52 protein-coding genes (1 of these 52 running past the window's edge) are annotated in these 57,671 nt (G+C 45.2%); 25 read left to right on the top strand and 27 right to left on the bottom strand.

The window, feature by feature from the left end; genetic code table 11:
- From Q0230_RS06865 to Q0230_RS06850, 4 genes are all read left to right on the top strand, one after another.
- A protein-coding gene (locus tag Q0230_RS06865) for an NADH-quinone oxidoreductase subunit NuoF (protein ID WP_298609115.1) crosses the window boundary here: on the top strand, positions 1-1,246 show its 3' portion. Its footprint begins 305 nt before the window's first position; only the last 1,246 of its 1,551 coding nucleotides appear in the window; its start codon lies beyond the left edge, outside the window; the stop codon is at positions 1,244-1,246.
- Positions 1,247-1,255: 9 nt separating this feature from the next.
- Entirely contained in the window at positions 1,256-4,102 is a 2,847-nt protein-coding gene (gene fdhF / locus Q0230_RS06860) for a formate dehydrogenase subunit alpha (protein ID WP_298609113.1), read from the top strand.
- Positions 4,099-4,944 (top strand): formate dehydrogenase accessory sulfurtransferase FdhD, encoded by an 846-nt coding sequence (gene fdhD / locus Q0230_RS06855; protein WP_298609112.1) that lies wholly within the window; start codon positions 4,099-4,101, stop codon positions 4,942-4,944. The genes fdhF and fdhD overlap by 4 nt, the downstream gene beginning before the upstream one ends.
- An 80-nt stretch (positions 4,945-5,024) precedes the next feature.
- A complete protein-coding gene (locus Q0230_RS06850) occupies positions 5,025-5,579 on the top strand; it encodes a cytochrome b/b6 domain-containing protein (RefSeq protein ID WP_298609111.1) in 555 nt (184 codons plus the stop codon).
- Between the two features lie 164 nt (positions 5,580-5,743).
- On the opposite strand, the gene Q0230_RS06845 is transcribed toward Q0230_RS06850, so the two are convergent.
- On the bottom strand, positions 5,744-6,289 hold the full coding sequence (locus Q0230_RS06845; RefSeq protein ID WP_298609110.1) for a YbhB/YbcL family Raf kinase inhibitor-like protein: 546 nt from the start codon (positions 6,287-6,289) through the stop codon (positions 5,744-5,746).
- Between the two features lie 92 nt (positions 6,290-6,381).
- Positions 6,382-7,158 (bottom strand): AraC family transcriptional regulator, encoded by a 777-nt coding sequence (locus Q0230_RS06840; RefSeq protein ID WP_298609109.1) that lies wholly within the window; start codon positions 7,156-7,158, stop codon positions 6,382-6,384.
- 139 nt (positions 7,159-7,297) lie between these two features.
- Here Q0230_RS06840 and Q0230_RS06835 point away from each other — a divergent pair, with 139 nt between their 5' ends.
- Together Q0230_RS06835 and Q0230_RS06830 are read left to right on the top strand one after the other, a co-directional pair.
- Complete coding sequence (locus Q0230_RS06835) at positions 7,298-8,401, top strand: DUF1176 domain-containing protein (RefSeq protein WP_298609108.1); 1,104 nt, start codon at positions 7,298-7,300, stop codon at positions 8,399-8,401.
- Positions 8,402-8,426: 25 nt separating this feature from the next.
- Positions 8,427-8,717: a DUF1176 domain-containing protein gene (locus Q0230_RS06830; protein WP_298609107.1), complete on the top strand. Its 291-nt coding sequence runs from the start codon at positions 8,427-8,429 to the stop codon at positions 8,715-8,717.
- Between the two features lie 43 nt (positions 8,718-8,760).
- Here Q0230_RS06830 and Q0230_RS06825 read toward each other — a convergent pair whose 3' ends face one another.
- Positions 8,761-9,198: a hypothetical protein gene (locus Q0230_RS06825; RefSeq protein WP_298609106.1), complete on the bottom strand. Its 438-nt coding sequence runs from the start codon at positions 9,196-9,198 to the stop codon at positions 8,761-8,763.
- A 189-nt stretch (positions 9,199-9,387) separates the two neighbouring features.
- Between Q0230_RS06825 and Q0230_RS06820 the strand changes: the two genes are divergently transcribed.
- The 3 genes from Q0230_RS06820 (at position 9,388) to Q0230_RS06810 (ending at position 14,385) form a co-directional block, all read left to right on the top strand.
- Entirely contained in the window at positions 9,388-10,494 is a 1,107-nt protein-coding gene (locus Q0230_RS06820; protein WP_298609105.1) for a DUF1176 domain-containing protein, read from the top strand.
- A gap of 6 nt (positions 10,495-10,500) precedes the next feature.
- Complete coding sequence (locus tag Q0230_RS06815; RefSeq protein ID WP_298609104.1) at positions 10,501-11,922, top strand: MFS transporter; 1,422 nt, start codon at positions 10,501-10,503, stop codon at positions 11,920-11,922.
- Between the two features lie 117 nt (positions 11,923-12,039).
- Positions 12,040-14,385 carry a YgiQ family radical SAM protein gene (locus tag Q0230_RS06810; protein WP_298609103.1) on the top strand — a complete coding sequence of 782 codons (2,346 nt, stop codon included), beginning with the start codon at positions 12,040-12,042 and terminating at the stop codon, positions 14,383-14,385.
- 2 nt (positions 14,386-14,387) lie between these two features.
- Here Q0230_RS06810 and Q0230_RS06805 read toward each other — a convergent pair whose 3' ends face one another.
- Positions 14,388-15,101 carry a hypothetical protein gene (locus Q0230_RS06805; RefSeq protein WP_298609102.1) on the bottom strand — a complete coding sequence of 238 codons (714 nt, stop codon included), beginning with the start codon at positions 15,099-15,101 and terminating at the stop codon, positions 14,388-14,390.
- Between the two features lie 2 nt (positions 15,102-15,103).
- Between Q0230_RS06805 and Q0230_RS06800 the strand changes: the two genes are divergently transcribed.
- The 6 genes from Q0230_RS06800 to Q0230_RS06775 all read left to right on the top strand — a co-directional run bounded on the left by Q0230_RS06800 (position 15,104) and on the right by Q0230_RS06775 (position 22,264).
- Positions 15,104-17,122 carry a hypothetical protein gene (locus Q0230_RS06800; RefSeq protein ID WP_298609101.1) on the top strand — a complete coding sequence of 673 codons (2,019 nt, stop codon included), beginning with the start codon at positions 15,104-15,106 and terminating at the stop codon, positions 17,120-17,122.
- Positions 17,123-17,142: 20 nt separating this feature from the next.
- Complete coding sequence (locus tag Q0230_RS06795) at positions 17,143-18,354, top strand: hypothetical protein (RefSeq protein WP_298609100.1); 1,212 nt, start codon at positions 17,143-17,145, stop codon at positions 18,352-18,354.
- A complete protein-coding gene (locus Q0230_RS06790; protein WP_298609099.1) occupies positions 18,333-19,028 on the top strand; it encodes a DKNYY domain-containing protein in 696 nt (231 codons plus the stop codon). Before Q0230_RS06795 ends, Q0230_RS06790 begins: the two co-directional genes overlap by 22 nt.
- A 128-nt stretch (positions 19,029-19,156) precedes the next feature.
- Positions 19,157-19,837: a hypothetical protein gene (locus Q0230_RS06785; protein ID WP_298609098.1), complete on the top strand. Its 681-nt coding sequence runs from the start codon at positions 19,157-19,159 to the stop codon at positions 19,835-19,837.
- Positions 19,818-19,976: a hypothetical protein gene (locus tag Q0230_RS06780; RefSeq protein ID WP_298609097.1), complete on the top strand. Its 159-nt coding sequence runs from the start codon at positions 19,818-19,820 to the stop codon at positions 19,974-19,976. Before Q0230_RS06785 ends, Q0230_RS06780 begins: the two co-directional genes overlap by 20 nt.
- Before the next feature lie 212 nt (positions 19,977-20,188).
- Entirely contained in the window at positions 20,189-22,264 is a 2,076-nt protein-coding gene (locus tag Q0230_RS06775) for a catalase (RefSeq protein WP_298609096.1), read from the top strand.
- 61 nt (positions 22,265-22,325) lie between these two features.
- On the opposite strand, the gene Q0230_RS06770 is transcribed toward Q0230_RS06775, so the two are convergent.
- The 5 genes from Q0230_RS06770 to azu all read right to left on the bottom strand — a co-directional run bounded on the left by Q0230_RS06770 (position 22,326) and on the right by azu (position 27,501).
- A complete protein-coding gene (locus Q0230_RS06770; protein ID WP_298609095.1) occupies positions 22,326-23,084 on the bottom strand; it encodes a phytanoyl-CoA dioxygenase family protein in 759 nt (252 codons plus the stop codon).
- A gap of 202 nt (positions 23,085-23,286) precedes the next feature.
- A complete protein-coding gene (locus tag Q0230_RS06765; protein WP_298609094.1) occupies positions 23,287-24,630 on the bottom strand; it encodes a hypothetical protein in 1,344 nt (447 codons plus the stop codon).
- A 220-nt stretch (positions 24,631-24,850) separates the two neighbouring features.
- A complete protein-coding gene (locus tag Q0230_RS06760) occupies positions 24,851-25,723 on the bottom strand; it encodes an amidohydrolase family protein (protein ID WP_298609093.1) in 873 nt (290 codons plus the stop codon).
- Positions 25,724-25,750: 27 nt separating this feature from the next.
- Positions 25,751-26,809, bottom strand: a complete 1,059-nt coding sequence (locus tag Q0230_RS06755) for a 4-oxalomesaconate tautomerase (RefSeq protein WP_298609092.1) — start codon at positions 26,807-26,809, stop codon at positions 25,751-25,753.
- Positions 26,810-27,057: 248 nt separating this feature from the next.
- Complete coding sequence (azu, locus tag Q0230_RS06750) at positions 27,058-27,501, bottom strand: azurin (RefSeq protein WP_298609091.1); 444 nt, start codon at positions 27,499-27,501, stop codon at positions 27,058-27,060.
- A 304-nt stretch (positions 27,502-27,805) separates the two neighbouring features.
- Between azu and Q0230_RS06745 the strand changes: the two genes are divergently transcribed.
- Complete coding sequence (locus Q0230_RS06745) at positions 27,806-28,201, top strand: hypothetical protein (RefSeq protein ID WP_298609090.1); 396 nt, start codon at positions 27,806-27,808, stop codon at positions 28,199-28,201.
- Between the two features lie 6 nt (positions 28,202-28,207).
- On the opposite strand, the gene Q0230_RS06740 is transcribed toward Q0230_RS06745, so the two are convergent.
- Genes Q0230_RS06740 through Q0230_RS06725 form a run of 4 tightly spaced genes read right to left on the bottom strand, consistent with a single transcriptional unit; the run spans position 28,208 to position 36,049 of the window.
- Positions 28,208-29,038, bottom strand: coding sequence for a TIGR02452 family protein (locus tag Q0230_RS06740; RefSeq protein ID WP_298609089.1), 831 nt, complete (start codon positions 29,036-29,038; stop codon positions 28,208-28,210).
- A gap of 8 nt (positions 29,039-29,046) precedes the next feature.
- Positions 29,047-30,678, bottom strand: a complete 1,632-nt coding sequence (locus Q0230_RS06735) for a hypothetical protein (protein WP_298609088.1) — start codon at positions 30,676-30,678, stop codon at positions 29,047-29,049.
- Positions 30,678-34,379, bottom strand: coding sequence for a hypothetical protein (locus tag Q0230_RS06730; protein WP_298609087.1), 3,702 nt, complete (start codon positions 34,377-34,379; stop codon positions 30,678-30,680). The genes Q0230_RS06735 and Q0230_RS06730 overlap by 1 nt, the downstream gene beginning before the upstream one ends.
- On the bottom strand, positions 34,376-36,049 hold the full coding sequence (locus Q0230_RS06725) for a reverse transcriptase family protein (RefSeq protein ID WP_298609086.1): 1,674 nt from the start codon (positions 36,047-36,049) through the stop codon (positions 34,376-34,378). The genes Q0230_RS06730 and Q0230_RS06725 overlap by 4 nt, the downstream gene beginning before the upstream one ends.
- A gap of 473 nt (positions 36,050-36,522) precedes the next feature.
- Between Q0230_RS06725 and Q0230_RS06720 the strand changes: the two genes are divergently transcribed.
- Both Q0230_RS06720 and Q0230_RS06715 read left to right on the top strand, forming a co-directional pair.
- Positions 36,523-36,801: a hypothetical protein gene (locus Q0230_RS06720; protein ID WP_298609085.1), complete on the top strand. Its 279-nt coding sequence runs from the start codon at positions 36,523-36,525 to the stop codon at positions 36,799-36,801.
- A 229-nt stretch (positions 36,802-37,030) separates the two neighbouring features.
- Positions 37,031-37,348, top strand: a complete 318-nt coding sequence (locus Q0230_RS06715; protein WP_298609084.1) for a hypothetical protein — start codon at positions 37,031-37,033, stop codon at positions 37,346-37,348.
- Between the two features lie 248 nt (positions 37,349-37,596).
- Here Q0230_RS06715 and Q0230_RS06710 read toward each other — a convergent pair whose 3' ends face one another.
- Positions 37,597-38,544, bottom strand: a complete 948-nt coding sequence (locus tag Q0230_RS06710; protein ID WP_298609083.1) for a Gfo/Idh/MocA family oxidoreductase — start codon at positions 38,542-38,544, stop codon at positions 37,597-37,599.
- Positions 38,545-38,717: 173 nt separating this feature from the next.
- On the opposite strand from Q0230_RS06710, the gene Q0230_RS06705 reads away from it, so the two are divergent.
- Positions 38,718-39,317 (top strand): macro domain-containing protein, encoded by a 600-nt coding sequence (locus tag Q0230_RS06705; protein WP_298609082.1) that lies wholly within the window; start codon positions 38,718-38,720, stop codon positions 39,315-39,317.
- Positions 39,318-39,319: 2 nt separating this feature from the next.
- Positions 39,320-39,796: a hypothetical protein gene (locus tag Q0230_RS06700; RefSeq protein WP_298609081.1), complete on the top strand. Its 477-nt coding sequence runs from the start codon at positions 39,320-39,322 to the stop codon at positions 39,794-39,796.
- A 24-nt stretch (positions 39,797-39,820) separates the two neighbouring features.
- Here the strand turns inward: Q0230_RS06700 and Q0230_RS06695 are convergent, their stop codons facing one another.
- From Q0230_RS06695 to Q0230_RS06655, 9 genes are all read right to left on the bottom strand, one after another.
- Positions 39,821-40,666 (bottom strand): class III extradiol dioxygenase subunit beta, encoded by an 846-nt coding sequence (locus Q0230_RS06695; protein ID WP_298609080.1) that lies wholly within the window; start codon positions 40,664-40,666, stop codon positions 39,821-39,823.
- The gene (ligA, locus tag Q0230_RS06690; protein WP_298609079.1) at positions 40,659-41,051 is read right to left on the bottom strand and encodes a protocatechuate 4,5-dioxygenase subunit alpha; all 393 of its coding nucleotides are present in this window, start codon (positions 41,049-41,051) and stop codon (positions 40,659-40,661) included. The genes Q0230_RS06695 and ligA overlap by 8 nt, the downstream gene beginning before the upstream one ends.
- On the bottom strand, positions 41,048-42,094 hold the full coding sequence (locus Q0230_RS06685; RefSeq protein WP_298609078.1) for an amidohydrolase family protein: 1,047 nt from the start codon (positions 42,092-42,094) through the stop codon (positions 41,048-41,050). The genes ligA and Q0230_RS06685 overlap by 4 nt, the downstream gene beginning before the upstream one ends.
- Positions 42,095-42,249: 155 nt before the next feature.
- Complete coding sequence (locus Q0230_RS06680) at positions 42,250-42,849, bottom strand: nucleotidyltransferase family protein (protein WP_298609077.1); 600 nt, start codon at positions 42,847-42,849, stop codon at positions 42,250-42,252.
- Positions 42,842-43,804 carry an XdhC family protein gene (locus tag Q0230_RS06675; RefSeq protein ID WP_298609076.1) on the bottom strand — a complete coding sequence of 321 codons (963 nt, stop codon included), beginning with the start codon at positions 43,802-43,804 and terminating at the stop codon, positions 42,842-42,844. Before Q0230_RS06675 ends, Q0230_RS06680 begins: the two co-directional genes overlap by 8 nt.
- On the bottom strand, positions 43,804-46,008 hold the full coding sequence (locus tag Q0230_RS06670; RefSeq protein WP_298609074.1) for a xanthine dehydrogenase family protein molybdopterin-binding subunit: 2,205 nt from the start codon (positions 46,006-46,008) through the stop codon (positions 43,804-43,806). The genes Q0230_RS06675 and Q0230_RS06670 overlap by 1 nt, the downstream gene beginning before the upstream one ends.
- Positions 46,009-46,019: 11 nt before the next feature.
- Positions 46,020-46,478, bottom strand: coding sequence for a (2Fe-2S)-binding protein (locus Q0230_RS06665; RefSeq protein ID WP_298609072.1), 459 nt, complete (start codon positions 46,476-46,478; stop codon positions 46,020-46,022).
- A 198-nt stretch (positions 46,479-46,676) separates the two neighbouring features.
- Positions 46,677-47,387: a 4-carboxy-4-hydroxy-2-oxoadipate aldolase/oxaloacetate decarboxylase gene (gene ligK, locus Q0230_RS06660; protein WP_298609071.1), complete on the bottom strand. Its 711-nt coding sequence runs from the start codon at positions 47,385-47,387 to the stop codon at positions 46,677-46,679.
- A 222-nt stretch (positions 47,388-47,609) separates the two neighbouring features.
- Positions 47,610-48,566, bottom strand: a complete 957-nt coding sequence (locus tag Q0230_RS06655; protein ID WP_298609070.1) for a LysR family transcriptional regulator — start codon at positions 48,564-48,566, stop codon at positions 47,610-47,612.
- 115 nt (positions 48,567-48,681) lie between these two features.
- Here Q0230_RS06655 and Q0230_RS06650 point away from each other — a divergent pair, with 115 nt between their 5' ends.
- On the top strand, positions 48,682-49,533 hold the full coding sequence (locus Q0230_RS06650; RefSeq protein ID WP_298609069.1) for an aldo/keto reductase: 852 nt from the start codon (positions 48,682-48,684) through the stop codon (positions 49,531-49,533).
- Between the two features lie 102 nt (positions 49,534-49,635).
- Complete coding sequence (locus Q0230_RS06645) at positions 49,636-49,827, top strand: hypothetical protein (RefSeq protein WP_298609068.1); 192 nt, start codon at positions 49,636-49,638, stop codon at positions 49,825-49,827.
- A 25-nt stretch (positions 49,828-49,852) separates the two neighbouring features.
- Here the strand turns inward: Q0230_RS06645 and Q0230_RS06640 are convergent, their stop codons facing one another.
- The 4 genes from Q0230_RS06640 to Q0230_RS06625 form a co-directional block, all read right to left on the bottom strand.
- Positions 49,853-50,203, bottom strand: a complete 351-nt coding sequence (locus tag Q0230_RS06640; protein WP_298609067.1) for a RidA family protein — start codon at positions 50,201-50,203, stop codon at positions 49,853-49,855.
- Between the two features lie 94 nt (positions 50,204-50,297).
- Entirely contained in the window at positions 50,298-51,344 is a 1,047-nt protein-coding gene (locus Q0230_RS06635) for an ABC transporter permease (RefSeq protein WP_298609066.1), read from the bottom strand.
- A 28-nt stretch (positions 51,345-51,372) separates the two neighbouring features.
- On the bottom strand, positions 51,373-52,905 hold the full coding sequence (locus Q0230_RS06630) for a sugar ABC transporter ATP-binding protein (protein ID WP_298609065.1): 1,533 nt from the start codon (positions 52,903-52,905) through the stop codon (positions 51,373-51,375).
- Between the two features lie 73 nt (positions 52,906-52,978).
- Complete coding sequence (locus Q0230_RS06625; protein WP_298609064.1) at positions 52,979-53,911, bottom strand: sugar ABC transporter substrate-binding protein; 933 nt, start codon at positions 53,909-53,911, stop codon at positions 52,979-52,981.
- Between the two features lie 760 nt (positions 53,912-54,671).
- Between Q0230_RS06625 and Q0230_RS06620 the strand changes: the two genes are divergently transcribed.
- From Q0230_RS06620 to Q0230_RS06610, 3 genes are all read left to right on the top strand, one after another.
- Positions 54,672-55,598 (top strand): sugar ABC transporter substrate-binding protein, encoded by a 927-nt coding sequence (locus Q0230_RS06620; protein WP_298609063.1) that lies wholly within the window; start codon positions 54,672-54,674, stop codon positions 55,596-55,598.
- 78 nt (positions 55,599-55,676) lie between these two features.
- Positions 55,677-56,795 carry an ABC transporter permease gene (locus Q0230_RS06615; protein ID WP_298609062.1) on the top strand — a complete coding sequence of 373 codons (1,119 nt, stop codon included), beginning with the start codon at positions 55,677-55,679 and terminating at the stop codon, positions 56,793-56,795.
- Positions 56,796-56,805: 10 nt separating this feature from the next.
- Complete coding sequence (locus tag Q0230_RS06610; RefSeq protein WP_298609061.1) at positions 56,806-57,591, top strand: ATP-binding cassette domain-containing protein; 786 nt, start codon at positions 56,806-56,808, stop codon at positions 57,589-57,591.
- Positions 57,592-57,671: the final 80 nt, after the last annotated feature.

Below are 57,671 nucleotides of genomic sequence, written 5' to 3'. Positions count from 1 at the left end.
AGAGCGCCTGACTTTTGCGCGTGTGGGTGTGATTGATCCGCTTTCAGTGTCTGATTATGCAGCGCATGGCGGTTGGGCTGGTTTGCGTAATGCTTTAACACTGACCCAAGCTGATATTGTTTCAGCCGTTACCGTATCTGGCTTGCGTGGACGTGGTGGGGCGGCTTTTCCCGCTGGCATTAAGTGGCAAACCGTTTTAACAGCGCAAGGCGAGCAGAAGTATATTGTTTGTAATGCCGACGAAGGCGATTCGGGTACTTTCTCTGACCGCATGTTGATGGAAGGCGATCCCTTCTGTTTAATCGAAGGGATGATTATTGCTGGCGTCGCAGTGGGTGCGACCCAAGGCTATATCTACTTGCGCTCCGAATATCCGCGTGCGTTCACCACACTCAAAACTGCCATTGCCAATGCCAAAGCAGCAGGCTTTTTAGGTGCGAATATTCTTAATTCCGGCAAAGCCTTTGAGTTAGAAGTACGCCTCGGTGCAGGTGCGTATATCTGCGGTGAAGAGACTTCCTTGCTGGAAAGTTTAGAAGGTAAGCGCGGGCAAGTGCGAGCCAAACCGCCACTTCCGGCGATTCAAGGTTTATTCGGCAAGCCCACGGTGGTGAATAATGTAATCACCTTGGCGAGCGTGCCAGTGATTTTGGCTAAAGGTGCAGCGTTTTATGCTAATTACGGTATGGGGCGTTCACGCGGCACCTTAGCCTTCCAATTAGCAGGTAATATTAAACACGGCGGTTTAGTGGAAAAAGCCTTTGGCTTGAGCTTGCAGGCACTATTAAACGACTTCGGCGGCGGCAGCAGATCGGGTAAACCGATTCGTACCGTGCAAGTGGGCGGACCTTTGGGTGCGTATGTGCCTGCTGAACAGTTCCATTTGCCACTCGATTATGAAGCCTTTGCCAAAGAGGAGTTTATGATTGGGCACGGCGGCGTAGTGGCTTTCGATGACAGCGTAAATATGGCGCAGATGGCGCAGTTTGCGATGGAGTTTTGTGTCGAGGAATCCTGTGGTAAATGTACCCCGTGTCGAATTGGTTCAGTACGCGGCGTCGAAGTAATCGAGCGGATTCGTCAAGGTGAAAACCGTGCGGCCAATGTCGAATTACTCAAAGATTTATGCGACACCATGATCAATGGCTCGCTGTGCGCCATGGGGGGGATGACACCATTCCCTGTGTTAAGCGCGTTAAAATATTTTCCGACTGATTTCGGCTTGAATGCCGCGCCTAAGGTGTGAGGAATAACTATGTCTTGCAATTGCCAATCCAGTCTTGATTTGGGTACGCCTGCGAGTACCTCCACTGAGCGCGTAAGCTTTACGATTGACGGTCAAAGCGTGAGCGCCCCCGCCGGCACTACCATTATTCGCGCAGCCGCCGAGGCAGGGATCAAAATCCCCAAACTCTGTGCTACGGAACAGCTCAATTCCTTTGGTTCGTGTCGGCTGTGCTTAGTGCAAGTCGAAGGGCGACGCGGTTATCCCGCCTCTTGCACCACGCCGGTGGAAGCGGGTATGAAAATCGTTACCCAATCGCAAAAACTCGCCGATATTCGCAAAGGCGTGATGGAGTTATATATCTCCGATCATCCGCTCGATTGCCTCACTTGCACTGCGAACGGCAACTGTGAATTGCAGGATATGGCAGGTGTGGTGGGCTTACGTGAAGTGCGTTATGGCATGGCGGGCGAGAATCATTTTGATGCTCAACATGCTGAACCGAAAGACGAATCCAACCCCTATTTCACCTTCGAGCCTAGCAAGTGCATTGTCTGCTCGCGTTGCGTGCGTGCTTGTGAAGAAGTGCAAGGTACGTTTGCCCTAACCATTGGCGGGCGCGGCTTCGATTCCAAAGTGGTGGCAGGCGCGAATGAAAATTTCTTAGGCTCAGAATGCGTATCCTGTGGTGCGTGCGTGAATGCTTGTCCAACCGCGACTTTAAGCGAAAAAACTTTGATTCAAATGGGGCAGGCTGAGCGTTCTGTAACCACGACTTGCGCTTATTGCGGAGTTGGTTGCTCCTTCAATGCCGAGGTCAAAGGTCAGCAAGTAGTGCGCATGGTGCCGGATAAAAATGGTGGTGCGAACGCCGGACATGCTTGTGTGAAAGGGCGCTTTGCATGGGGCTATGCAACCCATCCTGATCGCGTGACCAAACCGATGATTCGTAAATCGATTCATGACGCTTGGCAGGAAGTGAGTTGGGATGAAGCGGTGAATTATGCGGCCAGCGAATTTAAGCGCATTCAAGCTAACTACGGACGCAAGTCAGTCGGTGGGATTACTTCTTCACGCTGCTCGAATGAAGAAACGTGGCTGGTGCAAAAGCTAGTGCGTACTGCATTTGGCAATAATAATGTCGATACTTGTGCACGGGTTTGCCACTCACCAACCGGTTATGGCTTAAAACAAACTTTGGGCGAGTCAGCAGGAACGCAAGACTTTGAATCAGTCATGCACGCCGATGTGATTATTGTGATGGGTGCGAATCCGACCGAAGGGCATCCGGTGTTTGGCTCGCTTCTCAAGAAGCGTTTGCGGCAAGGTGCCAAACTCATCGTGATTGATCCGCGTGAAATTGAGATTGTACGCGCCCCGCATATCGATGCGGCTTATCACTTACCACTTAAACCTGGTACCAATGTGGCCATGATTAATGCATTGGCGCATGTGGTGGTTACGGAAGGTTTGCTGGATGAGGATTTTGTGCGCAATCGCTGCGAACAGCCTGCCTTTGCCCAATGGCGTGAGTTTATTTTGCGCCCTGAAAATAGCCCTGAAACGGTTGCGGAGATTACCGGTGTACCCGCAGAGGATATTCGCGGTGCAGCGCGTTTATATGCGTCTGCGCCGAATGGGGCGATTTACTATGGTTTAGGAGTGACTGAACATAGCCAAGGTTCTACCACAGTCATGGGGATTGCTAACCTTGCCATGTTGACCGGCAATATTGGGCGTGCGGGTGTGGGTGTAAATCCACTGCGTGGACAGAATAATGTGCAAGGTTCTTGTGATATGGGTTCTTTCCCGCATGAGTTGCCTGGCTATCGCCACGTGAGCATTGATGCGGTGCGTAATCAATTTGCGGCTTATTGGAATGTGGAGCTTGATCCTGAACCCGGTTATCGTATTCCGAATATGATGAATGCGGCGGTGGCGGGTACGTTTAAGGGGATGTATATCCAAGGCGAGGATATCGCCCAATCCGACCCGAATACGAAGCACATTCAAGCCGCGCTGGAAAATCTGGAATGCTTGGTGATTCAAGATATTTTCTTCAATGAAACCGCCAAGTATGCGCATGTATTTTTGCCCGGTGCGTCCTTCTTGGAAAAAGATGGCACTTTCACCAATGCCGAGCGGCGCATTTCACGCATTCGTAAAGTGATGGAACCGCTCGGTGGCAAAGCCGATTGGGAAGGCACAGTCATGCTGGCAAATGCCTTAGGTGTGCCGATGAATTACAGCCATCCTTCGGAAATCATGGCAGAGATAGCTGCACTTACCCCGAGTTTCACAGGGGTCAGTTACGAGAAACTGGATCAATTTGGTAGCTTACAATGGCCGTGTAATGACGAACATCCGCAAGGGTATAAGATCATGCACACTGAGACTTTCACTCGTGGTTTGGGGCAGTTTATTCTCACTGAATATGTGCCAACGACTGAGAAAATCACGGCTCGCTTCCCGTTGATTTTGACTACGGGGCGGATTTTGAGTCAGTACAACGTAGGGGCGCAAACCCGCCGTACTCAGAATGTAGTGTGGCACTCAGAAGATAAGCTCGAAATGCATATGCAGGATGCAGAAGATCGGGGTATTAATGAGGGGGATTGGGTGCTGATCGCCAGTCGTGCGGGTGAAACGCGGATGCGGGTGGAAATCTCCAATCGCGTACAGCCGGGCGTGGTGTATACCACCTTCCACTTCCCTGAATCGGGCGCGAATGTGGTCACCACGGATAATTCTGATTGGGCGACTAATTGTCCTGAATATAAGGTGACGGCAGTGCAAGTGTCGCGCTGCGAAGATGCAAGCGTGTGGCAGCAGGAATTTGCGCAGATGGAGGCGGAACAACAAGCCTTATTGCCATGAAGTTTAAGTCGGAATTCGACACCGCAAGTTTAACCACGACTCAAGCGGTCGTGGCGCAACGCTTCCAGCACGGCGAATGGCGTGAGCACTCTGACCAAATCGCGGAAGAAGTACCTCTGGCCTTAATCTATAACGGGGTTGCCCATGCGGTGATGCTAGGCACTCCCGCCGATTTAGAGGATTTTGCCCTCGGGTTTAGTCTCACTGAAGGCTTAATTGACGATGCTAAACACTTCCGTGCAATGGAGGTTTTGGTGTCCGATTTAGGCTTAGAATTGTATATCGACATTACCCCCGATGCTTTCCAAGGTTTCAAAGCCTCACGCCGTCAAATGGCAGGGCGCACGGGCTGCGGCTTATGCGGGCAAGAAACCCTGCAACAAGCGATTCGCCCGATTCCGAAACTTAGCAATACCCTGAAACTCGATCCCCAAGCCTTTGAGCGCGCCTTAAACCAACTCCCCGACTGGCAGACTTTGCACCAAACTACCGGTGGCGTGCATGCGGCGGCTTGGGTGGATGTTGAGGGCAATATCCAAGCCCTGCGCGAAGATGTAGGGCGACATAATGCCTTGGATAAGCTCTTGGGGGCTTTATTTAAACGTGGCTTTTCGCCGGATGCAGGATTTTTATTATTAACCAGCCGTGCCAGCCATGAATTGATTTATAAAGCTGCCTTTGCGGGGATTGAATTGATTGCAGCGGTTTCAGCACCCACTTCCTTGGCCTTGAGGCATGCAGAGGAGGCGGGATTGACGCTGGTGGGCTGGGTTCGGAAGGGGGGATTTTCGGTTTATACAGACAACAAAAGAATAAATCTAGGAAGACCAATGCAAAACTAGTTATAGAGCAGTCTTACAAAGCAGGCTATTAAAAACTCTGCTATCTTAGACTGTTATGTATTTTTTTATGAGAGTCATCAATGAGTCAAACTAGTTCTGGTCAGTATGATCGTTTAAGTAAAGCTTTCCATTGGTTGACGGCGCTGGTGGTGCTGATCGCCTTCATTTTGGGGCCAGAAGGCTTTGGGCGCTTGATGCATGAAGGTATCGATCCTGCTACGCGCAGCGATATTGTGTGGCATGAAACACTCGGTGTAGTAGTCTTTGTGCTTACTTTACTACGCTTAATCTGGGTTGCTATGCGTCCCGCTGCTCCACGCTTTCCAATGCCAGCATGGATGACTGCGTTCTCTAAACTGGTGCATTTAATCTTGTGGGCTTTGTTATTGCTGTTACCGATTACTGCCATATTAGCTCTAGGCAGTGAAGGTCATCCTTTGACCTTATTGGGTGGGTTTCGTATCAATGAATGGCCGATGCTTGCGGGTTCTTCCATTGCAGGTCTTGCGGATTGGGGCGAAGTACATAAGTTTTTGGGCGATGTGATTATTTGGTTGGCTGGTTTTCATGCTGTAGCAGCTTTATATCACCACTTCAAACTGAAAGATGGTGTTATGAAATCCATGCTGTCTTGATTTTTCTGCTCATAAAAAGCGCATGGATTTTTATCTACGTATAATCTTTAGTCAATTTTTTATACGCCCTTTTCATAAGAAAACCTAACCACAAAAATTTGTGGTTAGGTTTGGTAGTCTGAGTTTTTCTTCCAAGAATGGTTTAGTCTCTTATTTGAGACTCGTTAACGTTGATAAGTAGTGACCAATGTTGCCTTACCTAAGCTATTTGTATTCAGCATATAACCAACCATTGCCGGCATAGCATCAGCAGTTAGCTCTAACTTATTGGTTTTAAGTGCATAGAGGGTGAATTGATAATGATGTGGCTTATCTCCTTGAGGTGGGCAAGCGCCCCCAAAGCCAGCCTCACCAAAATCAGTTCGACTTTGTATTGCACCAGTAGGTAAACCCTTACCGTCAGCATTAATATTAGCTATTAAGCTTTTTGTGTCTGCGGGTATATTAAATACCAACCAATGCCACCAGCCACTACCGGTGGGTGCATCAGGATCATAAACAGTGAGTGCCAAGCTTTTAGTGCCATCAGGAATACCTGACCATGCTAAAGCAGGCGAGTGATTGCCACCTGAGCAACCAAAGCCATTGAATTCTTGTTCTTTAGACATAGGCTGGTCAGTTTTGAAGTTAGGGCTAGTAAGCGTGAAACTTTCTGCCATACAGTTATTAGCCAAGATGTAGGTGAATAAAGCTATTAAACTAAGCCGCATTTAAAATCTCCTTGATTGAATGCTAGGTTTAGTATGCAGAAGCTTGCAATTCTAGCGTTAGTTTGAACTGCTCAAGGATTTATCCAAATCGCTCACAAAGTGGCGCGTAATTCACTAGGACTGGTTTCAAAGTGACGTTTGAAGGCTTGGCTAAAACTAGCCAGTGACTCATAACCACATTGCGCTGCAATCTCACTAATGGTTTGTTGGGTGGTGATCACTAAGCCTAAAGCGCGCGCCATGCGTACCTCTTGTAAAAGGCCGCTGAAACTAGTGTTTTCAGCTTGTAAGCGGCGGCGCAAAGTCGCAGAGCTCATGCCTAATTGCAGGGCTAGTTTTTCTGCTTGCCAATCTTGACTAGGAGCAAGGCTGATTAAATCACGTAGATGATCGCCTAAGGGTTGATTCGAGGCTATGAAGAAAGGTGCAGCTACCTTTAAGCGTATTAACTCTAATAGAACTTGTGACCACGCTATTTCTATATGGGCAGTTTGCCAAGGATCATCCTTAGGTGTTTGAGCCTTACACGGGAGTAAAGCTTGTTCAATTACTGTGTCCAGTTTAAAGCTAGGATATTGATTCGGTAGGCCTGCTAGCAGCTGTCCATATTGTTCCTGAAAGCGCACTAACCACCTGCGTGGAGGCACAAATAAATCAGCCAGATACTGCCCTTGAGAAGGAATATTTTCCATAAAGGGCGTAATCCCTGCTGGCAAAATGGCAGCTTGGTTCGTGCTTAAAATCAGCTGCTCCTCTCCGTTATACATTCGCTTTTCGCCCTGTCGGACTACAATCAGGGTAGGGCTTAAAATGGGGACTTGATGCAAGGATTGTTTTTGGCGTGCGCTGAAAATCGAATAGATAGTCATAAGCTTAATAGCGTTTTAGTCGTTAACTTAGTGTAGGTGATTAACTAGCTTAAAGCCATTGAGCAGCGTCGGTTTGTAGTTCTGGCTGAATTAGACTAATAAAGCTGAGTTATTTTTATAAAAATAAGGTGCTTTGAAAATGAAGAGTAAATTTATTTTGCTGGGTGTATTAAGTTTAGGTGTCCCTTTAAGCTATGGCGCTGATAAAGCTACTGATTATCCTGTTAAAGACTTCAAGGATTGGGCAGTTGCTTGTAATAATCTACGTGAGTGTAGCGCTACTTCGTTTGTAGCACCTAGTGAGGTTGCATCTGATCCAACCCCAGTCGGTGGTGATTTGGTTTTAACTTTAGAACGTGGAGCAGCGGTTGATAGCTTAATTAAATTAGGTTTTTTAAATACTAGTGAGGATGAATGGAACGAAAAACTAGTTGGTGAGGATATTAGTATAAGTATTGATGAGCAAACTTTTGATTTAGGAAAGTTGACGAAACAGCAAGTTGCTGATTTGAAAGTAGAGCTTACTCATGAGCAAGCTACTGTAATGTTGGCAGCCGCGCAAAAATCACCAAGCTTATCGGTGTTAGTTGGCAATATTATGAATGATATTAGCCTGAGTGGTTTATCAGCGGTCTTATTGTATATGGATGAGCAACAGCAGCGGTTAGATACATCTACTGCGCTCTTTAAAAAAGGCACTAAAACATTTACTACTATCCGCCCAGACGTCCCTACGGTTACACCAAAGATTCCCAGTGCTGAAACCCAAGTTACGGATAGCAAGTATAGTGAAATTCTGGACACAACTCGTAAGCTTAATCTAACTGCACTCAAAACCTGTAATGAAGAGAAGGCTACAAATAGAGAGGAGCTTGATACAGTCGATGTTCTCGATAATCAACATTATCTAATCAGCTTGAACTGCGGTGGTGGGGCTTATAATTTTAATACTTTATTTTTAGTTGCTCCTAAAAACGATCTTAAGCAAACCAAATTGGCTAAATTTGATCAAGGTGCTGATGATTCTACAGTGGTTGGATACGCAGAGTATGACAACCGTACTGGACTCCTAAATTATAGTTCTAAGGGGCGTGGGCTTGGTGACTGTGGTTCTGTTGGGGCTTGGGCTTGGACAGGTGAGGAGTTTGTGTTGGTAAGCTCTAACGATATGGCGGATTGTCGTGGTAATTTGAACTTTCTTAATACGTGGCGCTTGAATTTAGCATCGCCTAAAACTGAATAAATATCTTTAGAAAAATAAGGTAGATGTGGTTATAGTTGCACCCAAAGGCAAACCTGAAGCTGCCCAATTTGCTAAGTTTGATCATTTAAAAGAGAAAGCGCTAATTGTAGGTGAAATGAATGGTTATGACAGCACCTTTGGTCAGTTATTTAGCTCTTACCGTAGCAATACTTTGGGTGATTGCGGTAGCTCTAGTGATTGGGTGTGGACAGGTAATGAATTTAAATTAAGTAGTTATTATGCCATGCCAGAGTGTCGCGGAGTTTTTAACTTTCTCAGTGTTTGGAAGTTAGCAGTTGAAGGCGAAGAGAGCTAGATTTAATCAGTTTGGCTGGGAATAGAGTCTTCATAAACTCAGCTTAACCAGCGTGAGCTCCAAAATATAAAACACGCCATTGACCTTGAGAGGTTTTACTAAGTTGTACACCTAGTAAGCAAGAGTTTTCAAACTCTAAGCTTACTTTGTCCATATCTAAAGCTTGCCCATTTATCCAACGGCGCAAGCGATTACCTTGGGTTTGTGGTGGTGCACTCCAAGCAAAGTTTTGATCATCTAAACATTCTCTTTGTGCTAGTTCGGCTAGCTCCTGTGGGGATTTAGCCATCAGATTTGGTTTGGCACTTAAAGCAAACGCTTGTTCGTATTCTTGGGCGCGTAGATGAGTAAAAAACTGGTGGGCTACTTGTTGAGCCTCTGGATATGTATAAGTTTGTTTTAGCCACCAGTAGCTGATCCCACTCAGGCTGATCCCTAAAGTTAGTAAAACAATAAGTAAGGTTGTAGGCGATGATTTCATCAGTGTCATTAGCTTAGGTTTATTCGTTGTATAATAATACCGAAAGCCTGTTATGTAATGTAGATAAAGAGCACGGACTAGTTGATTGCGGGATGAATCTTACTTGGACTTGGGCAAGTAACTTACCTTAATGAGTATCAATAGTGTATATACAATCTATTTCTGTAGCGAACAGTTGGATAATTGAAAATGAAAATTAACTATTTATATTCTGTAGTTTTAGCAGTTTTAAGCCAAGCCAGTGTTGCAGATTTCTCGGCTTTAGATCAACAAGTTAAGTATTTTAATGATTGGGCAGTGGCCTGTAATAATCAGCGCGAATGTTTTGTTAATTCCTTACCCCCACAATCGGCACAAGCCTCTAAGGCGGATGCAAATGCAGAGGATGATTCAAGTCTGGTTTATTTAAATGCTAGCCGCAAAGCTGCAGCGGATAGTGCACTGGTATTAAATATCACTGACTGGGATGAAGAAGGAGGGATTTTAGAAGAAGGGCAAAGTATCCGTTTGAAGGTTGATCAACAAAATTTTGATCTAGGTAAAGTCAGTGCAGAAGCTGCGAATAACACCTCGTTTCAGGTACCTAGGCAGCAAACGGCTGAGATTTTGACCGCGCTACAAAAAGGCACTCAAGCTGAACTCAACTTAGATGATGAAAAGCTGCAGTTCAATCTGCAAGGTTTTAATGAAGCCTTACAATATTTCGATGAGCAACAGCAAAGGGTGGATACGCCTACGGCTTTAGTGAAAAAAGGTGAAAAACCTTTTACTGCAACTCCTCCACAGCTGGCCAGTATCACACCCGTCGTGTCGAACGATGAGGAGCTGATTTCTGATGAGGAGCGTATTAAGCTGCAAAAGCAGGTTCATGCGCTAGCTGTAGTTAAGGATTGTCTAGCCACGGCAAATAAAGAAGAACCCTATGAAGATGTGATTGAGCTTCTGGATAAGGATCATTATCTTTTTGGGATTACCTGTGCGGCTGACGAGCTAAATCGTCAGACCTTAGTGTTAGTTGCCCCCAAAGATAAACCTGAGCAGGCGGAGCTGGCTAAGTTCGACCAAGGTGTTGAGAACGCCAAGGTTAATGGTGAGTTTAATGGCTATAGTGCCAGCGAAGGGATCTTGCTTAACTATTATCGTAAAAGTGAGATGGGTGATTGTGGTGGTACTGCCGAGTGGGTATGGAATGGCCAAAGCTTTGTGTTAAGCAGTTATTTCAGCATGCCGGAGTGCCGTGGTAGCCTGAATTCGCTGAATGTTTGGAAGTTAGAGGTTAATAAGCCAGAGAGCTAATAAAAAGTGCAGACCGTAGAAAAGCAAGAGGGCTATTTAAGTTTTTTATTTGGCCAACAAGGCTTAGCGGTCTGGACCCTGTGTTTAGGGGTTGGTTTGCACGCCTTGAATTGGTATATGGTCTCTACCATTGCACCCACCATGGTGAGTGAGTTAGGTAAGGTCCAACTTATCAGTTGGATAAGCTTGATTTACCTAGCGACCTCGGTTGTGTTTGGCTCCTATGCTGGCTACATAAAAAGGCAGATTGGCGCAAGAACTGCCCTACTTCTCTTTGCCATGATCTTTGCTCTTGGATCGTTGATGGTATCGATTGCCCCTAATATGGAAACGGTTCTGCTAGGACGTGCCTTGCAGGGGATTGGAGAAGGCTTGATCTTGTCGCTTTCCTATGGCGTGGCTCAAGATCTCTTTTCCGGCGAAGCGACGCCTAAATTATTCGGCTTATTTGCTTTTGTTTATGCTTTTTCGGCGGCCGTCGGACCTGTATTTTCTGGAACACTGACCGAACTGCTTTCTTGGCGCCTTGCATTTTCCGTTAATATTGCCTTTGCCCTGCTTTACATTCTGCTGCTGCGACAGTCTATTCCTAATAAAAAATTTAACCATAGTGAGACTGCAACTAAAGCTCCTTTGCTCAGGCTAACCCTGATTGGGGCAGCCATTCTACTGATTGGACTGACAAGCAGCGTAAAGTCAGTATGGATCGCTGGTTGGTTGATTCTCTGCGCTTTTATCTTATTTTTTCTTTGTTTTAAGCTTGATCACAAGCAAGAAAACAAGCTATTTCCATCACAGATATTTTGGTTTAGCTCAACGCTTGGGCTTGGTTTTTGGAGCCTATTTCTGATCACCCTTCCTATGGCAAGTGCTTATATTTTCATACCTTTATATACCCAAGTTTTTTATGGAGTCTCCATAACCGTGGCGGGGTATATCTCCACCATCATAAGCTTCTCGTGGTCTTTTACAGCCATCATGACAGGGAATATTACAGCGGAAAAATTAAAGTCTTTCTTGATATTCTTGGGGACATTGAGCCAATTTTTAGGCTTTACGCTGCTTTTTGCAGGGGTTTATTTTGATTGGCTTTTGGCTATAGTCATTGGCCTATTTATGATTGGCTCTGCTTTAGGCGCTTGCTGGGCTTTTATCACGCAAAAAATCGTAAAATCAGCTAACGACAAAGAACAGGATCTTGCGGCTTCCCAAGTACCGGTTATACAAACCATTGCTAACGCGGTCGGCGCTGGTCTGGTGGGCGCTATAGCAAGCTTTAATGGTCTTTCAGAAGAGCTTACCGCGCCTATCCTGCTTAAATCAGCGTTATTACCAGTCTTTTCAGCCAGTGTAGTGGTCAGTTTAATAGCTGCTAGCGTTGGGCTTTGGTTTTTATTGCGGAACAGTGACGCATCTGCAGAAAGGTAATGGAAATGACAGTTTATTTGCTCAGTATTAATGTTACTCCCTAGTTAAATTAAGCAATCCACACACCCAGCACAAACTGCGTTACAATACCCCACCTTTTCAGTCAGTATCAGTACCATGTTCGCCTTAGCTCAAACTCCCAATACCTCAAATACCGTTAAACCTTTGTTCGACTACGACAAATACTGGGCTGAATGCTTTGGTACAGCGCCGTTTTTGCCGATGTCGCGCGCGGAAATGGACAAGCTCGGTTGGGATTCCTGCGACATTATTATTGTTACGGGCGATGCCTATGTGGATCATCCGTCCTTTGGCATGGCGGTGATTGGGCGAGTGTTGGAAGCGCAAGGCTTTCGTGTGGGGATTATTGCGCAACCTGCTTGGCAGTCGAAAGACGCGTTTATGGCTTTGGGCAAGCCGAACCTGTTTTTTGGGATTGCGGCAGGCAATATGGACTCGATGATTAACCGCTACACGGCTGACCGCAAGATTCGCTCTGACGATGCCTACACGCCAAATAATGTGGGTGGCAAGCGCCCTGACCGTGCGTCTTTGGTTTATTCACAGCGCTGCAAAGAAGCCTACGCGGATGTGCCGATTGTGTTGGGCGGAATTGAAGCGTCCTTGCGCCGGATTGCGCATTTTGATTATTGGCAGGAGCAAGTGCGCCGCTCAATTTTGGTAGATGCCTCGGCTGATTTATTGCTCTACGGTAATGCCGAGCGTGCAGTGATTGAGGTGGCGCATCGCTTGGCAGCAGGTGAAAAAATTGTCGAGATGACCGATGTGCGCGGTACGGCCTTTATTCGCCGTGGTTCGCCCGAAGCTTGGATGGAAATTGACTCTACCCGCGTGGATCAGCCAGGCAAAATTGACCGCATTATCAATCCTTATCTCAACACAACCGAGATGGATGAGTGCGAGATTGAGAGGCGCAATGTGCAGTGGTTTGAATACGAAGACCCGCGCAGTAAACGCCCCGACGAGCATAAACTTACTTTCCATCCGCGTGCACGTTTAGAGCGTGCTAAAACGGTGGTGCGCTTACCTTCGTTTGAAAAAGTCAGTAAAGACAAAGTGTTATATGCGCATGCCAATCGTGTGTTGCACCTTGAAACCAATCCGGGTAATGCCCGCGCTTTAGTGCAAAAACACGGCAATCAAGATGTATGGATTAATCCGCCACCCTTTCCTTTAAGCACGCCGGAAATGGATTATGTGTTTGGTTTACCTTACGCACGCCAGCCGCATCCCGTCTATCAAGGCGCGAAAATTCCCGCCTATGAGATGATTCGTTTCTCGGTGAATATTATGCGCGGCTGCTTTGGCGGCTGTACCTTCTGTTCGATTACCGAGCATGAAGGGCGGATTATTCAAAACCGTTCGCGTGAATCCATCGTGCGCGAAGTGGAAGAAATCCGCGATAAAGTACCAGGGTTCACCGGTGTGATTTCTGATTTAGGCGGCCCCACTGCCAATATGTATCGCCTCGCCTGCAAAGACCCGAAAATCGAAGCCTCCTGCCGCAAACCAAGTTGCGTATATCCGGGGATTTGTCAAAATCTCAATACCGACCACGCTGAATTGAAAGCCTTATACCGCGAAACCCGTAGCCTACCTGGAATTAAAAAAGTCTTGATTGGCTCCGGTTTGCGCTATGACTTGGCGGTAAAAGACCCTGAATATATTAAAGAATTAGTCACCCACCATGTTGGTGGCTATTTGAAAATCGCGCCGGAACACACCGAAGACTCACCGCTGTCCAAAATGATGAAACCGGGGATTGGTGCGTATGACGAATTCAAACGCCTGTTCGAGAAATACACCAAAGAAGCAGGCAAAGAGCAGTATTTAATCCCGTATTTTATTGCCGCCCACCCCGGCACATCGGATGAAGACATGCTCAATCTAGCACTGTGGCTGAAGAAAAATGGATTCCGCGCTGATCAAGTGCAAGCCTTTTACCCGTCGCCGATGGCCTCCGCGACCACTATGTACTACAGCGAGAAAAACCCCCTGCACCAAGTCACTTACAAAAGCGAAAAAGTCCAAACCGCGAAATCACCCGAACAACGCAAACTACATAAAGCCTTCCTACGCTGGCACGACCCAAAAAACTGGCCACTTTTGCGCAAAGCGATTGCCGATATGGGGCGGCAAGAATTGATTGGCGACGGCGACAATCAACTGATTCCGCACTATAAAAAAGGCGAGGAAGATTTGGTTTATGAAGCGCACCGCCGCAAAAATAGCGATAAAGCGCATCAGAAACGCACTGAGCAAAAGGCAGGGGGTAAGCCTAAGGTGACTCAGACTCAAAATGTAAATGCTGGAAAGAAGACGCAGGGGAATCAGCCGAAGAAGGGGACTGTGTTGACGCAGCATACGGGGTTGCCGCCGCGAGCAGGTCTTGGCAACAAGGGAAAACCTGCTACCAAGTACCAGCCTTCTAATAAAACCTAGGGTTAATCTAATGGGCATTTAGCGGATACATCCAAAGATTGCTCCAAACCTGACATGGGATCATAGACTGTGTGCTCAACTAAAAACTGGCTAGGGCGTTGATAGGCGCCCCGTTTATTTACCCAACTACCTTCACAATGGATTGAACCGCAATTTGCACAAGTACGCCCCGCACGAATAACACTAATTGCGCGTTGAGTTGGACTATCCGCCTTGGTTTCTGTAGTCCATTCATTCAGTTTTATAGAGTCAGCCTTATCACTGAGCAATAAACGAGTTTTACCATCAACACCTTGTTGTACTACCCAAAAAAACCGCCACCCATTGGGTAGTTTTGTCAGGCATTTTTTTTCTGACATGACTAACCATTCACGAGTTTCAATTCGATTATCAGTTTCAACCATCAAACCTACTAACTGACATACTCGTTGGGCAGCAGGTATTATTGAAATAATATTTTTTGGTAAGGCAGTTATTTTTAGGGGTAAAGAAGTTTCTGGTTTAAGTTCTCCTCCTACCGCTCGTGCATTCCCCTCAGCTAAAGGCACAATTAAGGTATGTTTGGCTAGTTTAGCAAATTCAGCTTGAGGTATTTTTTGTGCTTTAGTGGGAGTTACTGCTTCTCTAGCTTCAACAGGTTTGAAAGCATCAGCTACAAAGGCAAAACAAACACTAGTCATTATTAAAGAAATTGAAAGTATAATTTGACGAATCATCTTTGATCCTACATGAAGTTGGTATCCAACTAATCCCACCAAAAATGACCGACAAAACCCGCAATGTCAAAATGTTGAAGGATGGGTTTGAGCAGGAGCAAGACTGGATACTGTGTGACCAGATGTCTGCTGCCATCCTTGAAAATGTCACCGTTGAGGCTTGCACAGTCAAAGCCCCGGGTGGCCCCTTGCAGGGAATATTCAGCAGTGATGGGCTGTTTTCTAACCTGGAAGTCCTCAACAACACTATACAAACTACAGGTGAGCATGCTATCACCATCAACGGCTTCCTGAGCGGGGAAATCTCCGGCAACACCTTGCAAGCCGTTGCTGGTAAGACTCCAGCCATCCGCCTCTATCCGACCCGCATTGGTGGCAACCAAGCCGAGGAAGGTGTGGCTTGGATTCTCAGTTTTGCCAACGAAGGTGGCAGCAACCCAGTGTTGCAATACAGTAACCCTGTATTGGGCAATAATCCTTTGGTCGGGGTAGCAGGCAAAACCCAAGCCGAACTGATTGACGCACGTTCCGATATGCCGGAAAACTACCGCTGGAACAGTTTCGGGCTGGAAAACTTCCGCTACTACGCCTTCCGTGACGAGTTCAGCAACCTGACCTTCGGGCAATACCGCACCCTTGACGGCGGAAAATATTACACCCAACTAAAGGCATGGCTGGAAGACCGGATTGCCGAATACACCAACGGTATCCGCAAGATGCAGGGCTACCTGCTGGACATCGCCAACATCCAGACTGACGAACGCCACACCCAAGTACTGCCAACCCTGCAAAAGGCACTGACAAACGCGGTCAACAGCAGCACCTACGATCACGTCAGCATCTCCAACTTCCCCGAAACCCCGGTCAAGGTGTTTGTTGCCAAACAGCTTGCACTCAAACACGGCAATCTCAGGAAACTGGTGGCATTGAATGGGATGGTGCGCACCGACCTTCCCAGCCTGACCGCGCAAGACATGGAAAAACGTAGGCAGGCAACCCTCAAGTATTTGCTGGATGCAACACAATTGACGGATACCGTTGCCAACCCATTGCCAGACCCAACACTCCAGCAAGGGGCAACGTCCGGGACTACCGGAACAACTGGTGGGACAACCACAACCCCCACCGCAACCGTCCTGCCCAAAAACTATGGCACACTTAAAATCCTTGCCCAACCGCTGACAGTCCAGCAAGGCGACAGCATTACTTTCTCAGCAGATGCCAGTTTGCACTCAGCATCCGGAGACAAACTCGCTTGGTACTGGTCGGCAAACGGTAAGACTGCCAGCACTGCCACCTTCACGCTCGACACCACGGGGCTTGCCGTGGGTGAGTACAGCGTCAAGGCAACGCTTTACGTAACCCCGGCTGGGACAACCCAACGCACCGCTATTGCTGGCAGTGCCATGTTCAACGTGACGGCGAAAGCAGCAGCACCCACGCCACCAACAGTGCAAGAACCACCACCAGCACCCGTATTACCCAAACCCCTGACAGCCAGTGGCGCATTGGGGATGTATTTGCGGGTCAGCGAAACCAGTGTCCCACAAGGTAAGACCATCACATTCTCCATTGACCCCACCTACCTTGCCCAACAGCAACAAGGGGCAAAACTGACGTATTACTGGACAGCACCACTCAATTCTGGCAATCCGGCAGGGCAGGCAGCCACCTACACCATCAAGACCGATACGCTTGCTCCCGGCAACAGCCACACGGTGAAAGTGACTTTATACCGTCAGGCAGACGGCAGTACGACGAAGACATCACAAGGCGGGGTGGCGACGTTTGGGGTGACAGCAGCACTGCCAACAACAGGTACTATCAACGTAGTTGTTATGGACATTGATACCCAGCAGCCGATTGCAGGGGAACAATACCGCCTGACACTGAATGCTGATCCAACCAAGAGCTATTCCGGCACAACGGGGGCTGATGGCAGCATTTCAGTGAAAGATATACCGTTGGGTGACTATAGTTTACGTTTTGAAAATCCGAAACTGAAAATCATCACAAAGTGAAAAGCACATGGAGATAATTTATGAGTGAGTCATGTACTGTAAATTGCAAAACTACTAGTGAAATAGCTACAGAAATCCTAGTTAGAAGAACATCTTTTACACCAATTATTAAAATAGATGAAAATGCGTCAACTGATAATGTCTTCTCTTCCACTAAGACCTGTCTTGCTGACGAAAAGCAAGCTATCAATCTTGGCGATAGCTTTGATGAAGATAAACGACAGTATGTTATACCTATAATTGTCGTGAATAAAGATAATCCATCGAAACTTACTATATCTGTGTTAGAGGGTTATACGGAAAATTGGTTTAGTGACCAAAATGGTATTGTGGAGTTTATTTGCTCAAATCCTAAAGTAGCTATAACACCACAAACATATCTCACCTCATATGCGGATATTTTTAGCATATCCATAAATCATTCCTTATCATGGGGTGATGTCTTTACCATTGATATAAAATCAAAAGATAATCCAGATGATGCTTTTTTCTCAAACAAAGAAGTTATTTCAGGAAAATTAAATTGTGTTGTTATTGAGAAGGATGTTTTTACAACACAAGAAATAGAAAGCCTAGAAAAAGAAAATAATTCAATATCATTGCAGGTAAACAAGAAACCCGTGGAATTTCCTGAATACTCAGGGAACTATTGCATGGCCTCTGCTGAGCGAATGTTATCAAAGCTGCTAAATGATATTTATCATTTTTACAGTGTAGACGAAAATCATAACGGGCTTAACAATATAGGATTTAGTGGAAAGGGAGCCAAAGACAGAGGAGAATACTTCAGAATTTCTGATTTTACATCATCAGATTACTTGTTCAATGACTATGAAATAGATCATTCAATCCTATTAGCCACCAAAAGTCTTTCTGATTACCAGAGCAATAAATATCTGGCTATAAAGCTGCCATCAGAAAACAACAAGTTGTTTAATTACTTTAGTACGGGAATAAAGGGTAGTATTGGTTATCACGTTTATTATATGTCAGTATCAGATGATTTTCATACGCTAATACTAGTTATCAACAACTCTGATCCTTGTGATCCAATGTATAAAATATACGATCAACATGGTCAAACTTCATCATCCGGTAGTTTGACCAGCATTCAAGAAGGAATTACAAAACAAACAAGCTGGACATTTCTCAATCAATACATGAATGCTGGATTTAATCCTGATCTTTATTCAAATACAGTGACAAGATTATGGAAAATCAAAAGAAAGTAGTCTACGCAGCATTAGTTGGCATTACATTGTTTGCCCTGTTATGGGGGTATAATACATACAACGTAAGTTCTGCCGTACCTAAGAACCCAAATCTGGTAAGAGAAATGATCAATGGTGGTATATGCATTAACCTTGAAAAAACATTGCATAATCAGACCCCTCGTACCAACTTATGTATTGACAAGGTATATGACAACCAAGAGAAACCCACTAGCGTCTCCAGTGTTATAAACCTTAGTCAACTGGATTTTATCATTAATTTTGAAGAAGATAAGATAAAAATTAATAACGGAAATCAGGAATTGCGTGATGGTGATACTTACGCATACTTAAAAGATGATAAATATGTATATATTTATCCCGAGTATATTTACCAATCAAGACAAGAAAATTATTCTTTTTCGCAAAGATTCTTCATTGCTGGCTCAATTAAAAACTATGAGCTTCTCGGAGGTCCCTATCTACGTATAGGAGGAAAAGTTTATTGGCGAGGCTATGAAGTAATAGGTGCAGATAGTAGCACTTTTACCACTGAAGCCAGCCCCCTAAAAGATCACCCTGCTGAATTTACCATTGGAAAAGATAAAAATGGATACTTCAATGGCGACAAAAAGATGACCAAAGAAATTGCAGAAGAGTATTTGTTTACTAGGAAGCTTACCCCGAAAGAGTAATAATTATGTAAGCGGTCATTGATAGTGGGTTACATGGAAAGACCAATTTAAAGGCTACCTCCACGAGTTAACCAACTAAACACTTATGGGACATAGATATGCTATATAGTTCAGGATCAATTTTCAGGATGAAGGTCGATCCTAGGGGCTGGAAAGCTCCTAATAGGATATTTGTTCTATTTCTTTTGGCTACGACGACGTGGCTTCCAATAACCGCTTGGCTTCTTGTTTCTGATACAATTAGGGAGTTTTCTTTATGGGAAATAAATATCGTTACTGTAGTGCTAATCATATTTATCCTAATACATATTCCTCTCCTTGCATTATTTAATTCATATAGTGCGAGAATAATTAGTGTACTTTTGGGTGTAATGCCCATTTTATGGTTCGGTATTGCTGTAGTGGCTGGACTTGCTTGGAAATATCAGAACAATCATCCTATTTTTGCACTTATTTTGATATTAGGGTTCATTTACTTCTGTTTTGCACTGGCTCGCCTACACTATCGTCACTTTGATATGGATATGATGATGTACGAGTATTACAGACAAACAGCAGATGGTGAACATCCGGCAAGCGGCGAATGGCTTCTGCTAAATCAGCACTGGGGGATTCGCTACATCAGTAATGCCACAGTTCCCTCACACAAACCCATGCATAGCGCACTTAATTCCTGCTCGACAGTATCCATCGGTGGGCTAGTATTTATTGGGATGCTACTTCAAGCACTAATCACTGGGTTAGTGAAGCAGATTGGCGGGCATGAAATAATTATCACGATTAACGGTCGTGCGCCTGCTGTCGTTTGAAAAAGTCAGCAAAGATAAAGTGCTATACGCACACGCTAATCGCGTTTTGCACCTCGAAACCAATCCGAGCAATGCCTGTGCTTTAGTGCAAAAACATGGCAATCAAGATGTATGGATCAATCCGCCACATATCCTTTAAGTACACCAGAAATGGATTAGGTGTTTGGTTTGCCCTATGCGCGCCCACCCTAGGCCACTAGGTTTATCCACCCTTATGACTTACAAATCAGATTAGATAGAATCATCCAATAACCCTACTCTACCTAACCCACTTGGCATTTTCCCAGTAAGCGTCCTATGCTAAAACTTGCTTCAAACCCTTTGAGAGCAACATCAACTTAGGAGTCAAACATGCAAGATCCCTATAAGCCAAAAACAAACGCTGGTCATGGTGGTGAAACTCATCAGCAAGCAGGCGCTAATAGCCCGACCTTGACCACTGATGTGGGTACTCCCATTGCGGACAACCAAAATAGCCTGACTGCTGGCAAACGGGGCCCTACTTTACTGGAAGATTTTATTTTACGTGACAAACTCGCGCGCTTTGACCGTGAGCGTATTCCAGAACGTTTGGTGCATGCGCGTGGCTATTCAGCACATGGTTATTTTGAGGCAACTGAAGATTTAACTGCATATACCCGTGCCGTACCGTTTAACAGCAAAGGCAAAAAAACGCCTGTATTCATGCGAATTTCTACTGTTGCGGGGAGCAAGGGTTCACCCGATTTAGCGCGGGATGTACGTGGTTTTTCGGTCAAGTTTTATACCGAAGAAGGCAACTGGGATATTGTGGGCAACAATATTCCAGTGTTCTTCATTCAAGATGCGATCAAATTCCCTGACCTCGTGCACGCGGTCAAACCGGAGCCAGATACTGAAATTCCACAAGCGCAATCCGCACATGATAATTTCTGGGATTTCGTCTCCTTAACCCCCGAATCCACTCATATGCTGATATGGATTATGTCGGATCGAACCATTCCGCGTTCCTTACGCTTTATTGAAGGTTTTGGGGTACACACTTTTCGCTTGGTGAATGCCAAAGGTGAAGCACAGTTCGTCAAATTCCACTTCAAACCCAAACTTGGTTTGCAGTCGGTACTGTGGAATGAGGCAGTGAAAATTAATGGGGCTGACCCCGATTTCCATCGGCGCGACATCATCGAAACCTTGCAAAAAGGTGAGGTGATTGAGTGGGAGATGGGCATGCAAATCTTCACTGAGGAGCAGGCGGCCAACTTCGATTTTGATGTACTTGACCCAACTAAAATTGTGCCTGAAGAACTGGTGCCAGTGAAAATTGTAGGACGTTTAGTGCTAGATAAATTGATGGATAATGCCTTTGCGGAAACTGAAGTAGTGGCTTTCAGCCCACAGAATATTATTCCCGGGATTGACTTTAGCGAAGATCCGTTATTGCAAGGGCGTACTTTCTCCTATTTCGATACCCAGCAGCATCGTTTAGGCAGTGCCAACTTCAATAATTTGCCCATTAATGCACCACGTTGCCCGATTCATAATTTTGCACAGGATGGCTTTATTCCACTACGTCAACCACAAGGTCGCGTGAATTATGAGCCAAATAGTTGGGGTGGACCGCGTGAAAATCCTGAAACAGGTTTCCAATCAGCTAGCTCAACCACTGAAGGCACAAAAATCCGTATTCGCCCCGAAAGCTTTGCCGACCACTACAGCCAAGCCCGCCTATTCTTTACCAGTCAAACCCCTACTGAGCAAACCCATATTGTTCATGCTTTAGTGTTTGAGCTGAGTAAAGTAAAGCGTGCTGATATTCGTGAGCGCGTAGTGAGTCATTTAATTAATGTTGACAAAGGCTTAGCGCAAAAGGTTGCGGATGGTTTAGGTTTAGAAAAGCTCCCGGCAGCCGCAAAAGCTGCTGTTACTCCGCATGATATGCCGGAGTCCAGTGCTCTTAGCATTATCAAAAATGGCCCAAATTCCTTCAAAGGCCGTAAACTGGGTATGTTCGTCACTGAAGGCTCAGATGCGAGTTTAGTCAAAGGCTTAAAGGACGCAGCCGAAGCCGCAGGTGCTGCTTGTGCCATCATTGCGCCAAAAATTTCTGGTGTGAAATTGAGTGACGGTAAACTCCATCCAGTCGATGAAAAAATTGGCGGAGGTCCCTCAGTAGTATTTGATGCAGTCGCAGTGATTCCATCGAAAGCGGGTGCTGATTTACTGAAGGCCGATGGCTCGAGCAAAGATTTCGTCGCTGATGCTTTCGCTCACTGCAAATTCATCGCTTATAACGACGATGCCATGCCACTCTTTAAAGCAGTCAGTATCGACGGCGATTTAGACGAAGGCTGTATTAAACTTACTAAAGCAGACGATGCCAAAGCCTTTATTCAAGCTTGTGGCAAATTACGCTTCTGGGAGCGTGAGCCTAAGGCGAATAAGAGTTAAGTGTTAACGATTTAGTGAGACAAAAGCCCTGCATCCTCAATCAAGAGACAGGGCTTTTTATTTAGTGTAAAAAAGGTAGAAAAGCTAGGGGGCGAAAGTTCGCATAAACACTAATCCGGCTACTACCGCTTGGTGCCTCACCTCGGCGATGAAACCCGCGCGTATCTGCAATCACGAGTGAGTTAGCTTTAACCAGCACTTTAGTAAGCGGTTGGGCAATTTGTGCTAAGTCTTGCTGAGAGATGCGAAAGGCTCCTCCGCGATTAGGGTGACCTTGTGCCCGACTTGCTGCACAACTCATTTGATATTCCCATTTGATTCGTTTCCAAGTTGAACGGTTACTTTGATAAGCGTATTCAAAGGGGCCAGCCTCTAGGGTCACGTCTTCAACGAAATACCAAAGTTTATAGGTCGAGTGAAAAGTGTCTTTATGCGTATCTTTTTGTTTATCATGATTTTTTGCATGATCACCATGCTTTAATTCATACACATAATATTGTTTTCTATTTAGCATTCCAAACAGAGCTAGCGTTAGCTTATGCATCTTGCTAGAGCTAAATAAAGCCTTTAACTGTGGATACTGATCTATTTCCACCAGTCGATTTAAGCTACTGCCGTCATAACGATCAAAGCCATGTGCATGCAAATGCTTTTGCCCAAAACCCACTACGCCTGAGTCAGGTGTAATGGCTTGCGTATTCAGGGCGGTTTGTACTTCTTGGTAGATGGCAGGTAGTGCATTTGCATCAGCAAAATTTTCAATAATGACGATCCCGTTTTTAGCGAAAGCTCGGTAGTGTTTAAACGCTAGCCAACTCAACGGGGCGCGTCTGAGAAAAAGTATGAGGTCGCTGAGTAGGATCCGTGCAATATGTAAACCCCACCGATTGGCAGTGGGGTTGCCTAATAGTCCTCTGAAAGCTTTTTCATTACTGAAAATCATACAGCTAGGGTCTCTGGAAAAATTACTTTAAATAGTACGCATATTTTCAAAGGATGCTATGAGTTAAAGCAAGCCTTAATTACTGAGCTGTATTTAAAGTCTGTTTAATACTGCTTACCTGATATTGATATTCTGGTTTATCACCCGCTATCTGTAATGCTTCTTGTAGATAAGTTTGCGCTTTGCCTGATTCTTTCCATGTCAGATGTGCACGCCCTAATAGTTCTAGTGTTCTTATCACATCTGCTTGATAAACTGTTCTTAGATAAGGATCGGGATGGGTAGTGCTGGTTTGCTGGCTAATTTTCAGAGATTCAGCTAAGTATTTTTCAATCTCAGGGCGGCGTGTACTAGCGCTTTTCTCTAACAAAAATCCCGCTAAATTATTTAATACCATGGCCACGCTTGGGAGATGGCTATTTGCATCTGTTTCAGCTAATTGACGATAACTACTTAATGCTTCAGTGTAGTTTTGCTCTATTTCTTGTAGTTGTTTAGTAGTGGGTTGCATCGTATTGAGTAACCCCGCTAGTGTATTTTCTAATTGGGCTAATATTGGTAAATATTCAGTGGGGGAGTTTTTGGCTAAGGGGCGTAAACGAGTAATAGTTTCTGCATAAAGCTTGGCAACTTCAACATTACGTTTACTATCCAATATGGCTAATTCAGACAAGCTACTCAGCACTACTGAAATGCCTATGACAGCTTCAGAGTCTTCAGCAAGCAGACTTTGGTTGAGAGCGAGTGCTTCTGTATATAAACTAAAAGCTGCATCTAATTGCTTGCGGTCTTTTTTAATCGTGCCTAATTCATTGAGTGATCGAATTAAAAAATATTTGTCCTTGATTTGATGGGTGTTTTTTTTGCGTTGACTTAAGGCTTCTGTATAAAGTTGTTCAGCTTGCTCGAGTAATTGGTTTTTTTGTGAAAACAGTGCATAAGCCTCTAAATGCTCTGGATTTCGTCCTGATTTCAACGCTTGTGCAAAATAACTATTAGCTTTGTTAATTCGATCATCACCTAGTTTATAATCAATTGCAGTTAACTGGGCTAATAAGAAAAACTCATCTGCATTTTGAGCTAAGCGGATTTGTAGTTCAGGTTGTTTAGTGATTTGAATTAGTAGCTGGTGTTGCTCTTGAGTAAGTATATTACTATCTAAAGCAGCCCGAGCTTTGTCATCTTCTTTAGCTTTGAAGTAATCAGCAGCTTGTTGTTGACGTTCAGTAGTGAGGGTCGTGGCAGTTAACAGGCTTTCTAATTCAAGGCGTTCAAAACCTTCTGCTCTTTGCTGCTCAGTAAGTAAATCAAAGTTGGGTAAAATTTCGCTAGGGGTTTCAACAGTTCCAGCATAAGCTGTAAGTGGATGAAAGCTAAATAGATTTAGAGCAATAATGATTAAAATTATGCGTCTTTTTTTCATAAATTACTATCCCTACTCGTTTAGTATCATAATGCTACTAAGCAACTTAGTTTGAATTAATCAAAGTTAGTGTAAGACTATTGATTAATTAATTCACTGTGGCTCAGGAAAAAGCTCAACTATTAATAATTGAGCTTTAGAGAAGTTTTAAGTAATTTAAGCTCACGCCTATTAACAAAGAATTAATATTTTTTAAATATTATTAATGCCAGTATAAGAATTAATTTGGAAATCCGTATAAGCGAGCCGGATTATCCACCAATATCTTTTTCTGAATGGCTTCATCGCGCGCAATCAAGGGCACTAAATCCAATAAATCGGCATCATTCGGCATATGCTTTTTAATATTCGGATGTGGATAATCCGTACCCCACAAAATCCGATCGGGGGCAATTTCTATAAAGCCTTGAGCGAAGGGGACTGCATCATAAAAGGGTGGCCCCATCGAGATACGCTCCGAACCGCAGACTTTCATCCACCAATTATCGCGCTGCATGCGCTCGAGTAGGATTTTATAAGCTTGCTGCCCGACGCCTTCCGTGGTTGGTACACGCCCCATATGATCGACGATAATATCCATCTTAATCGCATCGAAAAATTCGGCGTAAGTAATCACATCTTCCGCATTCACATGGATGACTAAATGCCAACCCAAGGGTTTGACGCGCTCCAGTACGGTTTTCATGCTATCCAGATTAGGGGCACCCCCTAAATGCTTGACGAAGTTAAAGCGCACACCGCGCACACCACCATCGTGTAAGTCTTGGAAATCGTTTTCAGTGAAGCTGTCATTGGCGATACACACGCCACGATACGCGCCATTACTGGATTTAATCGCATCCAACATGCCGCGATTGTCCGTACCGTGGCAACTGGCTTGCACTAATACCGCACGTTCAATGCCGAGCTTATCGTGTAAGCGTTTGAGCGCATGTTTATCCGCATCGGGCGGCCAGTACGACGCTTTTTCCGAATAGGGGAAAAGCGCATGTGGGCCAAACACGTGGCAATGCGCATCACAAGCTTTCGCCGGCGCTTTATACAAGGGGGTGCGGGTATTATTATCCGGTGGCATGCAGCTGGGTTTGCTCATACGCTCTCCTCCAATAAAATGAATGGTTTAGACAATCACATACACTTCGCCGCGACTCAAAAGTCGCGCAGTACGCAAGAGTCCAGCTTTGATCACATGGCCGTTGGCATCCTGTTCCAGCTCGACGGAAAATTCGCCGGAAGGATGTTCAACGGATAGATTTTTCGGGTTGCCCTCAGGAATAACGGCAATACCTTCAGTCACTGAGTTGGGCAGAATACAAGCGGTTGCGACCGACACCGCACCCAAGACACCAATTGCATCATGGCAGGTATGCGGAATAAAAGTACGGGTGCTAATGTGACCACCGTTTTGTGGGGGCGCGATTAACGTCATTTTCGGCACGACTTTTTTAGTTACATCGCCCAAATTCATTAAAGGCCCTACTTTCAAACGAACAGCCTCCAGCTTGGCGCGAAATTCTGCATCGTTAGTCAGTTCGGCACAGCTTTCATAGCCGGTTTTGCCTAGGTCTTGGGCATTGATCACGACCACCGGCATACCATTATCAATACAAGTGACGGGAATGCCGTCGATAATGTCTTTGGTATTGCCTGTAGGCAGTAGTGCGCCACAAATCGAGCCTGCTACATCAAGATAATTACAAATGACGGGTGCAGATGTGCCGGGGGCACCATCAATTTTGGCGTTACCTTCATAAGTGATTTTGCCATTCGGGGTTTGAATCGTAAGTTCGCAGAGATTCGCGCTATTCAGCATATACACGCGCACGGTGGTTGTGTCACCTTGCACGGGAATCAAACCCGCTTCAAGCGCAAATGGACCAACACCGGCTAAAATATTGCCGCAATTGGGCGTGGTATCGACGCGATTTTCACCCACGACCACTTGCACAAATAAGAAATCCACATCGGCATCAGGGCGGCTTGAGCGACTTACTACTGCGACTTTACTGGTTAGAGGATGCGCCCCGCCTAAACCATCAATTTGCCGCGCCTCTCGTCCGACTGCAGCCAAAATAAGTTGATCACGCTCGGCAGGTTCAGACGGCAAGTCACTGGCTAAAAAGTACAAACCTTTCGAGCTGCCACCACGAAATTGCATAAAGGGAATTGCGAGTTGCATGGGTCTTTCCTGCCTAGCCGAATAAAGGGGGCAAGGCATCAGTGGCGCTAAAAGCTCTCCTCATGCTTTGCCAATGCTTAACAGTTTAGGGGGATGCAACGGGATTGAACATGCAAAAAATACGTGTGCTCTGGTATTTTTCACCTGTCTTTATGGGGTTTCGGCTGAGTATGGGAATGGTTTAAAAAACCTTAGGAAAGCTAAGTCGTTTAGGCTCTACCCTGAAAGCAGAACCTAAACAAAACCATTTATTTCTTAATAATAAATTTGCCTTTCATAATGCTGGAATGACCCGGGAAAGAGCAGAAGTAAGTTAAATCGCTATCTGCAGCAATATCTTTAATTTTGAATTTAACGGTATCAGTTTCTGTCGGGCCAATTACTTTCGTCTTAGCAATAATCCGAGTGTCATCGGCTTTTAAATAGTTTGCCTCTAAACCGGCTTTCATACCATCTTCAGTGATGCCCGCCATATCTGCTGTTTTAGCAAGTACCCAGTTGTGTCCCATCACTTGCTTAGCCATCGTACCGCTATGTTTTAAGGTAAGGCTAACTTCCTCACAAGTGGCTGGTACAGTTAATTCCGTTTTGTCGTATTGCATCATGTCACTCCCGGTGATCTCAAGATCACATTCACCCGCAAAGGCAAGGGTAGGGAGACTAAGGGCTGCAGCTAAAATATATTTGTACATAACTAGGAACTCCTATCGCGATTTTAAAAAGTTTATTTCAAAACAACCAACGCTTAATTGTTAAAAGATAGATTTTCTTTGTAAACCAACTTTTTACCAACCCAAGCCCTAAGCTAGTTTAAAAAAACGCTATTAATGGTGAGATCGCTATATCGAAGCTGGAGCAGGAAAAGGGCAAATAGGTCTTAACTTAGTTTTAACCAGTACTCGGTCTAGAAAGCTGTTTTATAGCTAAGCTTTTGGCCTGTACTTGCTATTGGTTTGAGAAAAGCTATATTCAAAGCAAACCTTAGGAAGTGTGTCTATGTCGGTTACCCCTTTATTTGCTCTAGTTTTAGTATTCTATCTCCTGTTGCATTGGCTGGGCTTCTTTCCTGCACGTTTAGAGGCTATTCCATTAGCGATTCCGATGCCTTCACACGGGGTCATGCGCCCGACTTATGGTGATTGGTTGGTGGTGGCCGGCTTGATAGCGTTAAATTTTGAGATTTTTAAAGCAACCCGTATTAATGATTTATCGATTATTGAGCGGGTGATTTCTACGCTGGTCTTAATCGTGTATTTGATTATTTGGCTGATCAAGCCTTGGGCAGCCAATAGCTATTTTATGCTCTTAACCTTAATGGCATTTATCAATGTCGCTGCAGGTTTTACGGTGACTTATGCAGCTGCCAAGGCAAGTTTTAATGTCAGCAAATAACTAGGGTTAAGCTATGAACTGACGCTGAAAAGCTAGCAGATTAGCATTGTTCTTACCCACGGTATAAACCGCAAAACAAATTTTTTTAAAACAAGTTTTAAACTGTGGCTGTGCTAACCAATCGGCAAAAGCCTGCGCTACTTGTTGTGGATCATTTTTAAAAACGCCACAACCCCAAGCACCTAATAACAAATTTTCATGCTGATGGGCTTTAGCTATTGCTAAGACTAAACCTGCACGATAATGCAAAGTCTGATAAATCGCTTGAACAGATGCTTGATTTTTTAATAGTACTTGGCCGGCATTGGGGGCAGGAGCAGTAATTACGGAGGCGTAATAAGCTTGCTCTAATAAATCGTTATTGTCTTGCCGAAACCAAGGTACTTGCGGGGAGTAAATGAGGTGATCGGTATAGAGTAAGGAGTCTTGAGCACGATTAGCTGCATAATAAGCAGTTTGGGGCATTAAACACGAATATAGGCCAGAACAACGACACAAGTCTTCTTCCTGTGCGCGTGCACCGCCAATGAAACCACCACCTGGATTACGTGCTGAAGCGAAGTTAAGAAGCACTAAATTGTCTAATCCCTCATCTTGTACTAAACGCTTAGCAGCTGCTTGAGTCTTTTCTGAGGTAACCGTAATCTGTGTGTTGTTGGTGGAGCTAGTCTTACTTTGCTCTAATTCTAATAAAGCTTTCGCTTGTTGTGGTGTATATAGACGTGTTCCAGCGACTGCTGGTGTTAAGTCGAAGCTTACGATTTTTCCAGTAGGTGTTTGATAAGAACCTTGCTCAAGAATTTTTAAGGTAAGTTCTGCCAGAGTTTTAAATGACACACAATTCCTTAGTGTTGGTTGAATAAACGTAAGGCTAGTAGATGCTCACAAGGGCCTTGCCGTAGTTTATGCTGAATATAAAAATGACATTGGCATTCACCAGCTACTAAACGTAGGTCTGCATCAATTGTCAAGTTTGGTTTATAAACCTTAGCATTATCAGTGACTTCACCGGCTAAACAGGTGCGTTGCTCAGATAGTTCACGTTGACTGAGGTTTACTAAGTTTGCGCTAATAAAGTGCTGTGCTTTTTGTTCCCGCTCATTCGTAAAGCGTAATTGCTGCATGGGTAAAGAATCTTTGCTGAGTTCACGTAGGCGATACAGGCCAGTGTCCAAATCATAGAGTACGCGCCCATATTGAGCATAAATGCCTAAAGCGCTAGTGACCGTATTAATCTCTAGCTGCAAGCGCTTGGCAAGTGACTCAGCAGTTTCGCACCAAGTTTGATTGAGAGCCTTAAAAACTAATTCAGCGGTCGCACTATCCACTTCACCGCGCGGAGCCATTAAATCAAAGTTGCCTAAGCGCGAAAAATCATTTGCACTCCAACCCGATAAACCCAAAGTAAAGTTCATTCCCTCCATTTCGGCTATCCAAAAGCTAGGTAAGCCTGAGCCTAATAAATTAATTTTAAAGCGTGTAGCGATAGGTATCAGACGCTCTAAAATAAATAAACGCCGCCGCCCCCAAATCCTAATCGTTTGTGCGGTATTGCCAGTATAGAAACTACGTGGACAAGAAATAAGCTCACCCCAAGGATCGAGTTGAATTTCAATGGGTTGGTCAGGCTTTAGAATAAAGCGCAAAGAGCGTGGGCTGGCTTTTTCCTGATGGCGCTTTAAAAACAGCAGCACATTATATAAATCCATTGGGTGCAGGCTAAGCTCAGTTTGCGGCAAACTCATAGCAGAACTAACTTGTAAAAAACCACGTACCCAACTATCCGGTAAGTCGATTTTTTCTTCTTTGAAATCTTCGCTTAAGCTGGTTTTCACCGCAAAACCACTCGGATCAATCACAAATTGCGTGGTTTTATAATCACGAATTTTTTGGAATTCTTGGTATAAAGCGGGCGAATAATCAATATTGGTAGTGCCAAAAGCCTGTTCTTGGATATTTTTAAAGACCGCATAGCTACAACTTAATTTGCCATAGCTGGATTCATCTTCGGAAAAGCATTCAAAAAAAATGCAGTCAGGATGCACGCTAATCACAGGATCAAGCACAATCCAAGTATCACGCGCGAATTCATAGAGGTATTGAAAGTAGTTGCTTTTGGCTTGTAGATAAGGTCGTTTGATTTTCTGTTCTTGTCTTTGTAAATACTTTAATTCATAGCGTAGACTGCTCAGTTCTTCTGCAAGCGCCGCTTGCTGGCCGAGTGCTTGGGTTAAAAACACCTCTTCTTGCGCTTTTAGCCAAGTTTTGTAATCAATTTTATCGCGCGGCTTATAGCGCGTATCCGAAATGACCACTTCATTTAAGGCCGACATAGCTTCACGGAAAGGCAAGTGGTGGGCTAGTTCACCGCGAAAGAAAGTGGGTTGCCGCAAAGCATCGGGCACAAAATTCATCGAGCTGTGCTGGGCATCATGTTTGACTTGGGATGCACCAAAATACTGACGGGTAAATTCCATTAATAAACCCTCAATTCAGGTTGAATGATTTTGATAACGCTGGAGCTAATAGCATGATGTGTTTGTAATTCGACCAAGGTTTTTAGATACTGTGAACGATCAGCAAGTACCCGCGTCAGTGATTGTTCAGCAAACAATTGCGCTACCATTTTTCCTACCTGTTCATCCAATTGTGCTTGCTGGAATAAGAAGGCAATAACCCGATCTTTCACTAAACGTGCACGATTAAGCTGCATCAGCACGGTTTTAAAGTAAGGTTCTAATTGAACAATCACTTCGGGCTGCTGTTGGGTAGCTTGCACCAAAAAATCGGAGACAAATTGTTGCACCACTAAAGAGGGATGCTGGCTTAAATGTAGTAAGTACACAGCCCCTTCGCCCATTTTATAAGCCTTGAGCATTAACTCACGCCCTAATTGTTGTACATCGGCATAGACCTGATCACAGACCATCACTACTGTTTCAGGTGTCCAGAATTCATTGGGCAATTGCTGCAAATAATAAATTGCCGCTTGGCGGGTATCATCCCAGCGATTATCTAGGATGCGTACTGCCTCACTAAATTCGCGCATAACCTGTTCGGGCTGCTGTATTAAAGCCTGCAAAGCCCAAGCACGGATGCTCAAGCTCGGATTTTTCGTGAGTATCGCCAGCTGCTTAATGGAGAATTGCTTGATGCTGCGAGTTGGTAAGATTAAAGCGCCAGTTTGTTGGGCCAGGGCGCTTTGGGCAGTCATTAAACGCCATAATAAATCTTCATCAATGCTCGGATAAAGTGCATTAAGACTTTGTACTGCTTGAAGAATGTCAGCGTTGAATCCTTCTACGGGTTCAGCTTTGAACAATGCCGGTACTAATAATTGCCAAACTTGGTGCTGTAGATTTAAATCCTGAATACTGGCAATCACCCGTACCGCTTGAGCGCGTAAACTTGCCTGTTCATCAACTAGAGCTGCTGCAATCACCGCTAAATATTGCGCTTTCTCAGCATCGTTAAGCTTAGCCAGTAAAGCGACTGCCGCTGCTTGTAATTCAAGGTCAGTGGATTGCGCTAAGTGCTCAAAGCAAGCGGCTAGTGCGGTAAAGCTATAAGTAGACTCAGCCATCAAGATTGCAGCTAAACGTTGTAGCTCAAGCCGATCTTGTACTAACAAATTTTGTAGTGCCGAGAGTGGTGTTTGCCCTGCTAAAGGATGCGTGAGTAGCCACTGAAGACGGGGAATTAAGATCGTTTGGGTAGTTTCTGCGGTTAGACTAAGACGTTCCAGCAGTACGGTAGTCAAACTCGGATAATCTTGTTGTGCAGTATACAAATAGTCCTTCGCGACTTGATAGACATCCTGATAGGGCGAACATAATAGACTCACTAATAAAGCCTGGGAGTTTTGGAAGTGTTGTGCGCTTAATTGTTTTAAAGCAAGTTGGCGAATACTTGCGAACTGTGCACTTAATAAAGCCTCCCAAACGACAGATTCATGTAAATGGGTTAACAGCTGTTGTGCGGCTAAAGTTGCGGTATTTTCATAAGGTCGCACAACCAGATCTAGCCACACAGATAGGGGTTGCTCGCTTAAAAAACCACTGTGTTTTTGCAAGTGACGATAGGCAAAATCATTCACTACTTGCGCTTTACAGTGCAGTAACAGCACTAATAGGTCAGCAGGTGATTGCTTCCATAATTTTGGATAGGCTTCTACATTGATCAAATCAGCAACTTTTCCCTGTAACAAGCGCCATTCATTTTTGTAGCTGGGACGATAATGCTTGCTGTGAGTATGCAAAATAAAATTCACTGCATGCAGTTTTGGGAAGACTTTATGTGTAATTCCTTGCACAATTTGGGCAGATTCAGCTTGATCATCAGCTTGCAATAAAATTTGCTGCGCTAGTTGTGTATAGTTTTGTGGTGCAAATTTAGCGAGCTTATTGAGCAAACGTACAATGCGTCGTTTGAAATAGTTTTGGGTATTTTGACTAAAGGGTTTTTGCCCATATCTACCGCTTGTAATAAAGGAGTGCCCACATTCTAAACGCTGATTCAGCTGCGCTAATACTTCATAATCATCCAATAGCTCAGCCAATTTATAAACTTGGCGGAAGCTAGGCTGGAACGAATCTTCAACTTCTAAATAAGGCAGAGCGGTTAAAAACTCTACGCGTTTGCTGGTATCAATTTGAGTGCAGGCATAGAGGCCTAAAATATGCTGTTGAAAACTTTGCAGTTGGTGCTGTATCTGTTGCTCTGCCTCGTTACGTAACTGAATTAAGCGCTGGGCGCTCAGTTGAGTGAAGGCATGGTGTAGGTCTTTATCGATACGACTTTTAATCTCAAAGTTCAAGCCACTTTTTAGGTAAGGTAAGTAGAAGCGATAGCTATTGATTTGCGGCAATAAAGCCATGATGGTCTGATAAGCGCCATGTGCCTGTAAGATCTGTTGACATTGCTCTAAACGGGTTGAAGAAATAGCTTTGCCGCGCTGGGCATAAATGTCTGCATATTTAATAATATCGCTGCGTGAAATCCCATTCGCATTCATGACTCGCCTAATACGGGTTTCAAGATCATGATTCCAAATAGAATTTAAACGCCCACTGAGTGCCGCTTCACGTAACGAAGCATTAGTCTGTGGCCACTGCATGCCTTGTAAGGCCTTTTGATAGCGCTCAAAATTAGCTTGTAGAGCTTGGAGTGCTCGGTCAACGACTTGATTTTTTCGATGCAGCAATACATCGTCAATCGCTGGTTCCAATTCAGGAAAAGCCGCACGTTGTAGTTTGAGTTTTAGCTGAACTTCAGGGCTTAAATAACGTTTTAAATAATTACGATTAAGATCTTCTAAAGTGAGTTGTGTTATGAGCTGATTTAATTCCTCACTTAAACCATGATGCTGAATGACTAATTTAAAATACTCTAGCTGAGATGGCTCAAACGCTGGTAGATAACAGCGCTGTGCTTGATCGTAAGTCTGTATGCAAGCATGCAAAGCCTTTAAATCTACCACCTTCCAAGTAGGCAAATACAGTTGTGGATTAGGCGAGGTTTGTAGTAGGGCAAACTGATATAAATGCTCCGGCAGATGCTCACGAATGCTCGTTAATAAGTTGAAAGCCAGTGGATCACGACTACGCGCCACAGCCCAGGCGATAGAGTAATAAAAAACCTTAGCTTCGCCGTAATAGTGAGGTTTGCTTGCTAAGATGGCTTGGAGTGCTTCTACCAAACCTGCAATCCGCAATTCACCCGCTTTCCAAATAGTACGGGTTAGTGAGTAACCATCAATATAACCCATGGTTTTATTTGCGTTAAAGCTAGTAAACGCCCGCTGCCCTAAAGCAAATTGCTGTAAGCGGGCAAGGATTTTTTCATCACGATTATGCGGTTTGGCGCGCGTAGGTGTAAGCGTATTGGGTATCGGCTGAATAGCCGCGCCTAAAGCGGTCTTACTAATTGGGTCATAGCCTTGAATAACTTGATAGCCACCATTGATCTTACTGACTAGTAGGCTATTAGCAAGCGTTTCAGCTTGAGCGAGGCTAACAGCGGCAGGGGTTTTACTGCCTTCGGTCAGTGTCTTGCCGGCGCGGCCATAACGGAAGTTGACTAAGTGTTGACTACTATCCAAGGCAATAATATCCACTTCGTAGATTTTATCCGAACTGCTTTGTTGAAAATGGAGTGTGGTGCGGCGGAGCAGTTTCATGGTTTGCCTCGGAATATCCCTGCAAATAGGGAAAAGACATTATTAGCTAGTGAAGGCTTTGGGGGTTCAGCAGGGCCTGTGGGCAGAGGCTGATCAGTTTTAACAGTTTGGGGTGTTAAGCCGAGAGCCTGTTCAACTTGCGCTAAAACTTCACTGTAATGAATAAGTTCACTCAGTTGTGGCTTGGGTGCTGTTTGCGCTACTTGCATGTTGGGTAAAGGTAATTCGCCTTGAGCCGAGCGCTTTCTAAACTCTACTGTACTACGTATTAAGGTTTGCGCTGGTACACCGTGGGTTTGTTGAATCAAGGCAATTTGCTGTAAAAACTGCTCGCCTTTAACTGGATTAATCATGCGCACATAATGTGCATAGCTTTTAATACTTGCGAGTAGATTACGGTTCTTGCCCCAAGTTTTACCTGCATAGCCATCTTTTTGAATTTGGAATAATAAGGCCCGAAATTGTTTTAAAGTGTGCCGCTCAATATTCAGTGCTTGATTAACAGTCAAACCAGTGACTTCTTGGCGACGTCCACGGTGCATAATTCGCGTCTTATTAGGGTGTACCTGAAAGCCTTCTTCTTTGACAATTGCATGCACCCAATGCAATAAACCGCGAATCGGAGCGTCAGCCTTATGAGTAGAAAAGGTTAAATCATCCGCATAGCGTGTGTAGATAAAACCATATTTAGTCGCTAAACCCTGCAAGCGCTTATCCAATTGCCGGGCGACTAAATTGCTTATGTAAGGGCTAGTCGGTGCACCTTGCGGTAAGCGGCGCGGATTTTGATTCAGATAATAACGTTGCCCATCTAGCTCCACGGTTTGAGTGAGAGGTTCAGAGCAGAGTAAAGCGAAGAGGGTGGCAAGTTCGTGGTTATAGCCAAGCTGGGCAAATACGCCTTTAATGCGTGCATAGGTAATCGTTGGAAAGAAGTCTTTCAAATCCAAATTGATAACAATCTGTTGCCCTAGATGTGGTTGAGCATTGGTGACAATACTACGCCCAGTAATGAAACCATGAGCTTGTTCTGTGAGCGCTAGGGGCTGTAGGACGTTCTCTAAAATCCAATAATGCGCACGTTTTAAGCGTGGCATAGGCGCGGAGATTAAACGTGTACCACCGCTTTTTTTAGGAATGGCAAATTGTTGATAATGATGAACCTGCGAGACTTGATTGCTATAAGTCAGGAAGCGTAATTCGTTTAAACTAATCCCCATCAGGCTAGCCAGTTCTAAGCCGGTTGAACAGATCGGTAAACCATAATGCTCAAGGCTTTGTGAGTTTGAGGGTAAAGCTTGCGGGTCAGGTCGATAGCCTGCAGCATCGCCTAAATAATCAAGCTGCGTCTGTTGCCTTTCATGCCAAGCGAGTGCTTGTTGATAACGTTTCACTTCGCGCTGAATCTTGGTTTCAGTACGCTTAGCAAGCGCTTCGCTCATCCTTGTTTTGTGGAGTTTTTTGAGTGCTGCTGTGGGATCAGTGACTTGTTGAGTGAGAGTGCGAATGCGTTGGTGAAGATAGGCTTTACGTTTGCTTAAATCAGCGTTCAGACTGGGAGCTTGGTCGTTCGGCCAATAACCTAAGCGCTGCATTTCGCTAAGAATAAATTGTTCTTTCGAGGTAGCTTTAATCTGATCGTAGATTTGCTGACGGGTTAACTTAGTCATGGCAAGCGACTCGATAGTATTTAATATTTTTTATAAAAAAATAGCCGACTTTAGGCCGGCTATGCTGTATCACGTAAATGACAGTCGTTCATTCAGAAAATTAGCTTGCTACACTCGTTGCGCGGGCCACTACCATCGCGTTGTTGGTTTCCTAGAAACCACATGCAAAACGTGATGGTAGTGAGACCGCGCTTTAGTAAAGAGCAGGCTAATGATGCTTTGCTCGGCTAGCTGTATGAATAGCGATCCACTATTCGAGTTGCAAAGTTCATTTACGTAGAGGAAGCGTAACCAGTTAACAACCATTACTCAATTTTTTCTGATAAAATGCAAGTATTAGCACTGGATTAATTCACTTTAATTTATTTATTTGAAATCATTGGGTTACCAAGTTTTTCTATAAATCATGTGAACTTTTTAGGCTGATAAAAAGACATAATTATTATCTTAACTAATTCAACTAGGGGGCTAATATGAAATTCAGTTTTAATGATCGTTTAACCATCGTGTTACGTCACTCATGGAAGGCTCAAGCTGCAGTTGTAGTGATGTTATGTGTGACTTTGGGTACTTTTCTATTGATGCGTGCCGTTAATCATGCTTTGGCTGATTCCGCCTTAATCAGTGAAGTTGCCCAAACGGCTAGCTTCTTCCATGCTGAGTTAGTCGCTAGCTTAGTGGTGTTATTTGCTATGTTGGTAGCTTTCAGCGAAATCGTTCAACATGAATGGCATAAGCTTAATAAGTTCTAGTTTATTAAAAGGTGCTTAGTAGAAGTGCCTTTTTAATTTATGGAAAACTCTGCAACTCCAAACCTCAGTCCTTCTTATAAGTAACAATTTCCTAGTTCCTCCCAAAGTTTTACAACCAGCTTACTGGTAGTCTGATAAATAGTTTTCTCGTCCCATTCCTTCCCCCCTACTGTTCATTTAGATTAAAATCAGTTATTTGCCTAAAGCCATTTCTGGAAGAGTATAATTTATGACTAATACTATTATTGTTGATTTTGGAACAGAGCGTGAATACAGCTTTATTGTTCATCCTGAGGATATTCAAAATCTAAGTAAAGATGAAGCTCAGGATTGGCTAGCCCAAGAGTTTGAAGACTTAGAGTGCTCCCCTAGTAGTCCAGTGGGCAAGATTTTGCTAGTCGATATGCTGTTAAATGTTGCGAAATATGCGGGTGAAGAGCGTTTCAAAGAGCGCACTGAATGGGCACAACAGTTCGTCAAAGCCGTGGCGACTTTGTTGAAGCGTTCGACTGTGCGTATTGATGTGGATGAGTTTGCGGTGGCTTAACTAGAGATTTCTGCTTAACTCATGCTTTAAATTTTACATCTGTATTTTTCAGCAATAGATCAGGAACAGCAATCGTCCTATAAGGCACTTTTGGCTTTAAAGCTACGTGTTACCTATTGGCACGTAGCTGTTCCCGCGATGACTTTGGTTTTGTTAGTAGACTCTGAATTAGCTATTCTTGAAGTACATTGGATAGTTACCCAAAAACTCGCCATCAGTTCTCTCCATGCCTAAGAAGTGAACAACTGTTATCTTTCTAATTGCTGTTCCAATAAATCCAATATTTTCATTGCTGCCAAAGCTTGTTGCACACTGGCATTGGGTTCACGCTTTTCGCGAATGGCCGCAATAAATTCCCGATCTTGTAGCTCAATCCCATTCATGGAGACATCGACCTGGCTCACATCAATTTGCTTTTCATGACCGTCAAATAAATCATCATAGCGCGCTAGATAAGTGCCATTGTCGCAGATATAACGGAAGAATGAGCCGAGCGGACCATCGTTATTGAAGGACAGCGATAAGGTACAAATCGCACCGGATTCAGATTTGAGGCCAATGCTCATATCCATCGCAATGCCTAATTCAGGATGTTTCGGCCCTTGGATACCTTGCACTTGTACAATCTTTTCGCCAGTTTGATAAGCGAATAAATCCACCGTGTGGCAAGCATGATGCCATAGTAGATGATCCGTCCATGAACGTGGTTGACCTAAAGCATTTAGGTTTTGGCGGCGGAAGAAATAGGTTTGCACATCCATTTGTTGGATTTTCAGCTCACCTGCAACGATCTTTTTGTGTATCCATTGATGGCTAGGATTAAAGCGGCGCGTGTGGCCTGCCATTGCAACTAAGCCCGTTTGTTTTTGTTTAGCACAAACCGCTTCAGCATCAGCAAGGCTATCTGTCATAGGGATTTCAATCATGACATGCTTGCCTGCATCCATGACTTGTAAAGCTTGTTGAGCATGAATCGGCGTGGGGGAAGTGATGATCGCGGCTTCTACGCCAGGTTGGGCTAGACCTTCAGCTAAATCGAGTGTCCAGAAAGGAATGTTATATTTTTCGGCAATTTCCCGTGTGCTGTCTTCAGTGCCACCCACTAAGCTAACAACCTCAACATCTGGGATATTTTTCAAAGCATCTAAATGCTTTTGACCAAACGCACCTTGGCCTACCATACAAATTTTCATCATACCTCCTAAGCTCTTGTATCCTCTTTGAGAGTTTGATTGTACTAATTGTGCAGGTAGAAGCTATAGAGGCAAACGGGAATGAGAGAAATGGCTAGTTTTTTGTGGGAAAAGTACAAATGCCAAGTAACCTAGAAAGAGGATAAACTAGTTAGTCATTCCTAGGAGTCTAGCTTGTGGTTATTAAATTCGTCGCTTTTCACTTAGATTTATTCTACGCCTGGCAAAAATATTTTGCGGATTGTGCTGATGTGGAAATTATAGATGGCGATATTTTGGAGCAGGAAGCTGATGCTTTAGTCAGTCCTGCCAATAGTTTTGGCTATATGGACGGTGGTTTAGATTTAAAAATCTCACAAAAGCTGGGGTGGGATATTGAGAAGAAAGTTCGACAACGCTTACTAGATGATTTTTATGGTGAGTTGCCTGTTGGGAATGCCTTAATTGTAGAAACTGGCCTTAAGCAATTTTCCTATCTAGTATCAGCGCCTACGATGCGTGTGCCTATGGATGTTTCGAAGACGGCGAATGCCTTTCTAGCTTTTAAAGCTGTTTTGGCGGAAGTGAAAAAATTCAATGCACAAGGACAACGGATTAATTCTTTAGCATGTTCAGGTTTAGGCACAGGTGAGGGTAAAATGAGTGCTGAGCAATGCGCACGCCAAATGCGAGCAGCTTATGAGGTAGTTATCTTGGGTAAGGTTTTGACTCAAGGTGGTTTGGCGGGGGCAGTGCGAAATCATCAATTTTTAAGCAAACACGAAGAAAGAGAATAACTATGGGTCATGCAATTCCTTCAAGCATGCAAGCGCAGTTAGGCGCTTGGAATAATAGTGAGGGTATTGATTTAGAATCTTGGATTGGATGTGAAGGTAATTTTCGTTTAGCGATAGGGTACGCTACGTTATTTTGGCCTAACTTTATTGAGTTTGAGGATTATATTTTTATTGAGGGTGTGCAGGCATCAAGTGTTAGGCAATTTGAGGAGGTATCAGGATGTACACCTAAGTCTGTTGAATGGACTCTAAATCATCTGCATATTGCGGATATCCAGCATTATGGTTGTGTAGACATATCATCTGATAAGCTGATTTTCCTGGGAAATATTTTAAAAGAAATTTATGAAGCTAAACTAAAGTTTCAATTTCCTAATAAACCTTGTGTTGTGGAATTTTATCAGCCGGAAGACAAAGATAGTTTGTATGACTATCAGCTTTCATTTTGGCAGAAAAAGCATGATGAAGAGACAGCCTAAAAGGCTAGCTCTTCAAGTAACCTGCTAATCCCCCTTATTCTCCAACACCAAATGCCCCACCGCGGTATTCGAGGCTGGCACATGATAAAAGCGGTGTTTCAATTCCACGTCATCATTCAAAGCGCCACGCATAATCAGCCACATTACTAGCTCTATACCTTCTGAACCCGCTTCACGCACATAGTTAATATGCGGAACTTGGGCTAATTCGTCCGCTTTATCCACAATCCGCTCTAAGAAGTCATTGTCGAATGCTTGATTAATTAAGCCAGCACGCGGCCCTTGTAGTTGATGGCTCATGCCACCGGTACCCCAAACTTGCACATTCAAATCTTCGGGGAAGCTTTCAATCGCTTTGCGTAAGGCTTTGCCTAAATCATAACAACGTTGACCGGATGGCGGTGGGTAGAGCACCACATTCACCGCAAACGGAATAATCAAGCACGGCCATTCTTCCACTTGCCCGAATACCAAAGACAGCGGCACAGTCAAGCCATGATCCACATCCATTTTATTAATCACAGTGAGGTCAAAATTATCCTGAATCAGGCTTTGGGTAATGTGCGCGGCAAGCGGTGGATGACCTTTCACCGTTGGCACAGGACGCGCACCCCAACCTTCATCCGCTGGTTTAAATTCAGGGGCGCAACCAATCGCAAAAGTCGGGATAAAATTCATATCAAAGGCGGTGGCGTGATCGTTGTACACCAGAAAAATCACGTCGGGTTTTTGCTCTTTAATCCACTGTTTAACGTATTCATAACCTTTGAAAACAGGTTGCCAATAAGGCTGTTCGGTTTTGCCCAAATCAATCGCCGCACCAATTGCAGGCACATGTGAAGTTGCCACACCCGCCGTAATTTTAGCCATTATGTTGCTCCTGCTTATACAGATTACCTTCGGGTTTGCGCCCACCATCGAGCATCATTTGCGCGTATTCTTCCTGCGTCATGCCAGTCATAGAAGCGGCAGCCACTTGGAAGCTTAAACCATCGGTAGAGAAGATTTTCGCGAGGAAATAGACATTGCCGCCGAGGCTCATCATCCAGTTATAATCACGTGCTAACACCGCCTGCTTTTGCTCTTCGCTCATCTCCCATTCGTCTAAATAGGCGCGTTCATTGGCTTTGAATTTGTCGCGATTTTCTGCCTTCATTAAGGAAATCGCGAACTGATTGAGGTGATAACCCATCAAGGCCATCGCGGGGTCGAAAATGGTCGTGCCTGGAATATCGTGATAAGGTTTTTTACTCATAGCAAACCCACCTCCTGTAAGCGCGCATCTAAGCGTGGGAACACATGGCGCGTATTCAGTTCAAACACTTTGCGTTTGTCTTCGGCACTTAATTTGCTGCCGTCAATATAGCGTTTGGTGTCATCAAAATAATGCCCAGTTTGTGGGTCAATGCCACGCACTGCGCCAATCATTTCCGAGGCAAATAGAATATTGTCGGTGGGTACCACTTCAAACAGTAAATCAATACCTTCCTGATGATATACACAGGTATCGAAATAGAGGTGATCTTTAATAATTTCATTCAGATGCGGCAGTTTCATCATATCCGCCAAACCACGGAACCGCCCCCAGTGATACGGTACGGCACCACCACCATGCGGAATAATCAGCTTCAGATTCGGGAAGTCTTTAAATAGGGTTTTCGCCATCATGTAATGCTGGAAAGCGGTCGTATCCGCCCCCAAATAATGCGAGCCGGTGGTATCAAAACACTGATGGCAAGAGGCACTGACGTGAATCATCGCAGGCACATCTAACTCGCACATTTTCTCGTAAATCGGATACCAATAAGGATCATCCAAGCGCGGCGCAGTCCAATGCCCACCCGATGGATCAGGACTTAAATTGCAACCGACAAAACCGAGTTCTGTGACACAACGTTCTAATTCTTTTGCACTGGCTTGCATATCGGCTTTCGGCGATTGCGGGAGTTGTGCCGCGCCAATAAAGTTCTGCGGATAGAGGTTGGTAATGCGATAAATCAGGTCATTGCAATGCTCAGTCCAAAACCTACTAGTGGATTGATTGCCAATGTGATGCCCCATCCAACTAGCACGCGGCGAGAAAATCGCTACATCCGTACCGCGCTCACGTTGCAGTTTAAGTTGTGCGCCTTCAAGGCTATCGCGAATCTGATCATCGCTAATATCGACCATGCCTTTGACATGCTCAAATAGCGGATCGGCTTTAACGTCTTTTTTCTGCTGCTCGCGATAATCACCCAACTCATCGGGGGCGGTGGTGTAGTGACCGTGACAGTCAATGACTAAGGTCTTGCTCATGTTATCCTCCAACTCAAAAGCATTAAGAATGAGGATTCGAAATTCGGTGCAGCTTGCATAACCAGAGTTCTCCTCCCTATCGATTATGCTAGCATTTTAGGTGTTTTTTTAAGGGATACCCATGTTTAAAACGAGCTTGTACTTGTACTTTTTGGCTATATGAGGCTTGCTAGCCTAGTTAAGTCTTCGGGGGTATCGATATCTTGCAAAATACCTGCATCTTGAGTGGGGAGTAGCAGTAGCTGATCAGCATAGCGCTTGAGTAACTGGCTCGCGCCTATGTCTTGATTCAGCTGCAGCAATTCAGCTTTGAGTGCTTGAGCAAAACCAACTGGATGGCCGCGCTTTCCTTCATAAGTCGGAGCTGCTATTAAGGCGCCATGTTTTAGAGCAGTGGCTAGCGTCTGCAGCGTTTCGGTTTGGATAAAGGGCATATCCGCTAGACTAATGAGCCAGCCTTCACTATCAGCACTATGGGCAATACCGGTGGCTAAACTAGCGCCAAGCCCTTGATCAGCTTGTAAATTCACTACTACTTCCACACCTAAGTTTTGATAGAGCTGGTTGAGTTCTGCTGATTCGTGATTAACTACTACTAACACTTGTTCAAAAACGGCTTGAAGTTTCTGTGCGGCTAATAAGCCTAGGGGCATGCGATTAGCAAGCTTATGTAATAGTTTTGCTGAACCGAAGCGCCGACTTTGACCTGCCGCTAATAAAACAGCCGTCAGTTCTTTGCCATAAACTTTAGTCACTGCGATTGCGTCGTTTAGTAATATCAGCCATGATGGCAATGGCAATTTCAGCGGGCGTGCGACTACCAATATCCATGCCCACAGGTGCATGTAACCGCGCAATATTCGCTTCAGAAATCCCTAAATAAAGCATACGCTCACGACGTTTATCGCTAGAAAGCTTAGAGCCAAGTGCACCAATATAAAAAGCATCAGTGTTCAAGGCTTCCATTAGCGCCATATCGTCTAGCTTAGGATCATGCGTGAGCGTGAGAATAATCGTGCGTTGATAATGCTTAAGTGCTAATACTGCGTCATCAGGCATGATTTTAGTGAAGGCTGCTTGTGGTATATCCCATTCTGCCCAATAGTCTTCACGTGGATCACAGACTTGTACTTGATAATCCAAAGCCAGTGCAAATTGGCTGACATAGCGTGCTAAATGATTGGCTCCAATCAAGAGCATTCGCCATTGCGGGCCGAATACTTTACGCACGACAGTATCGCTGGCATTAAAGGCATCGGCTTGTGAATGATTAGGAGCTGCTAAGCTGGCTCGACCCGTAGCTAGATTTAAGCTGCGTTCTAACACTTGGCCTGCTTGTAAACATCTGTATAAATCTTGCCAATGAGCTATATCGTGCAGCGGCTCTAGCAGTAACTCTAATTGTCCCCCACAGGGTAAGCCAAACCGTGCCGCTTCATCTTGGCTTACTCCATAACGAATGAGCGCGGGGGCTTTTAACGCTTGCCATTCTCCCTGTTGGCAGCGTTGAAATAAATCTGCTTCAACACAGCCACCGGATACCGACCCTGCATGGCGGCCTGCTGCGGTTATTACTAATAAAGATCCAGCAGGGCGGGGTGCAGAACCCCAAGTTTTCAGTACAGTCACCAGCAAAGGATTTAAACCTTGCTGGTGATATTGTAAGGCTTGGCAGAGTACTTCCAAATCAGCACCCAAAAGCGTAGACATTAAGCTTTAGTTCCTAAAGGTAGCTCATAACGACGCTTGCCAGTGGCTGCGAATAAGGCATTCGCTACCGCAGGTGCTAAGGGCGGCACACCAGGTTCACCGACACCACTTGGGTCTTCTTGTGAAGGTAGAATATGCACTTCAACTACCGGCATCTGACCTATCCGCAGTGGGGTATAGTCATGGAAATTGGACTGTTCCACCTTGCCATCTTTTAGCGTGATCTTTTCACCTAAAGCAGCAGATAAAGCAAAGCCTACCCCACCCACCATTTGCGCTTGAATCACGCTCGGATTGACTGCAAGACCGCAGTCAACAGCGACTACGACTTTATCTACTGTAAAGCTGCCATCTTCCTTCACCGTCACTTCAGCCACTTCAGCCACATAGCTATTAAAAGACTCAACAACCGCAATACCACGTCCACGACCGTTCGGTAATTCGCTACCCCAGCCCGCTTTTTCAGCAGCTAGATTCAGTACAGCCAGATGACGGGGAGAGTCTTTTAAAAGGGCGCGCCGGAATTCGACCGGATCTTTCCCCGCTGCACTCGCCATTTCATCCATAAAGCATTCAGTGGCATAGGCCGTATGGGTATGGCCCACGGAACGCCACCATTGCACCGTGACGGGAATATCTTCGGGCGTATGTAGTTCAATTAATTTATTAGGAATCGCATAAGGCTCACCTGCACCTTCAACTGAGACTGGGTCGTAGCCATCGGTCATCATCATCGCCATTGGTGTACCAGCCATAATCGATTGACCCACTAAGCGCTGTTGCCAGACCGTGAGCTGATTATCCTTATCCAAACCGGCTTGGATGCTATGGAAAAACATCGGTCGATAATGCCCACGGCGCATATCGTCTTCACGTGTCCACACCATTTTAATCGGCACGGCTAACTTGCTGCCTTTAGCAATCATCGCCGCTTCCAGCACATAATCCGACATCGGATTGCCACGTCGCCCAAACGAACCGCCTGCATAGAGGCTATTAATTTTAACTTGCGCAGACTCAAGACCGAGCAGCTCGCTCACTTTGGTCTGATCTATGGTTTGCAGTTGTGCACCGTACCAAAGCTCGCAGCCTTTATCTGTGATTTGCACCACACAATTCATCGGCTCCATCGCAGCATGGGCTAAATAGGGAAAGCTATAATTGGCTTTGATTAGTTTGGCTGCACTGGTCAAAGCCTCTGCAGGATTACCGGTTTTAGTCGTTTCTTTACCAGCAGTTTCCGCCAATTTTTGGTAGCGTGCCAATTGATCAGCACTACTGACTTTATAGGCTTTGCTCTCATCCCAAGTGATTTTCAGTACATCGCGCCCTTGTTTCGCTGACCAAAAATCAGTGGCTAATACGGCAACCGCATTGGGCAAGCTTACTACCGCTTTAACGCCTTTAATGGCTTTGGCAGCGGCATCATCCACCGATTGAACTGTTGCACCGAACAAAGGAGCATGTGCGACGACTGCTGTGAGCATGTCGGGTAATTGGACATCTTGAGTAAACTGCGCCGTGCCATTCACTTTGCCCATAATATCGACGCGTTGTAGTTCAGGCTTACCGATATAAATGAACTGCTCTGGGGTTTTAAGCTTAAGTTGTTCGATACTGGGAACCGGCTGCTTTTGTGCAGCTTCGGTCAATTCACCAAATTTAGCGGTTTTGCCAGAAGGATGGCTCACCACACCCGCTTTCACGGTAATTTCATTAGCAGGGACACTCCACCAAGCCGCAGCAGCGCCAACTAGCATAACTTTCGCGGCTGCACCCGCTTGACGCATTTGTAGATAGGAGTTAGCCATACTTGTGCTGCCGCCAGTGCCTTGCATGCCACCAAAGGCCATATTGCCATAGCGTGAAGCATCTGCAGGTGAGTTTTCAGCACGAACTTGCGCCCAATCTGCATCCATTTCATCGGCGATCAAAGTTGCTAAACCCGTGTGGCTGCCTTGACCCATTTCCATATGTTTGACAATTACATGCACGGTGCTGTCAGGGTCAATACGAATAAAAGCATGCGGGTCAATTACCGCAGGCGCTACTTCAGGGCTACCCGCTTCGCCGGGGCCTGCTACTGGTTTCTCAGGAGTCGTTTTTGCCTGAGCGGCAGTCCAATACACGCCTAAAGTCAAACTGCCTGCTACCGCTGCAGCCACTTTGAAAAAATGACGACGGCTTAGATTAATAGTATCCATCTCATATCTCCTTAAGCGAGGCTAGCAGCGGCTTGTTTAATGGCTGTTTTAATACTTTGATAAGTCGCACAGCGGCAAATATTCCCTGACATGAAGCTATTAATCTCTTCATCGCTAGGCTTGGGCTTTTGGGTGAGTAGTGCAGTGGCAGACATGAGTTGACCCGACTGACAATAACCACATTGCGGGACATTATTCGCTAACCAAGCCGCTTGTAGCGCCTGAGTGACTTTGGAGTCCTTTGAAGCACCTTCGATAGTAGTAATCGATTTACCTTCGACACTGGATACAGGGGTAATACAAGCGCGTGTCGCTTGACCATCTATATGGACGGTACAAGCACCGCATTGTGCCATGCCACAGCCGAATTTAGTGCCAGTCAGATGCGCGTGATCACGCAAAGCCCACAGGAGCGGCATATCGGGAGCAAGATCTAGCTCTTGCTCTTGACCATTGATCATGAGTTTCATAAAACCTTCCTAGACTAACTGTCGTGGTAAATAGATAGACATATTAAGTGGATATAGCACATCAAAGCGCGAGTTAGGGGAATGACTTAGGTTTTATGGGGCTTAATAGTTTGCTGAGATAACTAGGCGGGAGAGTGAATTTGCTGCCTCTAAGCGCTGCGGGGCTTAGAGGCTCATTTGATGATTGCTTAAAGAAAGCTAGCTTAGATCTTCTAATTTATCGACATATTTAAAACCCGCCGCCTCTAAGCCAGGGCGCATGTTGTACATATCCAAACCTAAAACACCTGAAGCGAGTTTGGCGCGTTTTTCACCTTCAAACGACTCACGCTTTTGGGCAGCGGCTAGGGTTTTGCCAGCATTCAAACGCGGCACAACACATACGCCATCATCATCCGCCACGATCACATCACCGGGCATAATGTGTTGACCTGCGCATACAATCGGCACATTCACCGAACCAAGGGTGTTCTTCACGGTGCCTTTAATCGAAATGGCTTTCGACCATACCGGAAAGTTCATTTCGGTCAAATCACGCACATCGCGCACACCGGCATCAATAATCAAACCACGTACACCACGTGCTTGAGCAGAGGTGGCAAGCAGATCACCGAAATAACCATCCGTACAAGGAGTGGTTGTGCCCACCACTAAAATATCGCCGGGCTGACATAACTCAATCGCGACATGAATCATCCAATTATCGCCGGGTTGCGCAAGTACGGTTACCGCACTGCCCGCAATGCGTGCGCCGGAATAAATTGGGCGAATATTCGGGTTGAGATTGCCAATCCGACCTTGGGCTTCATGTACGGTCGCAGCGCCAAGTTTGGCGAGGCCGTCGATAGTGGCAGCGTCAGCACGGTCAATGTGTTTAACCGCAACGCCTTGAACGGTGTGAGTGATCATGTCTCCTCCTAATAGAACTCATTGTATGCTCGTAGTGTAGGTACTTTTTTGGCAGAAGGGCATGGATAAAATGGGGGTGTTTTTGTACTTTTCGCGTGTCTTTATAGGTCTGTCAATATCTTAAGCCCATTAAGCTAGCTGGTCTTTATTTCTAGGCACTAACTCTTAGTTAGAATGCTGAAATTTACCAAGCAGTGTTTGAGTAGAAAACTAAGGGTATTACTACTTAACCAGAGTCTTGGCATATTGTTCGCCTGTTATTAATTCTTCAGTACTAAGTACATATTCCGTATTGCCCACTAAGCGCTGAATAGCCAGCTCTACAAATGCACGTACTCGTGCGGGTTGGGAGCGGCGGCTGCCGTAATAGACAAAGTAACTGGCAATATCGGGCATGTACTGCACAAGTAAAGGTAATAGTTGGCCAGAGCGCAAGTAAGGTGCTGCCGTAGCACCTGATAATTGACCCATACATTGTCCTGCCAAAATAGCTTGTAGTTCGAGATTTTCGTCATTGCTATAGAAGGCGATGGGCAGTGGGTAGTTAATCACTGTTTGATCGACTTTAAAAAACCACGGCATCAATCCAGAGTTGCGAAATGCACTGCAACGGTGTTGAGTAAGCTCAGCTAAAGTATGAGGTACACCATAGCGTGAAAGATACTTAGGCGCAGCGCACAGAATGAGTTGTGAGGGAAATAAAGCACGTGCAATCACGCCTTCTTCAGCAGATGGCCCTAGACGAAAGCCCACATCTACACGATCTTCCACCCAATTGCCTACCGCATCTTCAAGTTGCACATCGGGTTGAATAGACGGATATTGCGTGCAGAACTCATCCAGCAAGCGCCACAAAATCGGGATAAACGTAGTGCGTGGCCCCACAATACGCAGTGGCCCTGACATTTCATTTTTACCTTCTTTAGTGTGAGCAATCGCACGCTCTAGGCTTAATAAGGCGGGTTGTGCCTCATTGACTAAACGCTGACCTTCATCGGTCAAGGACATCACCCGTGTGGTGCGATGAAATAAGCGTACATCCAAATGTTGTTCCAATTGCGCTAACGCTTGGCTTGCGGCTTGGGGGCTTAGGTTTAAGGCGAACGCCGCTTTGCGCAAACTACCTAATTCAGCGGTTTTGATGAAAATGGACAGCGCACGTAATTCATTAATAGCCATAAACTCAATTCAATTAGCAAGTAATTCATGATAATCCATCAAGCAATTGTTAGCTATTCAGTTGCTAATGCTTGTCTTACAGTAGCTTCATTCTAATTTCAGCCGAGAACTTATCATGCAAACCGTAACTTTAAATAATGGTATCACTATGCCCCTATTGGGTTTTGGGGTGTTTCAAATTCCTGATCCACAAGACTGTGCGCGTGCGGTCAGTGATGCGATTGAGGTGGGGTATCGTCTGATTGATACCGCTGCTAGTTATAAGAATGAAGAGGCCGTGGGGCAGGGTATTAGAAACAGTGGGATAGCACGCGCTGATTTATTTGTGACCAGCAAATTATGGGTGCAACACACGGGCTATGAGCGTACGCAACAAGCGATTGATGACTCATTACGTCGTTTGCAAATGGATTATTTGGATTTGTATCTGATTCATCAACCCTATAGCGATGTGCATGGTTCATGGCGGGCAATGGAAGAGGCTTATCGAGCGGGTAAATTGCGTGCCATTGGCGTGAGTAATTTTGAGCCAGATCGTCTAATGGATATGATTGTTTTTAATCAAATCAAACCAATGGTTAATCAAGTTGAGGTCAACCCCTTCCAGCAACAAATCGAGAGTGCTCAATTTATGCTGGAACAGGGTGTACAAACCGAGGCTTGGGCACCCTTTGCCGAAGGGCGCAATAATCTATTTCACCATGAAGTACTGCAAGCCATTGCCACTAAACATCATAAAACCATTGGGCAAGTAGTACTGCGTTGGGTGATTCAACGCGGCATTGTGGCTTTAGCAAAATCAGTCCGTAAAGAACGCATGGTCGAGAATATGGCAATTTTCGATTTTGAATTAGATGCCGATGATCAAGCACAAATTGCGGCATTGGATAGTAAAACCAGCAGTTTCTTTTCACATCGTGATCCGGCGATGGTGAAGTGGATGAGTGAGCGTAAATTGGATTTTTAAAGAGTTGGCTTAGTTAAGAAAAGGCAGCTGATTAACTAGGGTTTACTAGGAACGGCTAGGTGTTTCTACTAGACTGAGTGACCCCAACTCTTGGAAACTCAGATGATTAACGAGCGTGATCGTGCTTTTTTTCAACCCAAATGGCGACGTGTTGCTATTACCGGCTTCTGTGTATTGTGGGCTGTATTTGAATGGTATGGGCAAAACTCCTTCTGGGCGATGATTGCCACAGGTGCAGCGGTTTATTGCTACTGGGAGTATTTTTATAAATTTGATCAGGATAAGGGCGCTTAAACTTAAGCGCATCCTTGACTCTAGTTTAGAGCGCTGCGGAAACTACAATCTCCACCTGATACGCATCACCCGCTAAGGCAGTGACACCGACCGTCGCACGGGTGGGTGCATTGCCCGGGCTTACCCATGCTTCCCAAGCCTGATTCATCAAATCAAACTGGCTCATATCCGTCAGATAAATGGTTGCGGTTAAGAGCTTAGATTTATCTGTGCCTGCCTCCGCCAAGAGCTGATCAATTTGGCTCAGAATAACCCGAGTTTGGTGATCGACCGAGCCACGACTATCGGTTTCATCGACTTGCCCAGCTAGATAAACGGTTTGATTGTGGATAACGATTTGGCTCATACGTTTGCCACTGTGGAGACGTTGGATCATGGGGATTCCTCTGGTGGTGAAAATGAAAATCCCGCCTTTTGCTAACAAAAGAGCGGGAAATGGAGGAGTTTAGTCTACTCGAAAAGTTGATACGTCAGCGACTCTTGCGCATTTTATTTTGGCGCTGTTGGTCGATAACTACTGCAAGAACGATAATGCCGCCTTTGATAATGTCTTGATAATATGCGTCGATTTTTAGGAAGGTGAAACCGGATAAGACTACGCCTAAGATCAAAGCACCGATGACTGTACCTAAGATTTTGCCGCGCCCACCAGAGAGTGAAACCCCGCCGATAACGGCTGCAGCAATCGCATCCAATTCGTACATCATACCAATGCCAGATTGAGCGGTTTTGATGCGCGCAATTGCCACCATTGCGGCTAAACCTGCTAATAACCCTGCGATCATATAAACCTTGATTAAATGGCTTTCGATATTGATCCCAGACACGCGCGCTGCTTGTGGATTTGCGCCGATTGCATAAGTGAATTTACCGAAGCGGGTGTAGCGCATCACGATATGGAAGAACACCGCGACCGCTAAGAAAATCACTACAGGCATCCAGCGGTCTAGGCCATTGCCAATCATGGCAAAGCTTTCGGTGAAGCCTGAAACCGGAGAAGCATCAGTGTACCAACGCGCTATACCACGTGCGGACACCATCATTCCTAATGTTGCAATAAAGGGTGGAATTTTGGTTTTAGTGATCAACCAGCCATTCACAAAACCTGCAGCGGCACCAATCGTTAAACCGACGGCTAAAGGTACAATAAACGGTAAGTCAGTGAGAGCAGGGTGAATCAATTTCGGCCAGTCGCTGGATTGAGCAAAGGTTGCGGCAATCATTGCTGACATGGCGACCACCGAGCCGGAGGATAAATCAATCCCACCGGTAATAATCACTTGGGTGACACCCACGGCAATAATGCCAATAACAGAGACTTGTAAAATAATGATCTGTAAGCGGCTGGGGTTGGCTAAGAAGCTTTGCCCAACGAAGATCCAGCCTAAAATTTCAAACAGGGCGGCAATGCCGATTAAGACCAGAAAAATACTAAATTCTTGCGGTAAACGCCGTTTCGCTTTAGTGGCGGGTGGCGTACTTGGGGATAACTCCCCTTCGGATAAAACAGCTGCCATGATGGCTCCTCCTTAAAACAACTAGCGACTAATTGGCGGCTAAATCCATAATTTTGACTTGATCAGCTTCATTGCGATGCAAAATCCCCGTAATGCGGCCTTCGTGCATGACTACAATCCGATCACTCATGCCTAAGACTTCCGGCATCTCGGAGGAGACCATAATAACGGCCACACCTCGATGCGCGAGTTGTGTAACTAAGCGGTGAATTTCTGCCTTAGCGCCCACATCAATGCCACGAGTGGGTTCATCCATAATCAAGATTTTTGGATCGGTGAGTAACCAGCGCCCAATCAGCACTTTCTGTTGATTACCGCCGGAGAGATTTTCAATGATTTCAAACATGCTGGGCGTTTTGACGCGCATTTTGGCGCAGATGTCATTACTCTGCTGATCCAAAGTTTTTTGCTCGACAAAACCGCGCTTCACATAGCGCTCATGCAATACCGCGGGTTGGATATTTTCTTGAATTGACAAGGGTAAGAAACAGCCGGTTTCTTTGCGATCTTCGGTGAGCAAAGCCATCCCATTGCGAATCGCATCTTGCGGGCTTTTAATATTAACGCGCTGGCCTTTAATCTCAATATGCCCACTATCAGGTGGTTTGACACCAAAGATAGTTTCTACTACATGCGAACGCCCCGAACCCACTAAGCCAGCGAAGCCTAAGATTTCTCCAGCCCGTACCTCAAAAGAAATATTCTGGAAGTCTTTACCACGGCAGAGATTATGTGCTGAGAGTACCACTTCGCCGATTTCCACTTCCTCTTTAGGAAACATTTGCGAGATTTCGCGCCCCACCATCATGCGAATAATGTCATCACGGGTTACATCACTGGATAAATGTGTGCCGATATATTTGCCATCACGGAATACTGAGAATTCATCCGCAATCTCAAATAACTCGTTCATTTTATGCGTGATATATACAATTCCAATGCCTTGGGCGCGCAGGTCACGAATAATGGAAAATAAATGCGCGACATCTTTTTCGGTAATTGCTGAAGTCGGTTCATCCATAATCAGCACATCCGAATTAAACGAGACTGCTTTGGCAATTTCGACTAATTGGCGATTCCCCACGGTCAGTTCACTGATTTCAGCACGCGGATCGAGATTGATATTCAGACGCTTAAATAAATCTTGCGTCATTTGCAGCATCTTATTGTGATCAATCAAACCCAGCGAGTTTTTGGGTTCGCGGCGAATCCAGATGTTTTCTGCGACTGTCATGGAGTTCATCAGTAATAATTCTTGATGAATCATCGCAATACCCGCTTCTTGGGCAGATAAGGGCGTGGGTAGTTTAACGACTTGATCGCGTAGTTTGACTGTGCCTGAATCGGGTTGATAGATCCCAGCAATAATCTTCATTAAAGTGGATTTGCCCGCACCATTTTCGCCCATGAGTGCATGGACAGTACCGGGGCGAATTTTCAGTTGCACATTATCTAAAGCGACAACACCAGGGAATTCTTTGCGGACATTTTCGACTTCAAGTACGTACTGATAATTACGTGCCTTGGCAACAGGCTCGGTAGAGACATTGGGGTTAGACATGGTGCACTGCTCCTCCTGTGGTTGGCACGTCTAAAAGGTAAGCCAAGTTGACTTACCTTCGGGGAAGGCGGTCTTACTTCGGCATGTACTTGTCCAAGTTTGCAGGCGTTACTAACTCAAAAGGAATCCATACCTTTTGATCCACAGCCTCACCTTTAGCCAATTTCACCGCAGCTTCTAAAGCACCTTTACCTTGACCAGCAGCACTTTGGAACACAGACACATCCAGATCACCCGCTTTCATGGCGGCTAAAGCATCAGCAGTTGCATCAATACCGGCGACAATGACTTTATCCATCGGGCGACCTGCTGCTTTGAGGGCTTGAATCGCACCTAAAGCCATTTCGTCATTGTTAGAAACCACGGCATCAAACTCAGTACCGGCAGATAGCCAGTTGGTCATTAAGTCATTGCCTTTAGTGCGTGACCATTCAGCGGTTTGCTTTTCAACAATCTTAATATCTTTGCAACCGTCTTTAGCAATCACCTCTTCGATGTCTTTCGTGCGTTGTACAGCGGCTTGATTAGACAATTCACCCATCATCACCACAATCTTGCCTTTGCCGCCCATCAGCTTGCAGACTTCCTGCATCTGTAAAGTGCCAGAAACGGCTTCATCAGAGGCTACGAAAGCTTGGTTATCAGGAAGCTTGTCAACATTGACTGGCTGGCGATTCACATAGATTAGAGGGATTTTGGCTTTTTCAGCGGCCTCACTCATGCCCACAGTGGCATCAGTGTCTACCGGATTCACAATGATGGCTTTTACGCCGGAGGCAACGAAGTTTTGGATTTGATTAAGCTGAGTACCTACTTCATTTTTAGCATCTTCGATTTGTACTTCTACGCCTTGCTCTTTGGCGCTGGCTTCAATGCTATTACGTAAAGTGGTCAGGAAGTTATCATCAAATAGCGCCATTGAAACGCCGATTTTTACAGGGTCAGCGGCGAATGCAGTGCTAGATAAAACGGCTGACAGCATAACGGTCAAAGCTAATTTCTTCATGGGTTCTCCTCCGGTTTGTAACTCAAGTGTAGTGCTATACACCAAAAGTGTTGAGAGAGAGTGAAGTGTGGTGTTTACAGCAAGAACTCTCCCCCATACTCCAGCTTAAACTTCCAGAACCTTTCAAAAGAAAAATTCTAATTTTTTAAGTTTCGGAATATTTATTCCATACTGCCCATGCAAAGCATGCTTGTCAATACTTCAAGTCACCTCATTTAAAATATTTAGCTAGCAAATTTTGATAGAAATAACATCAAATTAACTCGAGTGCTTCGCCTTAGCCAAGGACTGTAGCTTAATGTTAAATGAGCTTAACTAATGGTGATAAACACTAATAAGTGTTGTGATTATTTGCAGATAAATGTTAGAAGCATGTCCTAGCTATACTTTGGGCTTTTTACTGTAATTTCAGCTAATTTTTGTCATTACTTGGTACAACAATTGACTGAAATGAGCCTAGTTTATCCCTAGTGACATTAACGAATGGCTTGAGTTTTAGAGGATTTTTGCCTTAGCTTTTTATTTTATAGGCTAGCAAATTTGCTGTAAAACTAGCGAAAAAAGCGATAAAACTATCATATTTTTTTATTGAGTTTTTATGCCATACTTTTTTGATAGGATTGTGTCATTTTCCTAAGATTTGGAATAAATATTTCATTGACATAAAAATATAGAAAACATATTCTGATTTCAGATGCACCGCAAGCAAGGTCTTGTAGTGCTTAATCTGAGGCGACCGCTCTAAATCTGGAGGAGAATTATGAGAAAGTTGTTGAAATCTATGGCATTAGTACTGGCTGTTGCATCCCCTATAGCAATGGCTGCGGACGATACCATTATTGTCGTGTCACACGGTCAAGCGAATGACCCATTCTGGACAGTAGTGAAGAATGGAGTGGAAGCTGGCGGCAAAGATATGGGGATGAAAGTCGATTATCGCGCCCCTGAAACCTTTGATATGGTCGCTATGTCGGCGTTGATTGACGCGGCTGTGAATCAAGAGCCTGCGGGTTTAATTGTGTCCATTCCTGATGCCAAAGCCTTAGGCCCTGCGATTGAAAAAGCAGTCAAAGCAGGCATTCCGGTGATTTCGATGAACTCAGGTGTGGATGCTTCCGCTAAACTAGGAGCTTTATTGCATGTGGGGCAGGAAGAAATTTCCGCAGGTACTAAAGCGGGTGAAAAGCTCAAAGAAATGGGCGGCAAAAAAGGCTTATGCGTCAATCAAGAGGTCGGCAATGTCGCCTTGGATCAACGCTGTGAAGGCTTTAAAGCAGGTTTTGGTGCAGTGGAAGTCTTACCGACAAGCAATGACCCTGCCGATGTGAAAGCTAAAGTACGTGCCGCGCTAGAAAAAGATCCTGCGGTCGACACCATCCTCGCTTTAGGGGCTAGTACGGCCGGTGAGCCGACTTTAGCGGCGGTGGAAGAAGTCGGTAAAACCGGCAAAATCCATGTTGGGACTTTTGATATGTCCGCCAATTTCTTAAAAGCGGTGGCGGATGGTAAAGCAGCGTTCTGCATTGACCAGCAGCAATATCTACAAGGTTATCTGCCGGTGGTCTTTCTCGCTAATTATAAAAAATATGGCTTAATGCCTGGTGGCAATGTGGCATCGGGTCCGAATTTGATTACCAAGGAAAAAGCCGCGCAAGTAGTTGAATTGTCAGCTAAAGGTATTCGCTAAGTCTAGCGCTTGCTGTAACTCTCTTAAACACGTCACTCTGTTTACTTGCGTGAGCAGGGTGCTGCGAGGTCAGACCCCATGAGTACATCCCCAGCTTCTTCGCCGCCTACGACAGCGCCTGATGAACGCATTGCCAAAGTCAGCTTACTTAAATCTTTGCTCCAGCGTCCGGAGGTGGGGGCGATTGTTGGTTTGATTGCGATTGTGCTGTTTTTTGCGATTTATGCCGATTCGCGCATGTTTTCCTTAGCCGGCCTAATGAACTTTATGCAGCCGGCGGCTCAGCTCGGTATTTTAGCGGTGGCTGCCGCCCTATTAATGGTGGGTGGCGAATTTGATTTATCCATCGGCTCGATGATTGCCTTTGCGGGGATTGCGCTGGGCATTCCGCTGGTATTATGGGGTTGGCCTTTGGGTGTCAGTATCTTATTTGCTTTTGCGGTGTCGATTGTATTTGGTGCTATGAATGGCTTTATTGTGCTGCGCTCCGGTTTGCCGTCTTTCATTGTTACTTTAGCCTTCTTATTTATCTTGCGCGGTTTAACTTTAGTGGGTTTGAAAGTCGCGACGGGGACTACGCAATTACGGGGTATCCCAGAAGCAGCCGGTGATAGTTGGTTGATGCAAGTGTTTTCCGGTAATGCTTTTGAAGGTTTGTTCTCGTGGCTAGCGAAAATGGGCTGGATTGAAACCTTCCAAAATGGCACGCCTAAAGTGCAAGGCATTCCAGTGGAAATTATTTGGTTCGTACTCTTGGCGTTGGCGGCTTCGTGGCTTTTGAATAAAACCCGTTTTGGTAACTGGATTTTTGCTGCTGGTGGTGATCCGAATGCGGCGCGCAATGTCGGTGTTCCAGTGGCACGGGTCAAAATTATTCTGTTTATTTTTACTGCAATGGCAGCCACTTTAGTAGCTACGATTACTGTCTTGCAATTTGGTACGGCGGATGCAAGTCGCGGTTTATTAAAAGAATTTCATGCGATTATTGCCGCAGTGATTGGTGGCTGCTTACTCACAGGCGGCTATGGCTCGGCGATTGGTGCACTGATTGGAGCAGTGATTTTTGGCATGGTACAGATCGGCATTACCTACACCAATATTAACCAAGACTGGTTCCAAGTCTTTATGGGCGCAATCTTGTTAATCGCCGTACTACTCAATAATTGGGTACGCCGCAAAGCCATGTCATCACGCTAAGGAGTGCAGCATGAGTAGCAATCAAGCAATTTTAGAAATGGTCGACATCGAAAAGCACTTCGGCGCAGTGATTGCACTAGCGGGCGTGTCGATAGCGGTCTATCCGGGCGAATGTCACTGCTTATTAGGCGACAATGGTGCGGGCAAATCCACCTTCATTAAAACTATGTCCGGCGTGCATAAACCCACCAAAGGTAAAATGCTAGTTGGCGGCAAAGAAGTGGTGTTCCAAAGCCCGCGCGATGCAATGGAAGCCGGTATTGCCACGGTGTATCAAGACTTGGCCATGATCCCGTTAATGTCAGTGACCCGCAATTTTTGGATGGGGCGCGAGCCGACCGTGGGTGTCTGGCCGTTTAAAAGTCTCGATTTCAAAATGGCCAATGAAGTCACTATGACTGAAATGGCCAAAATGGGCATTAATTTACGCGAGCCGAATCAAGCGGTTGGGACACTCTCTGGTGGTGAGCGTCAAACCGTGGCGATTGCGCGTGCGGTGTACTTCGGGGCTAAAGTGTTGATTCTCGATGAACCCACTTCTGCTTTGGGCGTGCGCCAAACCTCGAATGTGTTAGCCACCATCGACAAAGTGCGTAAATCCGGTATCGGTGTGGTCTTCATCACCCACAATGTCCGGCACGCCTTAGCAGTGGGTGATCGTTTCACCGTCTTGAATCGTGGACGTACTTTAGGTACGGCCTTAAAGGGCGAAATTCAAGCCGATGAATTACAAGACTTAATGGCAGGCGGGCGTGAGCTAGCGGATTTATCTGCTTCACTGGGAGGAACGATTTAACATGAGTCAATTTCAACTAGCCGCCTGTGCGGAAATGCTGTGGCGCGATCAACCGATGGAGTGGCGGGTCAAGCGCTTAA

Origin of the sequence: uncultured Thiothrix sp., assembly GCF_937876535.1 — a bacterium.
Taxonomy (GTDB): Bacteria; Pseudomonadota; Gammaproteobacteria; order Thiotrichales; family Thiotrichaceae; genus Thiolinea.
Note: the sequence above shows the minus strand (reverse complement) of the source record. Positions and strands in the feature narration are given on the sequence as shown.

Coding starts and splice junctions, on each gene's coding strand:
- Q0230_RS06820 (WP_298609105.1), top strand. CDS start 9,388: ATGAAAATTAACTATTTATATTCTGTAGTTTTAGCAGTTTTAAGCCAA.
- Q0230_RS06790 (WP_298609099.1), top strand. CDS start 18,333: ATGGAAAATCAAAAGAAAGTAGTCTACGCAGCATTAGTTGGCATTACA.
- Q0230_RS06805 (WP_298609102.1), bottom strand. CDS start 15,101: ATGATTCGTCAAATTATACTTTCAATTTCTTTAATAATGACTAGTGTT.
- Q0230_RS06725 (WP_298609086.1), bottom strand. CDS start 36,049: ATGACTAAGTTAACCCGTCAGCAAATCTACGATCAGATTAAAGCTACC.
- azu (WP_298609091.1), bottom strand. CDS start 27,501: ATGTACAAATATATTTTAGCTGCAGCCCTTAGTCTCCCTACCCTTGCC.
- Q0230_RS06850 (WP_298609111.1), top strand. CDS start 5,025: ATGAGTCAAACTAGTTCTGGTCAGTATGATCGTTTAAGTAAAGCTTTC.
- Q0230_RS06710 (WP_298609083.1), bottom strand. CDS start 38,544: ATGATGAAAATTTGTATGGTAGGCCAAGGTGCGTTTGGTCAAAAGCAT.
- Q0230_RS06675 (WP_298609076.1), bottom strand. CDS start 43,804: ATGTCTACGCTTTTGGGTGCTGATTTGGAAGTACTCTGCCAAGCCTTA.
- Q0230_RS06785 (WP_298609098.1), top strand. CDS start 19,157: ATGAAGGTCGATCCTAGGGGCTGGAAAGCTCCTAATAGGATATTTGTT.
- Q0230_RS06615 (WP_298609062.1), top strand. CDS start 55,677: ATGAGTACATCCCCAGCTTCTTCGCCGCCTACGACAGCGCCTGATGAA.
- Q0230_RS06795 (WP_298609100.1), top strand. CDS start 17,143: ATGAGTGAGTCATGTACTGTAAATTGCAAAACTACTAGTGAAATAGCT.
- Q0230_RS06645 (WP_298609068.1), top strand. CDS start 49,636: ATGATTAACGAGCGTGATCGTGCTTTTTTTCAACCCAAATGGCGACGT.
- Q0230_RS06670 (WP_298609074.1), bottom strand. CDS start 46,008: ATGGATACTATTAATCTAAGCCGTCGTCATTTTTTCAAAGTGGCTGCA.
- Q0230_RS06700 (WP_298609081.1), top strand. CDS start 39,320: ATGGGTCATGCAATTCCTTCAAGCATGCAAGCGCAGTTAGGCGCTTGG.
- Q0230_RS06685 (WP_298609078.1), bottom strand. CDS start 42,094: ATGAGCAAGACCTTAGTCATTGACTGTCACGGTCACTACACCACCGCC.
- Q0230_RS06715 (WP_298609084.1), top strand. CDS start 37,031: ATGACTAATACTATTATTGTTGATTTTGGAACAGAGCGTGAATACAGC.
- Q0230_RS06625 (WP_298609064.1), bottom strand. CDS start 53,911: ATGAAGAAATTAGCTTTGACCGTTATGCTGTCAGCCGTTTTATCTAGC.
- Q0230_RS06840 (WP_298609109.1), bottom strand. CDS start 7,158: ATGACTATCTATTCGATTTTCAGCGCACGCCAAAAACAATCCTTGCAT.
- Q0230_RS06755 (WP_298609092.1), bottom strand. CDS start 26,809: ATGCAACTCGCAATTCCCTTTATGCAATTTCGTGGTGGCAGCTCGAAA.
- Q0230_RS06735 (WP_298609088.1), bottom strand. CDS start 30,678: ATGGAATTTACCCGTCAGTATTTTGGTGCATCCCAAGTCAAACATGAT.
- ligA (WP_298609079.1), bottom strand. CDS start 41,051: ATGAGTAAAAAACCTTATCACGATATTCCAGGCACGACCATTTTCGAC.
- Q0230_RS06655 (WP_298609070.1), bottom strand. CDS start 48,566: ATGGCTATTAATGAATTACGTGCGCTGTCCATTTTCATCAAAACCGCT.
- Q0230_RS06640 (WP_298609067.1), bottom strand. CDS start 50,203: ATGATCCAACGTCTCCACAGTGGCAAACGTATGAGCCAAATCGTTATC.
- Q0230_RS06760 (WP_298609093.1), bottom strand. CDS start 25,723: ATGAGCAAACCCAGCTGCATGCCACCGGATAATAATACCCGCACCCCC.
- Q0230_RS06765 (WP_298609094.1), bottom strand. CDS start 24,630: ATGAAAAAAAGACGCATAATTTTAATCATTATTGCTCTAAATCTATTT.
- Q0230_RS06635 (WP_298609066.1), bottom strand. CDS start 51,344: ATGGCAGCTGTTTTATCCGAAGGGGAGTTATCCCCAAGTACGCCACCC.
- ligK (WP_298609071.1), bottom strand. CDS start 47,387: ATGATCACTCACACCGTTCAAGGCGTTGCGGTTAAACACATTGACCGT.
- fdhD (WP_298609112.1), top strand. CDS start 4,099: ATGAAGTTTAAGTCGGAATTCGACACCGCAAGTTTAACCACGACTCAA.
- Q0230_RS06620 (WP_298609063.1), top strand. CDS start 54,672: ATGAGAAAGTTGTTGAAATCTATGGCATTAGTACTGGCTGTTGCATCC.
- fdhF (WP_298609113.1), top strand. CDS start 1,256: ATGTCTTGCAATTGCCAATCCAGTCTTGATTTGGGTACGCCTGCGAGT.
- Q0230_RS06745 (WP_298609090.1), top strand. CDS start 27,806: ATGTCGGTTACCCCTTTATTTGCTCTAGTTTTAGTATTCTATCTCCTG.
- Q0230_RS06845 (WP_298609110.1), bottom strand. CDS start 6,289: ATGCGGCTTAGTTTAATAGCTTTATTCACCTACATCTTGGCTAATAAC.
- Q0230_RS06695 (WP_298609080.1), bottom strand. CDS start 40,666: ATGGCTAAAATTACGGCGGGTGTGGCAACTTCACATGTGCCTGCAATT.
- Q0230_RS06720 (WP_298609085.1), top strand. CDS start 36,523: ATGAAATTCAGTTTTAATGATCGTTTAACCATCGTGTTACGTCACTCA.
- Q0230_RS06610 (WP_298609061.1), top strand. CDS start 56,806: ATGAGTAGCAATCAAGCAATTTTAGAAATGGTCGACATCGAAAAGCAC.
- Q0230_RS06775 (WP_298609096.1), top strand. CDS start 20,189: ATGCAAGATCCCTATAAGCCAAAAACAAACGCTGGTCATGGTGGTGAA.
- Q0230_RS06730 (WP_298609087.1), bottom strand. CDS start 34,379: ATGAAACTGCTCCGCCGCACCACACTCCATTTTCAACAAAGCAGTTCG.
- Q0230_RS06650 (WP_298609069.1), top strand. CDS start 48,682: ATGCAAACCGTAACTTTAAATAATGGTATCACTATGCCCCTATTGGGT.
- Q0230_RS06630 (WP_298609065.1), bottom strand. CDS start 52,905: ATGTCTAACCCCAATGTCTCTACCGAGCCTGTTGCCAAGGCACGTAAT.
- Q0230_RS06810 (WP_298609103.1), top strand. CDS start 12,040: ATGTTCGCCTTAGCTCAAACTCCCAATACCTCAAATACCGTTAAACCT.
- Q0230_RS06825 (WP_298609106.1), bottom strand. CDS start 9,198: ATGAAATCATCGCCTACAACCTTACTTATTGTTTTACTAACTTTAGGG.
- Q0230_RS06835 (WP_298609108.1), top strand. CDS start 7,298: ATGAAGAGTAAATTTATTTTGCTGGGTGTATTAAGTTTAGGTGTCCCT.
- Q0230_RS06665 (WP_298609072.1), bottom strand. CDS start 46,478: ATGAAACTCATGATCAATGGTCAAGAGCAAGAGCTAGATCTTGCTCCC.